General features: G+C 63.9%; 54 protein-coding genes (2 of these 54 only partly in view). 21 read left to right on the plus strand and 33 right to left on the minus strand.

Going from position 1 to position 56,110, the window contains the following annotated elements:
• The 16 genes from HFRIS_RS03545 to HFRIS_RS03620 all read right to left on the minus strand — a co-directional run.
• Window positions 1-20: the 5' portion of an ABC transporter ATP-binding protein gene (locus HFRIS_RS03545; RefSeq protein ID WP_006461859.1), read on the minus strand. 700 nt of this gene lie to the left of the window's left edge; the window shows 20 of its 720 coding nt (coding positions 1-20); it begins with the start codon at window positions 18-20; its stop codon lies beyond the left edge, outside the window.
• Window positions 13-780 (minus strand): ABC transporter ATP-binding protein, encoded by a 768-nt coding sequence (locus tag HFRIS_RS03550; protein ID WP_006461860.1) that lies wholly within the window; start codon window positions 778-780, stop codon window positions 13-15. The genes HFRIS_RS03545 and HFRIS_RS03550 overlap by 8 nt, the downstream gene beginning before the upstream one ends.
• Window positions 777-1,799, minus strand: coding sequence for a branched-chain amino acid ABC transporter permease (locus HFRIS_RS03555; protein WP_006461861.1), 1,023 nt, complete (start codon window positions 1,797-1,799; stop codon window positions 777-779). The genes HFRIS_RS03550 and HFRIS_RS03555 overlap by 4 nt, the downstream gene beginning before the upstream one ends.
• Window positions 1,796-2,704 (minus strand): branched-chain amino acid ABC transporter permease, encoded by a 909-nt coding sequence (locus HFRIS_RS03560; protein ID WP_006461862.1) that lies wholly within the window; start codon window positions 2,702-2,704, stop codon window positions 1,796-1,798. Before HFRIS_RS03560 ends, HFRIS_RS03555 begins: the two co-directional genes overlap by 4 nt.
• A gap of 11 nt (window positions 2,705-2,715) precedes the next feature.
• Window positions 2,716-3,909, minus strand: coding sequence for an ABC transporter substrate-binding protein (locus HFRIS_RS03565; RefSeq protein ID WP_039874205.1), 1,194 nt, complete (start codon window positions 3,907-3,909; stop codon window positions 2,716-2,718).
• A gap of 88 nt (window positions 3,910-3,997) precedes the next feature.
• Complete coding sequence (locus HFRIS_RS03570) at window positions 3,998-4,546, minus strand: SRPBCC family protein (RefSeq protein WP_006461864.1); 549 nt, start codon at window positions 4,544-4,546, stop codon at window positions 3,998-4,000.
• Between the two features lie 98 nt (window positions 4,547-4,644).
• Window positions 4,645-5,679 carry an asparaginase domain-containing protein gene (locus HFRIS_RS03575; protein WP_006461865.1) on the minus strand — a complete coding sequence of 345 codons (1,035 nt, stop codon included), beginning with the start codon at window positions 5,677-5,679 and terminating at the stop codon, window positions 4,645-4,647.
• A complete protein-coding gene (locus tag HFRIS_RS03580) occupies window positions 5,676-6,056 on the minus strand; it encodes a non-heme iron oxygenase ferredoxin subunit (protein WP_006461866.1) in 381 nt (126 codons plus the stop codon). Before HFRIS_RS03580 ends, HFRIS_RS03575 begins: the two co-directional genes overlap by 4 nt.
• A complete protein-coding gene (locus tag HFRIS_RS03585; protein ID WP_006461867.1) occupies window positions 6,053-6,991 on the minus strand; it encodes a dihydroorotate dehydrogenase in 939 nt (312 codons plus the stop codon). The genes HFRIS_RS03580 and HFRIS_RS03585 overlap by 4 nt, the downstream gene beginning before the upstream one ends.
• Window positions 6,985-7,869: a dihydroorotate dehydrogenase electron transfer subunit gene (locus tag HFRIS_RS03590; RefSeq protein WP_006461868.1), complete on the minus strand. Its 885-nt coding sequence runs from the start codon at window positions 7,867-7,869 to the stop codon at window positions 6,985-6,987. The genes HFRIS_RS03585 and HFRIS_RS03590 overlap by 7 nt, the downstream gene beginning before the upstream one ends.
• Window positions 7,870-7,874: 5 nt before the next feature.
• Window positions 7,875-8,429 carry a nuclear transport factor 2 family protein gene (locus HFRIS_RS03595; protein ID WP_006461869.1) on the minus strand — a complete coding sequence of 185 codons (555 nt, stop codon included), beginning with the start codon at window positions 8,427-8,429 and terminating at the stop codon, window positions 7,875-7,877.
• On the minus strand, window positions 8,426-9,691 hold the full coding sequence (locus tag HFRIS_RS03600; RefSeq protein ID WP_006461870.1) for an NAD(P)/FAD-dependent oxidoreductase: 1,266 nt from the start codon (window positions 9,689-9,691) through the stop codon (window positions 8,426-8,428). The genes HFRIS_RS03595 and HFRIS_RS03600 overlap by 4 nt, the downstream gene beginning before the upstream one ends.
• A complete protein-coding gene (locus HFRIS_RS24705) occupies window positions 9,688-10,056 on the minus strand; it encodes a cupin domain-containing protein (protein ID WP_006461871.1) in 369 nt (122 codons plus the stop codon). The genes HFRIS_RS03600 and HFRIS_RS24705 overlap by 4 nt, the downstream gene beginning before the upstream one ends.
• A gap of 1 nt (window position 10,057) precedes the next feature.
• Window positions 10,058-10,471, minus strand: a complete 414-nt coding sequence (locus HFRIS_RS03610; RefSeq protein ID WP_039874209.1) for a cupin domain-containing protein — start codon at window positions 10,469-10,471, stop codon at window positions 10,058-10,060.
• Window positions 10,472-10,501: 30 nt separating this feature from the next.
• On the minus strand, window positions 10,502-10,876 hold the full coding sequence (locus HFRIS_RS03615) for a hypothetical protein (protein ID WP_006461873.1): 375 nt from the start codon (window positions 10,874-10,876) through the stop codon (window positions 10,502-10,504).
• Window positions 10,877-10,889: 13 nt separating this feature from the next.
• Window positions 10,890-12,167: an aromatic ring-hydroxylating oxygenase subunit alpha gene (locus HFRIS_RS03620; RefSeq protein WP_006461874.1), complete on the minus strand. Its 1,278-nt coding sequence runs from the start codon at window positions 12,165-12,167 to the stop codon at window positions 10,890-10,892.
• 382 nt (window positions 12,168-12,549) lie between these two features.
• On the opposite strand from HFRIS_RS03620, the gene HFRIS_RS03625 reads away from it, so the two are divergent.
• Complete coding sequence (locus HFRIS_RS03625; protein ID WP_039874213.1) at window positions 12,550-13,194, plus strand: TetR/AcrR family transcriptional regulator; 645 nt, start codon at window positions 12,550-12,552, stop codon at window positions 13,192-13,194.
• Between the two features lie 46 nt (window positions 13,195-13,240).
• Here the strand turns inward: HFRIS_RS03625 and HFRIS_RS03630 are convergent, their stop codons facing one another.
• Together HFRIS_RS03630 and HFRIS_RS03635 are read right to left on the minus strand one after the other, a co-directional pair.
• Window positions 13,241-14,401 (minus strand): zinc-dependent alcohol dehydrogenase, encoded by a 1,161-nt coding sequence (locus HFRIS_RS03630; RefSeq protein WP_006461876.1) that lies wholly within the window; start codon window positions 14,399-14,401, stop codon window positions 13,241-13,243.
• Window positions 14,402-14,439: 38 nt separating this feature from the next.
• Entirely contained in the window at window positions 14,440-14,628 is a 189-nt protein-coding gene (locus HFRIS_RS03635) for a hypothetical protein (protein WP_006461877.1), read from the minus strand.
• Window positions 14,629-14,977: 349 nt separating this feature from the next.
• Between HFRIS_RS03635 and HFRIS_RS03640 the strand changes: the two genes are divergently transcribed.
• A complete protein-coding gene (locus tag HFRIS_RS03640; RefSeq protein ID WP_006461878.1) occupies window positions 14,978-15,199 on the plus strand; it encodes a hypothetical protein in 222 nt (73 codons plus the stop codon).
• A gap of 106 nt (window positions 15,200-15,305) precedes the next feature.
• On the opposite strand, the gene HFRIS_RS03645 is transcribed toward HFRIS_RS03640, so the two are convergent.
• Window positions 15,306-15,536, minus strand: coding sequence for a hypothetical protein (locus tag HFRIS_RS03645; RefSeq protein ID WP_006461879.1), 231 nt, complete (start codon window positions 15,534-15,536; stop codon window positions 15,306-15,308).
• A 354-nt stretch (window positions 15,537-15,890) separates the two neighbouring features.
• On the opposite strand from HFRIS_RS03645, the gene HFRIS_RS03650 reads away from it, so the two are divergent.
• Window positions 15,891-16,097, plus strand: coding sequence for a KGG domain-containing protein (locus tag HFRIS_RS03650; protein ID WP_006461880.1), 207 nt, complete (start codon window positions 15,891-15,893; stop codon window positions 16,095-16,097).
• 196 nt (window positions 16,098-16,293) lie between these two features.
• The gene (locus HFRIS_RS03655; protein ID WP_006461881.1) at window positions 16,294-16,785 is read left to right on the plus strand and encodes a YciE/YciF ferroxidase family protein; all 492 of its coding nucleotides are present in this window, start codon (window positions 16,294-16,296) and stop codon (window positions 16,783-16,785) included.
• A gap of 116 nt (window positions 16,786-16,901) precedes the next feature.
• Here the strand turns inward: HFRIS_RS03655 and HFRIS_RS03660 are convergent, their stop codons facing one another.
• The 3 genes from HFRIS_RS03660 to HFRIS_RS03670 form a co-directional block, all read right to left on the minus strand.
• Window positions 16,902-17,255 (minus strand): DUF4399 domain-containing protein, encoded by a 354-nt coding sequence (locus HFRIS_RS03660; RefSeq protein ID WP_006461882.1) that lies wholly within the window; start codon window positions 17,253-17,255, stop codon window positions 16,902-16,904.
• Between the two features lie 166 nt (window positions 17,256-17,421).
• Window positions 17,422-17,985, minus strand: coding sequence for a hypothetical protein (locus HFRIS_RS03665; RefSeq protein ID WP_006461883.1), 564 nt, complete (start codon window positions 17,983-17,985; stop codon window positions 17,422-17,424).
• 11 nt (window positions 17,986-17,996) lie between these two features.
• Window positions 17,997-18,806 (minus strand): ZIP family metal transporter, encoded by an 810-nt coding sequence (locus HFRIS_RS03670; RefSeq protein WP_006461884.1) that lies wholly within the window; start codon window positions 18,804-18,806, stop codon window positions 17,997-17,999.
• Window positions 18,807-19,375: 569 nt separating this feature from the next.
• On the opposite strand from HFRIS_RS03670, the gene HFRIS_RS03675 reads away from it, so the two are divergent.
• Window positions 19,376-20,272, plus strand: coding sequence for a manganese catalase family protein (locus tag HFRIS_RS03675; RefSeq protein ID WP_006461885.1), 897 nt, complete (start codon window positions 19,376-19,378; stop codon window positions 20,270-20,272).
• Between the two features lie 86 nt (window positions 20,273-20,358).
• Complete coding sequence (locus tag HFRIS_RS03680) at window positions 20,359-20,727, plus strand: hypothetical protein (RefSeq protein ID WP_006461886.1); 369 nt, start codon at window positions 20,359-20,361, stop codon at window positions 20,725-20,727.
• A 27-nt stretch (window positions 20,728-20,754) separates the two neighbouring features.
• On the opposite strand, the gene HFRIS_RS03685 is transcribed toward HFRIS_RS03680, so the two are convergent.
• Window positions 20,755-22,692: a putative bifunctional diguanylate cyclase/phosphodiesterase gene (locus HFRIS_RS03685; RefSeq protein ID WP_039874218.1), complete on the minus strand. Its 1,938-nt coding sequence runs from the start codon at window positions 22,690-22,692 to the stop codon at window positions 20,755-20,757.
• A gap of 330 nt (window positions 22,693-23,022) precedes the next feature.
• Between HFRIS_RS03685 and HFRIS_RS03690 the strand changes: the two genes are divergently transcribed.
• Entirely contained in the window at window positions 23,023-25,950 is a 2,928-nt protein-coding gene (locus HFRIS_RS03690) for a PAS domain-containing hybrid sensor histidine kinase/response regulator (RefSeq protein ID WP_006461888.1), read from the plus strand.
• 12 nt (window positions 25,951-25,962) lie between these two features.
• On the opposite strand, the gene HFRIS_RS03695 is transcribed toward HFRIS_RS03690, so the two are convergent.
• Window positions 25,963-26,832: an IclR family transcriptional regulator gene (locus HFRIS_RS03695; protein WP_006461889.1), complete on the minus strand. Its 870-nt coding sequence runs from the start codon at window positions 26,830-26,832 to the stop codon at window positions 25,963-25,965.
• A complete protein-coding gene (locus tag HFRIS_RS03700; protein ID WP_006461890.1) occupies window positions 26,829-27,614 on the minus strand; it encodes an IclR family transcriptional regulator in 786 nt (261 codons plus the stop codon). Before HFRIS_RS03700 ends, HFRIS_RS03695 begins: the two co-directional genes overlap by 4 nt.
• Before the next feature lie 366 nt (window positions 27,615-27,980).
• Here HFRIS_RS03700 and HFRIS_RS03705 point away from each other — a divergent pair, with 366 nt between their 5' ends.
• The 6 genes from HFRIS_RS03705 (at window position 27,981) to HFRIS_RS03730 (ending at window position 35,846) form a co-directional block, all read left to right on the plus strand.
• Window positions 27,981-28,940, plus strand: a complete 960-nt coding sequence (locus tag HFRIS_RS03705) for an MBL fold metallo-hydrolase (protein WP_006461891.1) — start codon at window positions 27,981-27,983, stop codon at window positions 28,938-28,940.
• Between the two features lie 23 nt (window positions 28,941-28,963).
• Complete coding sequence (locus HFRIS_RS03710) at window positions 28,964-30,772, plus strand: FAD-dependent oxidoreductase (protein ID WP_006461892.1); 1,809 nt, start codon at window positions 28,964-28,966, stop codon at window positions 30,770-30,772.
• 73 nt (window positions 30,773-30,845) lie between these two features.
• Complete coding sequence (locus HFRIS_RS03715) at window positions 30,846-31,061, plus strand: DUF2783 domain-containing protein (protein ID WP_006461893.1); 216 nt, start codon at window positions 30,846-30,848, stop codon at window positions 31,059-31,061.
• Between the two features lie 61 nt (window positions 31,062-31,122).
• Window positions 31,123-32,481, plus strand: a complete 1,359-nt coding sequence (locus HFRIS_RS03720; RefSeq protein ID WP_006461894.1) for an MFS transporter — start codon at window positions 31,123-31,125, stop codon at window positions 32,479-32,481.
• Between the two features lie 261 nt (window positions 32,482-32,742).
• On the plus strand, window positions 32,743-34,488 hold the full coding sequence (locus HFRIS_RS03725; RefSeq protein WP_006461895.1) for an ABC transporter permease: 1,746 nt from the start codon (window positions 32,743-32,745) through the stop codon (window positions 34,486-34,488).
• A 14-nt stretch (window positions 34,489-34,502) separates the two neighbouring features.
• Window positions 34,503-35,846 carry an ABC transporter ATP-binding protein gene (locus HFRIS_RS03730; RefSeq protein ID WP_006461896.1) on the plus strand — a complete coding sequence of 448 codons (1,344 nt, stop codon included), beginning with the start codon at window positions 34,503-34,505 and terminating at the stop codon, window positions 35,844-35,846.
• A gap of 116 nt (window positions 35,847-35,962) precedes the next feature.
• Here the strand turns inward: HFRIS_RS03730 and HFRIS_RS03735 are convergent, their stop codons facing one another.
• Together HFRIS_RS03735 and HFRIS_RS03740 are read right to left on the minus strand one after the other, a co-directional pair.
• Window positions 35,963-37,597: a methyl-accepting chemotaxis protein gene (locus HFRIS_RS03735; RefSeq protein ID WP_006461897.1), complete on the minus strand. Its 1,635-nt coding sequence runs from the start codon at window positions 37,595-37,597 to the stop codon at window positions 35,963-35,965.
• Between the two features lie 324 nt (window positions 37,598-37,921).
• Entirely contained in the window at window positions 37,922-39,382 is a 1,461-nt protein-coding gene (locus HFRIS_RS03740) for an MFS transporter (protein ID WP_006461898.1), read from the minus strand.
• A 130-nt stretch (window positions 39,383-39,512) separates the two neighbouring features.
• On the opposite strand from HFRIS_RS03740, the gene HFRIS_RS03745 reads away from it, so the two are divergent.
• The 3 genes from HFRIS_RS03745 to HFRIS_RS03755 are packed head-to-tail and all read left to right on the plus strand — an operon-like array spanning window position 39,513 to window position 42,838.
• Window positions 39,513-40,454 (plus strand): LysR family transcriptional regulator, encoded by a 942-nt coding sequence (locus tag HFRIS_RS03745; RefSeq protein ID WP_006461899.1) that lies wholly within the window; start codon window positions 39,513-39,515, stop codon window positions 40,452-40,454.
• Window positions 40,455-40,489: 35 nt separating this feature from the next.
• On the plus strand, window positions 40,490-40,894 hold the full coding sequence (gene gloA2 / locus HFRIS_RS03750) for an SMU1112c/YaeR family gloxylase I-like metalloprotein (protein ID WP_006461900.1): 405 nt from the start codon (window positions 40,490-40,492) through the stop codon (window positions 40,892-40,894).
• 54 nt (window positions 40,895-40,948) lie between these two features.
• On the plus strand, window positions 40,949-42,838 hold the full coding sequence (locus HFRIS_RS03755) for an AI-2E family transporter (protein ID WP_006461901.1): 1,890 nt from the start codon (window positions 40,949-40,951) through the stop codon (window positions 42,836-42,838).
• Window positions 42,839-42,968: 130 nt separating this feature from the next.
• Here the strand turns inward: HFRIS_RS03755 and ilvD are convergent, their stop codons facing one another.
• From ilvD to HFRIS_RS03780, 5 genes are all read right to left on the minus strand, one after another.
• Complete coding sequence (ilvD, locus tag HFRIS_RS03760; RefSeq protein WP_006461902.1) at window positions 42,969-44,831, minus strand: dihydroxy-acid dehydratase; 1,863 nt, start codon at window positions 44,829-44,831, stop codon at window positions 42,969-42,971.
• A 276-nt stretch (window positions 44,832-45,107) separates the two neighbouring features.
• Complete coding sequence (locus HFRIS_RS03765) at window positions 45,108-46,580, minus strand: KAP family P-loop NTPase fold protein (RefSeq protein ID WP_006461903.1); 1,473 nt, start codon at window positions 46,578-46,580, stop codon at window positions 45,108-45,110.
• A 258-nt stretch (window positions 46,581-46,838) separates the two neighbouring features.
• Window positions 46,839-47,420 carry a manganese efflux pump MntP gene (gene mntP, locus HFRIS_RS03770; protein WP_006461904.1) on the minus strand — a complete coding sequence of 194 codons (582 nt, stop codon included), beginning with the start codon at window positions 47,418-47,420 and terminating at the stop codon, window positions 46,839-46,841.
• Between the two features lie 287 nt (window positions 47,421-47,707).
• Window positions 47,708-49,102: a hypothetical protein gene (locus HFRIS_RS03775; protein WP_006461905.1), complete on the minus strand. Its 1,395-nt coding sequence runs from the start codon at window positions 49,100-49,102 to the stop codon at window positions 47,708-47,710.
• Between the two features lie 320 nt (window positions 49,103-49,422).
• Complete coding sequence (locus HFRIS_RS03780) at window positions 49,423-50,385, minus strand: cation diffusion facilitator family transporter (RefSeq protein ID WP_006461906.1); 963 nt, start codon at window positions 50,383-50,385, stop codon at window positions 49,423-49,425.
• Window positions 50,386-50,704: 319 nt separating this feature from the next.
• On the opposite strand from HFRIS_RS03780, the gene HFRIS_RS03785 reads away from it, so the two are divergent.
• Entirely contained in the window at window positions 50,705-52,342 is a 1,638-nt protein-coding gene (locus HFRIS_RS03785; RefSeq protein ID WP_006461907.1) for a DUF342 domain-containing protein, read from the plus strand.
• A 77-nt stretch (window positions 52,343-52,419) separates the two neighbouring features.
• Window positions 52,420-52,818, plus strand: a complete 399-nt coding sequence (locus HFRIS_RS03790; protein ID WP_051110868.1) for a hypothetical protein — start codon at window positions 52,420-52,422, stop codon at window positions 52,816-52,818.
• Between the two features lie 12 nt (window positions 52,819-52,830).
• On the opposite strand, the gene HFRIS_RS03795 is transcribed toward HFRIS_RS03790, so the two are convergent.
• Window positions 52,831-53,679, minus strand: coding sequence for a LysR family transcriptional regulator (locus HFRIS_RS03795; RefSeq protein ID WP_006461909.1), 849 nt, complete (start codon window positions 53,677-53,679; stop codon window positions 52,831-52,833).
• 111 nt (window positions 53,680-53,790) lie between these two features.
• Here HFRIS_RS03795 and HFRIS_RS03800 point away from each other — a divergent pair, with 111 nt between their 5' ends.
• From HFRIS_RS03800 to HFRIS_RS03810, 3 genes are all read left to right on the plus strand, one after another.
• Entirely contained in the window at window positions 53,791-54,819 is a 1,029-nt protein-coding gene (locus tag HFRIS_RS03800) for a bile acid:sodium symporter family protein (protein WP_006461910.1), read from the plus strand.
• Between the two features lie 136 nt (window positions 54,820-54,955).
• A complete protein-coding gene (locus HFRIS_RS03805) occupies window positions 54,956-55,327 on the plus strand; it encodes a VOC family protein (RefSeq protein ID WP_006461911.1) in 372 nt (123 codons plus the stop codon).
• A gap of 118 nt (window positions 55,328-55,445) precedes the next feature.
• Window positions 55,446-56,110: the 5' portion of a helix-turn-helix transcriptional regulator gene (locus HFRIS_RS03810; protein ID WP_006461912.1), read on the plus strand. 34 nt of this gene lie beyond the right edge of the window; only the first 665 of its 699 coding nucleotides appear in the window; its start codon is at window positions 55,446-55,448; the stop codon falls past the right edge of the window.

The following is a 56,110-nucleotide window of genomic DNA, read 5'->3' on the forward strand; positions in this document are numbered from 1 at the left end:
ATGGATAACTGTTCAGCCATGAGCGGCTCCAGAAAAAGTCCCTGCCTCATCACCCAGGTAGATGGCGCGGACCTCGGGGTGATTGCGAATTTCATCGGGCGTGCCACAGAAGGCGGCACGACCCGATACCAGCACCGTGATGCGATCGGCCAGGGCGAAGACCGCATCCATGTCGTGTTCGATGAGCAGCATCGAGTAACGGCCCTTGAGGGATTGCAAGAGTTGTACCACCGATGCCGATTCTTCGATGCTCATGCCGGCCATGGGCTCGTCGAGCAACAGCAGGCGCGGCTGCGCGGCCAATGCCATGGCCAGCTCAAGCTGGCGTCGCTCGCCGTAGCCCAGTTCTCCTGCCAGCGTATCGCGGCGGGCTTCCAGGCGGGTGGCAAGCAGTGCCTGCTGCGCGTCCTGGCAGGCCTGCTCACGGGCCATCATCGGACGCCAGAAACCGTAGCCGCCAGTCGCGCCGACCGCCGCCAGCACGGCGTTTTCCATCACGGTGAACTCTTCGAAGATGGAGGTGATCTGGTAGGAGCGCAGCAAGCCCCGGCAGGCGCGCTGATGCAGCGGCAGCGTGGTCACCTCCTCATCGCCGAACCAGACCTGGCCGCTGTCGGGCCGCAGCTCTCCGGAGAGCTGGTTGATCAGGGTGGTCTTGCCGGCCCCATTGGGGCCGATGATGGCGTGCAGTTCGCCGGGACGGATGTCCAGGCTGACGTCGTCGGTCACCAACAGGCCGCCGAAGCGCTTGGTCAATCCCTGGGTACGCAGGCCGTTCATTGCTTGGCTCCATTGGCGACGATGGCAGTCGCATCGATACGGCCGGATGCGCCGCGTTGGCAGCACCGCACATCCAGCCAGTGCAAGGCACCCATGAGTCCGTCACGACCGGTGAGCGCGATGAGGATGATCATCGGCCCGAAGATGAGCATCCAGTGCTCGGTATACGACTTCATCACCTCCTCCAGGCAGATAAACGCCAGTGCACCCAGCAACGGACCGAATACGCTGCCCATGCCGCCCAGCACGACCATGACGATCAGCTCGCCGGACACCTGCCAGCTCATCAGCCCCGGCGAGGCATAGGCATTCAGATTGGCCAGCAGGAAACCAGCCAGGCCGCACAGGATGGCGGAGAGCACATAGGCGATCAGTTGCAGACGGCGGGCCGGGAAGCCCAGTGCGCTGATGCGCGCGAGGTTCTGGCGCGAGCCGCGCAGGGCCATGCCGAAGGGCGCGTGCCGCAACCGGTGCATCCACAGCAGGGTCACCGCCAGCACGCCCCAGGCGGCATAGAACAAGGGCAGCACCGAGCCGAGGTCGATCCCCGCGCCCAGCCGGCTGGTGGCGATGATGGACATGCCATCGTCACCCCCATACTGCTTGAGGCTGACGAAGACGAAATAGCCCATCTGGGAAAACGCCAGGGTGATCATGATGAAGCCGATGCCACGGGTGCGCAGGCTGATGGCACCGGTGAGCGCCCCGATACAGCCGCACGAAACCAGCACCAGCAGCAGCTGCGGCCACGCCGATTCCAGCCCGGCCAGCGAGGACAGGGAGACGCAATACGCCCCCAGGCCAATGAAGAGTGCGTGTCCGAAGCCGATCAGGCCGGCATAGCCCAGCACCAGGTTGAGCGCACTGGCGGCCAGCGCATAGATCAGCACACGCGCCAGAAAGCCCACGTAGAACTGTGCACCCAGTGCAGCGGCCACCGGTGGCACGGCCAGTAGCGCCAGCAACAGCAGCAGGGGAATGCCCAGGCTGGGACGGAACAGGGAGGAAGTCGTCTTCATCGTCTTGCCACGAAAAGGCCTTGCGGACGCAGCGCCAGGACGGCCGCCATCAGCAGGTAGATCAATAGGGAAGCCAGTGCCGGACCAGCCGCATCGGCCAGCTGGCGGCTGACCATCTCACGCAACAGCATGGGCAGGAAGGCCCGTCCCATGGTATCGACGACACCGACGATCAGGGCCGAATAGAACGCGCCCTTGACCGAACCGATGCCGCCGATGACGATCACCACGAAGGTGGCGATCAGGACCGGCTCACCCATGCCGGCCTGGACCGACAGGATGGGGCCGGCCACGGCACCCGCCAGTCCGGCCAGGGCGGCACCGACGGCAAACAGCAGGGCATTGAGGAAGCGGATGTTGATCCCCAGCGCGCCCACCATGGCCGCATTGTTGGCGCCGGCACGGATGAGCATGCCCAGGCGGGTGCGGTGGATCATCCAGTAGCACCCGACGGCCACGGCCAGACCGACCACGATGACCGCAAAGCGGTACAGCGGATAGGGCAGGCCGAACAGGTTGATGACACCGTCCAGCATCGGTGGCACCGAGACGAACAGGGGCTGCTTGCCCCACAACATCGAGGCCAGTTCATTGAAGAACATGATCATGCCGAACGTGGCCAGGACATGGTTCAGGTGGTTCTTGTCGTACAGCCGCACCACCGCCACCCGCTCCAGCAGCACACCGATGGCCAGGCAGCCCAGCAGCGCGGCCAGCAGCCCCAGCAGGAAGCTGCCGGTGGCATTGGCGACCGAGGCCGCAATGTAGGCCCCCATCATGTACAGCGAACCGTGCGCCAGGTTGACGAAGCTCATGATGCCGAACACCAGGGTCAGGCCGGCCGCCAGCAGGAACAGCAAGACCCCGTACTGGAGACCGTTGAGCAGTTGCGCAAACAGTAGCATGATGGCCTCTCTCACTTCAGGGGACAGGCCGCCACGTAGGCATCCTTGTGGTCCACCAGCGGGGTGGCGACCAGCTTGCCCTTGATCTGATCGCCTTCCTTGACGATCTCGAAGGCATAGTAGTTCTGGATCGGCATGTTATTGGTGTTGAAGCGGAAGGGACCGCGTACCGATTTGAACTCCGCACCGGCCGCCTTGACGGCAGCGGCGAAGGCCACCTTGTTGGAGGTGTCGCCCTTGAGCTTGCGCACTGCCGTATCAAGCAGGAAGGCCGCGTCATAGGCATTGGCGGCATAGGTACTCGGAACACGCTTGTAGCGGGATTCGAAGGCTTTGACGAACTTCTGGTTTTCCGGATTCTCCAGCGCCGGATTCCAGGTATTGCCGCTGATCACGCCCACGGCGGCCTCGCGCAGGGCCGGCAGATTGGTACCATCGACGGTGAAGGTGGAATACACCGGTACCTTGCCGATCACCCCGGCCTGCTTGAGCTGCTTGGTAAAGTTCACGCCCATGCTGCCGGGGTAGAACATGAAGACCGCATCCATCTTGCTCAGCTGCAGCTGGGTGATCTCGGCCGAATAGTCGGTCTGGTTAATCTGCGTATAGACCTCGGCGGCCACGCCTCCCTTGTACCAGCGCTTGAAGCCGGCCAGCATGTCCTTGCCGGCCTGGTAGTTGGGAGCCATCAGATAGACATTCTTGTAGCCCTTGTCCTGCACCAGCTTGCCGATGGCTTCGCCCGAACCGTCATTGGGGTAGGCGATGGAAAACACATTGGCGCCGCACTCCGCACCGGCCATCGGCGAGGGGCCGCCGGCCACGGCGATGGAAACCACACCGGATTCCTTGAGTCGTCGCAGATTGGCCATGATGATGTTGGAGTAGCCCAGGCCGACGATGGCATCGACCTTGTCCAGTTCGATGAACTTGCGCATGACCTGCGAGCCCACATCCGGCTTCATCTGGTCGTCCCCCTGCAGCACCTGCACCTTCTGTCCGCCAAGCTGGTTGCCAAGCTGCTCCAGGGCCAGGCCGAAGCCGTCGATATATTCCTGGCCGTCGGCAGCCATCGGCCCGGAGAAGGGGCCGGACAGGCCAATCTTGATATCGGCCATGGCCTGCTGCGGAAACGCCAGCACTGCCAGCCCCGCCAACGCCCCCAGGGCACTCACCATCGACTTCACTACCGCAGATCTTTTCATTTTCATTCCTGTTCGTGGCTAAGGTTGAACTACGAATGCTGCTTGCTGCGTGCGGGAAAACTTGAACGTGGGCGACCGTGCTGCCCCACTAGCGTGCTACGCGTGACCACATGCTGCGCAGGGCGCCCTGACGCGGCTGCTCCTGCGCCGGCTGATCGCCCGGGCCATCGGCCGCGGGTGCGGCGGCGGCCTCCGGTTCGAACAGCTTGACGAAGCGAGCAAAGAAATCATCGGCCATCTTGCGGGCCGAACTGTCGATCAGGCGTGCACCGAGCTGCGCCAGCTTGCCGCCGACCTGGGCCTGTACCTCGTATTGCAACAGCGTGCCCTCGCCTTCTTCCGGTGCCACCAGCCGCACTGCGGCGCTGCCCTTGGCAAAGCCGGCCATGCCGCCCTGGCCTTCGAAGGTAATCGCATAGGACTGCGGCGCCACGATGTCGGTCAGGCTCATGCGTCCCTTGAACTTGGCCGAGACCGGACCGATCCTGATCGACATGCCCACTTCGTACTCATGCTCGCCGACCTGCTCCAGCCGGTCGCAGCCGGCGATGCAATCGCGCAGGCTGGCCGGATCGTTGAGGGCTTCCCATACCGCCTGCCGGGAGGCGGGTACCAGACGTTCGCTGATCATTTCCATGCTTGATTCGCTCCTCTTTCAATTGCCTGTCATTCGTATAGTCCGCCCGCTCCGTGGGCGCTGCGCTGCGTGCGGCGTGCTCCTGGCTGCCGGCGCCCTCAATGCGCCAGCAGCAGCGCCTGTATCGCGGCCGCATCCGGCAATGGCGACTGCGCCAGAATCAGCATGAGCAGGATGCGCAGTTTGGGGGCGGCCAGATCGCCTCCCGCCAACACCCCGTCACGTTGCAGGAAGGCCTGCGGCGGTACCACGCCACGCGCAGCGCGTGCGGCCTGCACCACCACCACACCCTGCGCCACTGCACGCTGCAGGGCGGCGCGTTCACCATTGGCCGGGCGGCCGGGTGCCAGTCCGATGCTGATGATTCCCCGGGCGCCTGCCGCCAGCACGCCATCGATGGCCGCACCGTCGGCACCGGCATAGGACACCACCATATCCACGCGTGGCAAGGTCCGGCTCGACGACATGTCGAGCGCCGGCAGCATGCTGTGCGATATCGATGAAGTCACGCGGCGGCGCAGCACCACGCTGCCATCAGCGTCCACCCGACCGAGCGGGCCATAGGGCGTGGCCTCGAATGCGTGCAGCTCGAAACTGGCGGCCTTGCTGACATCGCGTGCCGCAAAAACCATGCCATCCATCACCACCAGAACGCCCTGCCCCTGGGCCTGTGGGGCAGCCGCCACCGCCAGTGCTGCGCGCAGATTGGCCATGGCATCGCTGCCCGACGTGTTCAGCGGACGCTGTGCTCCGGTGAGCACGATCGGTTGGCGGATATCGGTGGCCAGCTGCAGAAACCATGCGGTCTCTTCCATCGTCGCCGTGCCATGGGTAACGACGATGCCGGTCAGGCCGGGGTCGTCCTGCACCGTGCGCCTGATCAGCTGCGCCAGCTCCATCCAGTCCTGCGGCAGGATGCCGGTGCTGCCGATCATGCGGAAGGACTGCGGCAGGATCTCGATATCCAGGTCGACCTGGTCCAGTTGTTCCACCAGATCGTCGATGGGATGCACCACGCCGCTCTCGCTGTACTCGACCCAGTCGAAGGCATGCCGCGCATGCATGGCGAAGGTGCCACCGGTGCCGATGACAGCAACCCGTGGCTTACCCGATGCGCGGGACAGGCCGCTCATGCAGCCACCAGACGCAGGTACAGCACACCCTCTTCGAGACGGATCTCGTGGCTGCGTACATCACGTGTCAAGGGCGCCGACAAGGCCTTGCCGGAACGGATGTCGAACAGTCCGGCATGCAGGGGGCATTCGACCTCGAAGCCGTCGATCTCGCCTTCCGACAAGCGCGCATTGCCATGGCTGCAGATGTCGTCGATGGCATATACCTCGCCATCCACCAGGAACAGGCCGACCTGCGCACCGCCCAGCTTCAGCGAGCGACAGGCGCGATCACCAAACACCTCGGCCAGCGGCCCCAGCGTCAACCAGCCCTGGGCATCGGGCGACGGCGGGGACGCCTGGGCGTCTGCCGCCACGATAGGCAGGATGCCATTCACAGGCCGGCCCTCGCTTCCAGCAATTTGGCCTCATGCACCTTCATGGCACCGACCAGGTCGCGGATGCGGGTGATGCCACGACGTACACAATAGGCCTGGAGGTCGTCGATGACGCGCGGCATGGCGCTGGTGCTGATGAAATTGGCCGTGCCCACCTGTACTGCCGTGCAACCGGCCAGCAGGTATTCAATGGCGTCCTCGGCGGTGGCGATGCCACCGCAACCGATGACCGGAATGCTGACCGCCTGCGCCGCCTGGTAAGCCATGCGCAACAGGATGGGCTTGGTGGCACTGCCGGTGATCCCGCCCATCAGGTTGGCGACCTTGGGTTGATGACTTTCGATATCGATGGCCATGGCCAGGATGGCGTTGGAACTGACCAGGGCGTCTGCGCCCCCCTGCTCGGCGGCACGGGCGATCACGGCGATGCTGCCGACATTGGGCGAGAGCTTGGCCCAGACCTGCAGGTCGGTGTTGCGCTTCATCGCCTTGATCACCGCTTCGGTGGCCTGTGGGTCCATGCCGAAGGCCTGGCCATCCTTCTTCAGGTTGGGGCAGGAGATATTGGCCTCGATGGCGGCCACGCCCGGCACGCTCAGGCGTGCGGCCAGCTCGCCGAACTCTTCCACGGTATTGGCTGAAATGCTGGCCACCAGAGGGGGCGTGTAATTCCGGTAGAACGGCACCAGCTCTTCCAGATAGTGCTCCGGCCCCTTGCTGGGGATACCGATGGAGAACAAGGTCGAATTGCGCAGCTCGGCCACGCGTGGCGGGGTGTTGCCCTCGCGCAGGTCGCTGGTGATGGTCTTGGTGACGATGGCACCCAGACGATTGAGATCGATCACCTTGGCCATGCCCTCGGCAAAGGTCCCGGAGCCGGGCATGACCGGATTCTGCAAGGTCAGCTTACCGATGGATACGCTCATGTCTACCATGTCACTGTCTCCTGCGCGTCGAACACCGGGCCATCCCAGCACACGCGTCTGTAACTCATCGTTTCCGAACCAGGGCTCTTGCGGAATGGCCGCACGCAGGCAAAGCACATGCCCAGCGCACATCCCATCAATTGCTCCAGCGCCACCTGGGCCGGCACGTCCAGCTCCTGGCCCAGTCGCTGCAACGCCAGCAGGAAGCGGTTGGAGCCGCAGGTGGTCAGCAGGTCGAAGGGCAGCTGCGCATGCCGTTCACGTACCAATTTTTCGATGTGGGCGATGTCACTGCTGCCATCCTGGTCATGCACCACGATGACATCTGCCCCCACCGAGCGCAGGTATTGCTGCGACATCACCAAGGCCGGCGAACGCGCCGAGAGGATGGCCGTCACCCTTGCTCCGCGCTGCACCGCGTGCTGGGCCAGCGGGGCCATGGTGGCCAGGCCCACGCCGCGCGCCAGCACCAGCACATGGCGGGCCTGCGGCGGCAGAGTGAAGCCCTGGCCGACCGGCCCGAAGGCGTCCAGCGTGGCGCCCGGCTCCAGGGTGGCCAGGCCACGGGTACCGGCGCCCTGCACCTTGTAGAGAAATTCGATGGTGCAGTCCTGCGGCGAAACGCGGTACAGGCTCATCGGTCGGCGCAGGTAAGGCACGTCGTTGCCGGAGGGCGGGCAGTTGAGGTGGAAGAACTGACCCGGCAGCACCGCCAGCGCAATTGGCGGCGCCTTCAGGACCAGGTGCTTGTACTCGGCGTTGACCCACGCATTGCTCAGTACCTGGCACAGGTTCTCGGCGATGGTGAAATCTGCGCAGTGGCCGCCGCAGGACGAGGCCGCTGTACTCGGCGCTGGCTGCAGCGGGATAGGGACGCTATTGGTCATGATCTCTAGAGGTGGGTGGAAGAGGATGCACGCACGGCGGCATCGGTAATCTGCTCGAAGGACGTCACCAGCGGGAAGGCTCCTGCATCGATGGGCAGCATCTGGGTCTGCTCGAAGCGCATGCGTGAACAGAGCCACTGTCCCTGCTGGTCGCGGGCATATTCTTCGTAGGTCAGCGCGCCCAGCAGCACCGCCTTCTTGGTCTGCTCACGCAGCGCGATCTGCCACAGTCGCCAGCGTGCCGAGGCGACGTCGCCTTCCACGCTGATCTCCGGGCTGCCGTAGTAATGCAGCGCATAGCACCAGGGCGAGCGCATGAACCATTGCGCCAGCGCATCGCGCCCGACCAGGCTGGCACCGAACTCCGCGCCGCCTTCCCAGATGGCGTCCTCGGTAAAACAGGCGGCCTGGGCAAGCGCGATCTTCTCCATGCGCAGCGGCGGCTGCCGCTGGTAGTTGGTCGTATATTTCTGATCGGCCAGGCTGGCATAGCGTGCCTTGAGCTGGCGGATCGCTTCGGCTGCTTCCAGTGCGGCCACACGTTGTTCCAGGTTGCTCATGAGCGCACCAGTTCCTTGAGCGAAATGGCAGGATCGCGCAGCACCGCTGCATCGATGGTGGAGCCGCGGCGTACCAGTTCTTCAAGCTGGCGGCGCTCCCGGCCACTGTCGACCAGCATGCCGCCGGCCACCCTGCCCTCATGCAGCCAGAGCAGCACGCCGGCCCGCTCCCCTGGCGGAATGCGCGATATCACCAGGTCGCCCGGCGTATAGATGCCGACCACCTGGATATTGCGATCGAGCTGGTCGGTCCACATCCACGGCACTTCGATATACGGCTCCGGCCGGCCGACGATAGCGGCCGATACCGCACGCGCCTGATTCTCGGCATTGCGCCAGGTCTCCTGGCGCAATGCCCGCCCATACAAGGGGCTGAAGCTGTTGGCCACGTCGCCCACGGCATAGCACCATGGCGCATCCGGATTGCGGCACCAGGCATCGGTCAGCACGCCGTTATCCAGGCGTACCGGGCTGCCTTCCAGGAAGTCCGTGTTGAGCGAAATGCCCACCGCCACCAGCACCAGGTCGGCCTCCAGCGCCATTTCCTGTCCGGCGCACTGGGCGTCGATGCGCAATCCTTCGGCCGTCTTCGCGATGCCCGATACGCTCACCCCGGTCAGCACCTTGATGCCGCGCTGTTCGTGCAGCGCCTGCAGCCACTGCGACCCTTCCGGCGGCAGGCAACGCGCCATCACCCGGGCGCCGCCTTCGACCACGGTCACTTCCATGCCCAGGGCAGCCGCCGAGGACGCCGCCTCCATGCCGATCACGCCACCACCGATCACCAGCAGACGACGCTGCTGGGCCATGGCCGGGCGCAACGCGAGGCAGTCTTCGATGGTGCGCAGGACCCTGACTTCGGGCAGATCCGCACCGGGGATCGTCAGGCCACGAGCCTGACCACCGGATGCCACGACCAGAATGTCGAAGGGGATGACCTCGCCGCTCTCCAGATGGGCCTGACGCAAGTCGTCGATACGGGCGACCACACCCTGGCGATGCTCGACCATGGCGGGGTCCTCCCAGAAACTGCGTGGCCCCAGCATCAGTTCGTCCACGGTCTTGCTGCCCAGCAGCAGTTCCTTGGACAGGGCCGGCCGTTCATAGGGGGTGTGCGGCTCCGCACCCAGCAGCAGGATGCGGCCACCGAACCCATCCGAGCGCAGGGCTTGCGCCACGCGCCCACCGGCATGCCCGGCACCGACGATCAACACACGCTGATCCTGCGGCGCACCCTGCGCTTGCGGCTGATGGTGGTTCATGACACCGACTCCTCGACCGGCGGCAGCTGGTCCAGGCGGGTGATGACGCGATAGAGCGCGCCTCGCTCACTCTGACAGGTCCAGCGCCGCGGCTCATTGGGTGGAATGATGATGCCCTCGCCCGGGGACAGTTCGTAGCGCTCGCCAGCGGCTTCGACCAGGAACATGCCCTCCAGTACGGTTGCCACTTCCTCCCCTTGCGGTTGCGGCGGCACCTCGCTGTGCTGGCCACGACGGAAGACGCCGATGCCGATATTCAGGTGCTGGCCCTCGACGGTGTGCATGCCGGGCGCTGCCTGCGGATTCTGCCAGTCGGTTTGCAGCGGCTGGCAATGCGGATCGGTCGGGTTCGACAGGCTGGACATCTCAGCGGCTCCTGTTCTTGAGGGGGTAATACGGCGTCGAATCCTCCGGGCCGTACTCCTTGCGCGCCGGGGTCACCACGTTCAGGCGCAGCGACACGCCCTCGGCACCGAAGCGGTTGCTGCCGTAATGCAAAACCCCGGCGGGAATGATGAGCGCATCACCGCTCTCCATCACCGATTCGAGGTCGGTCTCTTCGCTGTCACTGCTTTCGAAAACGGAGCAGCCACCCAGCAGCTGCAAGGACGCTTCCTCGCCGTGGCTATGCGACTTGGCAGGCAGGTCATGCCCCTGCGCGGCGACGAACTTGACCACCGCCACGCTGACGGACGCGCCGAACATGTGCTTGCCATACAAGCCATCGGCCACGATCTCCTTGAGGTTATCGTCGATGGCGAACACTCTGCATTTGGGCATGAAAGCTCCTTGGTTGATGACAGCGTCGGCTCAGATCGGCGGACGCATGACGAACTTCTCATCGGCCACGAAGCGCGAGAACTCGTAGCCATCGATCACGCCCGGCTGCTGGTAGGCTTCCACCGCCGGCGCGACCTCGGCCAGGGACAGCAGCATGTACATCAGCGCTGCTTCCGGCGGCGGCATGGCATCCAGTTCGAAGCCGTTGAGGTAGGCGACGATGGCATCGACATCGGCCAGCATGGCGTCCTTGAAGGCCACGATGTCGGCGAACGCGCTGGTATTGCGCATACGGGTGCGCTCGGTCTCGGTGGCCAGGCTCCAATGGCTGAACGGCATCAGATGGGCAAAACCGGCCGGAAGCGTGATGGCACTTTGCGGGCTTGCTGGTTGCGGCGAATTCATGGCGGGCGACTCCTCAGGCCTTGGTTTCTTCATTGACGATGCGATCGACTACGTGGGCGCCGTGGCGCACCAGCAGCTCATAGTCCTGCAGGATCATTTCCTTCTTCACGCCGGTCTGCACCGCGCTCTGGGTGCGTTCCAAGGTGCTCAGGTCTTCCAGCAGGACATCGCGCAGGGCGACCTTCATGTATTCGAGATAGAAGCGACCGCCGGCAGTCTTCATTTCCGGGTAGTACACGCGCGCCTCCAGCAGGGTCTTGCCCTGGGAGATCGGCCGGAAGTTGTAGGCCTGGAAGTAGTTCGGACGCAGCGACAGGTAGAAGTCCGGAAACACGACATTGATGTCGAAGAGCCAGTTCTCGTGGCCGGTCCAGTTCATGCCCTTGGGCAGGTCTTCCTTGCGGAAGTGGTAGCTGGCCGCCCCCATGCCGGCACGCAGTGCAGCGGCAGCAATGGGCTTCTTCACGGCCGAGTCGGCGATGGCCTTGCTGGCCTCCGCGCCACCTGCGGTCACCGCATTGGGATTGCCGTAGACCGACTTGGGATTGCCGGCGATGGACAGGCGTCGATGGAATTGTCCGCACAGTGCATCCAGGGGCGGCATGGCGCCGTCTTCGGCGGTATCGATGGCATCGGCGATCGAATGGCCGTGCACATAGGCCACGTGGTAGGCCTCCTGGAATGCGTCCAGCGCCAGCTTCCAGTTGCAATTGACCACCGTGGTCCACTGGAAGCCGGTGGTGATCTTGTCGAAGGGATAGCCTTCGATATCACCGAACATGGGTTGCAGGAACTGCGCCAGCGACAGTTCCGGGGAGGGATCGAGGTTGATGAAGATGAAGCCTTGCCAGACTTCGCAGGCCACGCGCGACAGACCGTGGTCGCACTTGTCCAGATCGAAGAAGGAGCCCTCTTCCGGCACGCCGGTCAGGTTGCCCTGCAGATCATAGGCCCAGCCGTGGAACTTGCAGAAGAACTTGCGCGCCTGGCCGCGCTTCTCGTAGACGATCTGGTTCATGCGGTGCGAGCAGACGTTATGCATGGCATTGATTGCGCCCTGCTTGTCGCGTACCACGATGATGGAAGCTTCGCAGGCTTCCAGGTCCTTGACGAAGTAGTCGCCGGCGGCGGGAATCTCTTCCACGCGCCCCACGTGCAGCCAGGTCTTCTTGAAGATCCTGGCCTGCTCCTTGTCGTAGTAGGCGGTGGAGATGTACGGCTCGACAGGAACAGGCCCCTTGCCCAGTTCCGGATAGCGATCGTGCAGATGCAGCTTGATGACCTTGTTCATGAGCTCCCTCACTCGTGGATGGCAGGCCCGATCAGAGAGGGGCCTGAGAACCGATGCGTCCTAATAACGAATGTCATTCTGTATTCCGCAAAAATGAATGTCAAGCGTTTTTGATCGATTTCAAGGACAGGTGAAAAAGGGCCTGGCGACACGTCTTCAGCATGCTGCACCACAACACGACAGCGGCCTGCAGCGACGCACGCCGGGGTAGCGGATTCGCCCTCTTAGCGCACCGGCATCGCACCAATATCGCGCTCAAAAGCGAATATTGTTTAAAGGATTCACCGTTGTGGGGAAGAGAGAAGATCCGGGGACAGGGACAGCAGGAAAGGGCTTGCGTGCTAGAATCCACGCCATTCATTACCAGCACGCAAGAGGAATCGTGGCGCAAATCAAGAAGAGCGGCATGCGCGAGGCCATCCTGGAATCGGCCTTCGATCTGTTTTCCCGCAAGGGCTATACGCCGACCACCATGGCCGAGATCGCACGGGCGTCGAACATGACCGTGGCCAATCTCTATGTGTACTTCGATTCCAAGCTGGCCATCCTCTATGAGATCTACCAGCCCTGGCTGGAACAGCAGCTGCAGGCGCTGGCCGAGTCGGTCCGCAAGTTCCGCACGCCGCGCTCACGCCTGCGCCGGGTCTTCACGGGGATCTGGGGCGACATACCAGCCAGCGATCATTCCTTCGCCAACGCGCTGATCGAAGCCCTGGCCGTGTCGCCCCAGGGCATGACCAAGCCCAATACGTTGCTGATGGATGTGGAAACCTTCCTGACGGCCCTCATCAGCGAGTCGCTCCCCCCGGAGCGTGCTCACCTGGTGCGCAACGACCTGCTGGCCCATGTCATCTGGATGGCGTTCGACGGCTTCACCATCAACCAGCATCTCGGCGACGTGCGCGATGTCAGTGCCATCGCCGACATCATGACCAATCTGCTGCTGGGCGAGACAGAGGCGCCGGCAGCGGCCCCGGAAACTCCGGCCGCTCCCAAGCGAACCGCCCGCAAGGCGCGGGCGGAATAACAAGACAAAAAGGAATGCGCGCCCCATGCGCGCGTCCACCCGGCGTTCAGGCCACCAGCACCACCTTGCGGCATTCCTCGCGCTTTTCATTGAAGATACGGTAGCCCTCGGCCGCCTGTTCCAGCGGGAGACGATGGGTGATCAGCGCTTCCGGGCGCAGCCAGCCATCCTCGATGCTGTTGAGCAATTCCGGCATGTAATGTTGTACGTGGGTCTGGCCGGTCTTGACGGTGACGCCTTTCTCGAAGATGTCGCCGAACAGGAAGCCATGGATGAACCCGGCGTAGACGCCAGGCACGCTCAGCGTCCCGCCCCGTCGTACCGAAGCGATGCAGTGGCGCAGGGCCTGACCGCTGCTGCCTTCCAGCTTGAGGGTGGTCAACGCCGTCTCCAGTACACTGCCCTTGGCCTCGAAACCGACCGCGTCGATCACCCCGTCGACGCCGCGCCCGGCGGTATTGGCGATGATGTATTCGCCTGGATCGACATGATCGAAATTCACCGGAATGACGTCGTACTGCTCCACCGCGAAGCGCAGACGATAGTCATGATGGTCCACCATGAAAATCTTTTCCGCCCCCAGCATGCGCGCACACGCGGCAGCCATCTGGCCGACCGGGCCGGCGCCGTAGATGGCCACGCTGCTGCCCTCGCGCACGCCGGCATTCTTCACCGCCTGATAACCGGTGGGCAGGATATCGCTCAGGAATAGCACCTGCTCATCGGCCAGGGCGGAGTCGATGCGGATCGGGCCGACATCGGCCTTCGGTACCCGCACGTATTCCGCCTGTCCGCCCGGCATGCCGCCATACAGATGGCTGTAGCCGAACAGGGCAGCTCCCGGGCGTATGCCCTTGGCATTCATGATGGCGCCACGGTCGGGGTTGGTGGTCTCGCACGCGGCGTAGAGATGCTGGTCGCAGAAAAAACATTGTCCGCAGGCGATCACGAAGGGCACCACCACGCGGTCGCCCTTCTTGAGTCGCTGTACGGCCGGCCCCGCTTCCACCACCACGCCCATGAATTCATGGCCGAGGATGTCGCCGGACTTCATGGCCGGTATCTTGCCGCGATAGAGGTGCAGGTCGGAGCCGCAGATGGCGGTGGCAGTGACCTTGAGGATGATGTCATCAGCTTCCTGGATGATGGGGTCGGCGACCGTCTCCACTCGTACGTCGTGGGCCGCGTGATAAAGCAATGCGCGCATGGAATCTCCTTGTTCTGGTGGGCTGGTCTGGAACGGGCTCAGCGCGGAGCGCGGGCGTCGTCCTGCACGATGTCGAACTCGGGCTTGGCGATTTCCTTGTTGGCGTTGTCGGTGCTGGTCTCGCGATTCTCGATGTGATCGCCACGCGCCGGCTGCGCAGTGGCCTGGTCACTGGATTGGGCGGGGCTGGGGTTGGCGCGGGTGGGCAATTTCGATTCGATGGCCATGGCGTTCTCCTCAAGAGTGATGGGGGGATGGTCCCTGCTATCTCGACTAATGGTCTGCCGGACTGGAAACCAGACTAGGCCATGCCACTCGGACCGGACCATCAGCGAGTCCCGCCAAGGCATGTGGGTGGCTGCCGTCGGACATGTCAGCCGGGCTTGATGAGTCGGCTGCGGGAGCAGCACCTTCGATGATTCCGTCGCGCCTGTCGGCGTGAAGATGCACGTAATCGCGGCGTGCGCCGACATACGCCGCGGCGTGGCTCGGCTAGGATCAATATTCCTCAAAGCAGCTAAAGCAGGCAGCGCAGCCGGCCTGCACCGACATCCGCAAAGGAAAAGGAGACGCATCATGACCGACGCCCTGAACAAGCACCACCATCCGGCCGACACCTCTGGCCCCAAGGATCTGGAACAGAAAGGCAATCCCCCCACCGGGACCAACGAGCGCGACATGCTCGACGGTGGCGAGCGCCACGTGCCGGGGGACAGCGACAAATACGGCTCCAAAAACAAACCGGAGGGCGGCAACTATTCCGACCAGGACATGCGGGAAAACAGCCCGCAACTGTAATCTGGCAAGTCAGCCGATGAGTCCAGGCCACCGTGGCGTCGCGCTGCGAGCGGCGGAGCCCGCATTACAGGCATTACAGCGCTGACAGGGCGGGCCGGGATGGTGCTCAGTCGTCCCGATCAAATTCCGCCAGCACCATTTCCACCTGCAGGCACTGCAGCTTGAGGTCCTTGATCGCCCGCCGGTAACGGCGAAAATCCTTCCGGTCGGGGAGCTCATCCCCGCCTTTGCTCATCCTTACCGCATCATGCACGATGCACTGGAGGATGCCCGCCGCCTGCTCGTGCGAGGCCTTGAGCCGATTCACGCTTTCGATCAGTGCCTGTCTTTTCTTCATTTCGTGTTCCTGTTACTTGCTTGTACTTGCTTGCGCTTGCTTGTCGTCCGTGCAGGTTTCCCCTGACTGGACAGGCAATGGAGTTTGCCGTCCGGCAGTTTGTTCCACGAAGGTCCAAGCCAATGCTCATCCATAGTGGATCGCGCCGCCTTGGCGGCTTCCTACTGCGGCCCATTGGCGCTACGGCCGGGCATCTGCTCTTCTTCAATCCCGCTGGCATTACTGACAGTCCATACCGACCTCTCGTCGTCCGGTACGCCGATATCACCGATCAAGCCCTCGGCCTAAGATGAGGACTCGTAGGGAAACAAAGCCCTGCGATTCATCCCCCTCATCATCACAAGGAGATACATCATGGCAAATCAGAACCAAGGATCGACCAGCAACCGTGGCTTCGCTTCGATGGATGAAAGCAAGCAGCGCGAGATCGCCAGCCAGGGCGGCAAGGCTGCCCATGAAAAGGGAACCGCGCACGAATTCAGTTCCGATGAAGCACGCGAAGCGGGCCGCAAGGGTGGTCAGAACAGCCACAGCGGCGGCAACCAGAGCAACAACCGTTAGTGTTAGTCGTAGCGACTCCCGGGAGTCATACGACTGCGGCTGTGCTCGCCAGTACCGCCAGGGCAGTACCAGCAGCATAGGCAGCGGGCCTTCCTCGGGCCCGCTCTCCTGCCTTGCTGCCTTGCTGTCTTGCCTTGCCTTCCCGCCGGGGTCACACAATGCTCGCTTTCCCCCTACCTTCAACCAGGAGACCAGCATGACCGTCAAGACCTTGAAAGACCTCTTCATCCACAGCCTCTCCGACGTCTATAGCGCGGAAAAGCAATTGACCCGCGCGCTCCCCCGGCTGGCCCGGGCAGCTACTACGCCCGAGCTGCGCCAGGCCTTCGAACAACATCTGGAAGAGACTCAGGGACAGATCGAACGTATCGACAGGCTAATGGAAAACAGCGAATTGCGGCTCAAGCGCGTGAAGTGCGTGGCCATGGAAGGGCTGGTGGAAGAAGGTCGCGAGCAGATCGATGAAATCGAAAAAGGAGCAGTGCTCGACGCCGCTCTGATCGGCGCTGCGCAAAAAGTGGAGCATTACGAGATTGCCACCTATGGGACCTTGTGCGCCCTGGCCAAGCAACTCGGGCTGGACGAGGCCGCCAAGTTGCTCGACGAAACCCTGCAGGAAGAAAAGGCGACCGACCAGAAGCTCAGCAAGCTCGCGCTGCAGCAGGTCAACGAGAAGCTGGCCGCGTGATCACCCCATAAGGCGTCCGCCGGGGTCACCGCCGGCCCGGAGCGCGGACCGCCTTCCGAGCCGATTCAACAGGTCGCTTCCGAAAGGGAGCGACCTGTTTTTTCTGTGCGCCCAGATCAGGGTGCCTTGACGGTGATGTTGATTCCATGGGCCATCATGTGACCGTAGGAATGGTCTTCTCCATCGGCGAACTGAGCGGTGAGCTTGTATTTGCCGGGCGGGAGGGTGAGCATGGTTTCGCTCTGCCCCTGGTCCAGATGCAGATGGGTGTCGTCATGCGGGATGGTCTCGCCCTTGCCGATGGGCGAATGGTTGATCAGGATGTGGTGATGACCGGTACCCTCGACCAGCTTGCCGGCCGGACGGGTGGTCATCGAGTGGGCTGCCAGGCGGACGCGGAAAGGACTGGTCACCGTCTGACCGCTCTTGGGTTCGAGAATGCTGAGGGTAGGTTCATCGGCGTGGGCCATCTCGCCCCCGAGCGAAAACAGGAGAAGGGCCAGGCAGGGAGCAGTGAAGAACCGGCCTTTGTGGTGCGGAGATTTACGTACAGATAGGAACATAGCGGACTCCTTGATGAGTTGAAATTGTCGAGTTCGGGACGAGCCGTTGCTCACCGTAGCCGTACTGCACAGCTCACAGCGAGAGCGGCCCGCGCTCGGCCGCCGGCAAACCGGCGTGCAGCTTTCCGAGCAGGATGCGCAGTTGCGCACGATAGTCGAGCACCACATTGCGACGGCAATACGGCGCCCATGCCGGGTCGGGCGGCGCCTCCCTTCTGGCCGGCTGCGATTGCGGCAGGCGCATCTGGGTGGCCTGTGTAAGGCTGGCGCGCAGTTCCAGCAAGGTCATCGCCACCGTGCGATAGGTATGGCGGGCTTCTAGCTGAACGCCACAGGCCGCGCAGACCAATGCCAACCTGCGCTTGACGTCCTGCCCTGCATGCGGCGCGTCCCCCTCGCGCCAGGCCGCCCCGAAGAGCAGCGAACCGGCGTAGTCGAGATAGGCCTCCAGGCAGAAGGACAACATCACCAGCGCCGAGAGGAACACCCAGCGCGAGCCGGCGACCTCTTCACCGGCTTTCCTGATCAGGAGGTCGGCGCCGTTCCAGAGTTCGACGTAGGTCAAGGTCTGCGCATCCTGCGGCAGCGGGAGCAGCGGGGGCAGTCTGGCATCGGCAGGATTCCGGGAAGCGTTCATGGCTGGCCTGTTCACGAAAGCGCTGTGTCCATCACCATCATCAGCACGAAACCGACGAGCAGGCAGCAGGTCGCCGGCAAGGCATCATGACGTCGATGCGGATCGGGAATCACCTCGTGCGCCAGTACGAACAGCATGGCCCCTGCCGCGCCGCCCAACGCCCAGGGCAGCATTACCGAAGACCAGGCCACCACCGCCGCGCCGGCGACCGCCGCGAGCGGTTCCACCAGCCCCGAGAGGATCCCGCAACCGATGGCGTCGGCGCGGGAATAACCAATGCCGCGCAGGGCGGTCGCGACGATCATGCCCTCCGGAATATCCTGTAGTGCAATGCCGAAGGTCAGCACTGACGCCTGCTCCGGCGCGACACCACCGTAGGCCACGCCAACCGCCAGACCTTCCGGCAGGTTGTGCAGCCCGACGGTGAGCACGAACAGCCACACCCGGCGCAGCGCCGCCTGCCGCGCCAACTCGTCATGTCCCTGCCCGGCTCGTTGCAGTGCCAGCACCAGCACGGCGCCGGCCAACACGCTGGCACCGATCACCAGGCTGCCGGTGGACTTGCCCACCCCACCCTGCTCCAGCGCTTGCATGGCGGGCAGGATCAGCGAAAACACCGACGCTGCCAGCATGACACCGGCACCGAATCCGGTGCAGCAGTCCGCCACACGGGCAGAAAAGCGGCGCGAGAAAAGCAGCGGCAAGGTGCCGGCAGCGGTTGCAGCGGCGGCAGCCATGCCACCGCAATACGCAAGCCAGACGCGCTCATCCCGTGCGCTCCACCAGCCCAGGGCACCGGCCACCACGATGACGCCCACCATAACCAACGGCCAGCTCAGGCGCATGGGTTGTGGCTGCGCGGGCAGGTCGCATGACGCAGGCGACTCTGACTGCAGCGCTGCCTGAGGATCAGGCGCGGGGGTCAGGGAATACTCCACTTTCTTGAGCATGCATGTCCTTCTGTTTCCATAATGCGGGGATGCCGGTCCTGCGGCGGGATGAGCTGACCGCCTGAGGTCATGGTGATCAGCGTGATTACGGTGATCAGGAGGTGACGCGACATCGGCAGTGCGTCACGATCAGGCAAGTCTATCGGTTGCGCGCGATCCTCCCCATCGGACGAACACTGAATCGGGGCGCTGTGCTCGTCCGACGTCAGCCTGAAAATTCTGGCTGATCAGCCTGGGGTCTGCTGTTGCGCTAAGGATGTCCGACACCGGTCGGCGTGACCGATCACCGCATGTTTTCCGCTATCGCCGATGGTATGGCTGAGCACCCGCGACTTAGGATCAAGGCTCTGTCTATCGCTAAATGCGATTGACCGATCAAGTCTGTGTGCTTTGTTTTCAACCCTCGCTTCGACCCTGAAACCGCCAAGGAGACCCTCACCATGTTTGCCCACAACAAACGACTGCAATACACCGTACGCGTTGCCGGCCCCAATCCCGGGCTGGCCAACCTGATGCTGGAACAGTTCGGCGGCCCGCAAGGCGAACTCGCCGCTGCCTGCCGCTACTTCACCCAGGCCATCGCCGAGGATGATCCCGGCCGCAAAGACATGCTCTTCGACATCGCCACCGAAGAACTGAGCCACCTCGAAGTGATCGGCAACATCGTGGTGATGCTCAACAAGGGTGCCAAGGGCAAGCTGGCCGAAGGCGTGGAAGAAGAAGGGACGCTCTACAAGGAGATCACCGGGGCTGGCAATGACAGCCACATCACCCAGGTGTTGTATGGCGCGGGCGCGCCGCTGGTCAATTCGGCCGGGGTACCGTGGACTTCGGCTTACGTGGATACCATCGGCGAACCTACGGCCGACCTGCGTTCCAACATCGCGGCCGAAGCACGCGCCAAGATCGTCTATGAACGGCTCATCAATCTGACCGACGATCCGGGCGTGAAGGAAGCGCTGGGTTTCCTGATGACGCGTGAAATCGCGCACCAGAAATCCTTTGAAAAGGCGCTCTATTCCATCCGCCCAAACTTCCCGCCCGGAAAGCTGCCTGGCGATCCGCGTTTCTCCAAGGTCTACGTCAATCTTTCGCAGGGCTTGGGTGAACAGACCGGACCGTGGAACGATGGCGAGCAGTGGGAGCGACTCGATGGCGCCGACGCTCTCACGCCGGTCGACGGTGGCGACGGTCAGGCGAGCGTGGAACTGAGCGCCGACGATCAGGCCGTGCTGGATCAACTGGCGGCGCGTACCGCGTCCGCGCAGGATGGCGAGCCGCTGACCGGCGCTGAAATCGGTTCTGCCGATGCTGACCTGAAGGCCAAGCGTCCCTGAGGACTGACTTTCTACTTCATGATGATCTGCCTCGCACCGGCCCGCTGCCGGCTGCGAGGCAGTTTCGTCTGCAAAGAGGATATTCGATGACCAGTGAACAGCCGACCGTGGCAGTCTTTCCCTTCCCCAGCCTGACGATGGCGCAGCGCGCCTACGATGCCCTGCGTGATCGGGGCGTGACGCCGCAACAGATGGAGCTGCGGGTGATGGATGATGAGGCGGGGCCCTCCAGCGGCAACTTCATCCTTGAGTACAAGGAGACTGATGTCCACTTCGATAGCAGCTGGATGGACATGCTCAGCAACCGGGATGATCCCAATGTGGGTGCCGGCCGGCAGGAAGTGTTCTGGTCCTGCGAAGCGCTGCTGCTGGTGACCACCGAGGACCCGCATCTGCTCAATGCCTTGCGTGAAGTCTATCGCGCCAGCGGCATGGACTTCGATGCCCTGCACTGATTGCAGTGAGGTTGCCCTGGCAGGCGACTAGGTCGCCTGCGTCTGCAGCCAGGCCTGGACCTGATCGCTGGCCAGCGGCATGGCGAACAGGTAGCCCTGGCCGTGCGTGGCACCCAGTTCGCGCAGGCGTTGCAGATGCTGCGGGGTTTCCACCCCCTCCACCACGCAGGCCAGCTCCATGTCGTGGGTCAGCGCCAGCAAGGACTTGACGATCTTGTAGCTGACTTCGTTGTGTTCGATATCGGCCACGAAGCTCTTGTCGATCTTGATGCGGGTCAGCGGCAGGGCATGCAGGTGACTGAGGCTGGCATAGCCGGTACCGAAATCATCCAGGGTGATGCCACAGCCGAGCTCGCGCAGGGCTGAGACCAGCTGGCGCGATTTCTCCAGGTCCTGCAGCACGGCGGTCTCGGTGATTTCCAGGTCCAGGCGCGAGGGGCTGAAGCCTGAACTGGTGATGACCTTGACGACCTCGGCCATCCCCTCGCTGGTGTTGATGTCGTTGGCCGAGAGGTTGAACGACAGGCGCAGCGACGGCGGCCACGATGCAGCCGCCTGCAATGCCTTCTTCAGCAGAATCACGCTCAGCTGGTTGATGATGCCCATGCGCTCGGCAGCGGGAATGAATTCGATCGGCGCAACGGCACCCTTGGTGGCGCTGTGCCAGCGTGCAAGGGCTTCGAAGCCGATGGGCTGGCAATCATCCAGGCGTACGATGGGTTGGAAGAACACCGACAGCTCGCGCTCGAAATCAGCCAGCCGCAAGGCCTGTTCGATATTGGCGTTGCGCTGGATCTGTGCCTTGTCGCGCTCGGAGAACAGCGTGATGGTGCCGCGTCGCTCGCGCTTGCCCTGGTAGAGCGCGTAGTCCGCATGCTCGTAGAGGGAGGTGGCATCGACCGCCATGTCCGGAAAGGTGGCCACGCCTACCGAGGCTGCAATCTGCACGGTGGCCTTGTAGAGCATGAAAGGCCGGCGCAAGGCGGCGCAGATGCGCGTGCCGAAGGCCTGCAGGGCGGCGTCGCCGAGGTCGTCATCGATGATGACGGCGAATTCGTCGCCGCCCAGGCGCGCCAGGTGGAAACGCTCGTCCTGGCACAGCGCCCAGAGGCGTTGCCCCACCTCCCTCAACAACTGGTCACCATGGGTATGGCCGTACAGATCGTTGACCGCCTTGAAGCCGTCGAGGTCCAGGATGACCACCGCGAAACGCTGGCCGGAGGCGGTGGCGCGGCTACAGATGTGGTCCAGCTGGGAGAAGAACTTGCGGCGGTTGGGGATGTCGGTGAGTGAATCCAGATTGGCCAGGCGCAGGTTTTCGTCGCTCAGCAATGCGGTCTTGACCTGGGCATCGATGAGGCGGGTGAAGTCGCTGTGGTGGCTGTTGACGATGGCCAGCATGCCTATGGTCACCAGCACCACGTTGAGGGCCGCCGCCACGAACACGGGCACATGGGTGGAGATGAAAAAGACGGTGAAGATGCCGTTGACGATCAGGGCCACCGACAGCGCCGCCGAACGCAGATACATCAGACAGAAGATGCAGCAGATGACAGTGATGCCCATGTAGAACGCCACATGTGCCTGGGCATAGCTGTCGCCGTAGGGGAACAGCATCACCGACCACAAGGAAAAGCCCAGGGCGATGGGAGCCGCCAGGAAATTGGTACGTTTGAGCGCCCGGGCGGCCATGCCCGGTGTCGGGTCGACGTGGCGGCCACGCCACCAGAAGCTCAGCCGGGTGGCGCACAGCACCGTCAGCAGGGCCGGGAAATAAAGCCCCAGCCAGTGCGGTGCCAGATCCAGATAGGTATAGGCCAGCGCCCAGCTGTTGATCAGCAGGATCAGGTACATCATGGGCATCTTCCCGGAGAAGGCCCGGTACTGCGCGATCAGCAGTTCCGGCTGATCGTAGTTCACGCGCCAATAGCGGCGCACCATGCTCATCAATGCGGAGGGAGCCATCCTGTACCCCGTGCCGTGTCACCGTGCGCTGCAGCCCGCGCATCGGGCGGGGTGGGTAGCGGGATGGCGGCCATCGTTATGTTGTCATTCGGTCAGCTATTATAGCCGCGACCGGCCACCGCCAAGATCAGGAAATGCCTGATACCGTGCGGCTTTCCGGCTTACAACAATACCCGCAGGAAAGCCTGTTGCCGCGTCCTGGTGCCGTCATCCATGCAGCAGCGCAAGTTATCCCGGCACCAGCGTCGAGCTGCAAGTTGCGGGGTTGTCCTACATCGTCCGGCCAAAGGCTCATCTACAATCTGGCGTAACCAGAAATCAAGGTGTGCCATGTCCATGCTCCCCTCCCATGCCGCTCCACAGACGCCCATTGCCCGATCGCCGGTACCGTCGGCCGCCGTGCCGGCGGCGTTTCTGGCGGTCGACGCGCAGTGGCGGGTGGTCTTCATCGACGAAGCCGCCATGACATTGCTGGGGCTGCCGGCAGGGACGGTGACGGGGCAGTTGATCTGGCAGGTCTGCCCGGCGCTGGTGGGCAGCGCACTGGAAGCACCATTGCGCGCTAGCCTGGCCGATGGCCAGAGTCGGCAATTCCTGTTCACCCCACCGGGCCAGGCGCAATCCTACGAAGTGATCTGCAGTGCCGACACGCAGGGCCTGTCAGTGAGCCTGCGTGCCGGTGCCCGCCAGCAACAGCAGCAACAGCAGCAACAATCCGAGCGCCGCCTGCATGAGAGCGAGACCCGCTTCCAGCTGATGACCAGCGCCATCCCGCAGATCGTATGGATCACCAATGCCCTGGGCGATCTGGAATTCGTCAATGACCAGTGGCACGCCCATGTCGGCGACACGGCGGCCGAGGACAGCCTGGGCAGCTTCGATGCGCTGGTGGCACGCCACGTCCATCCCGATGATCGCGTACTGACCGCGCAGGCCTGGCAGCACGCCCGTCATACCTGCTGCGAACTGTCGGTGGAACACCGCATCGGCAATGCGCAGGGCCAGTATCGCTGGTTCCTCACACGCGGCAAGCCGCAGCTGGCCGCTGATGGCACGACCATCCTGCACTGGTATGGCACCTCCACCGATATCCACGCGCAGAAGGAAGCGGTGGCCGAACTGGCGCGTCTGACCGATGATTCCGAACGACGTCGGCGCTTCTACGAAAGCTTCCTGTCCACCACGCCCGACCTGGCCTATGCCTGGGACCTGAATCACCGCTTCACCTACGCCAACCGGGTGCTGTTGCAGATGTGGGGCAAGAGCTGGGACGAGGCCATCGGCAAGACCTGCCTGGAGCTGGGCTACGAGCCCTGGCATGCCGAGATGCACAGCCGCGAGATCGAGCAGGTGCGCGCCACCAAGCGCCCGGTGCGCGGGGATGTGCCCTTCAACGGCACCTTCGGACGCCGCATCTACGACTACATCATCTTCCCCGTACTGGGTCCGGATGGCGAAGTCGAGGCCGTGGCCGGCACCACCCGCGACGTCACCGACCGCAAGAACAGCGAAGCCCGCCAGCATGCGCTGTTCCGTCTGGCCGAAGCGATCCGCGCTGCCGAATCACCGTCGGCCATCGCTACGGCTGCCGCCCACATCATCGGCGAGACGCTCAGCGCCCGCTGGGTCAGCTACCGATCGCTGGGGCCGCAACAGCAAGCCCAGGTCGAAGGCGACTGGTGCTTCCAGGGAAGTGCCGACAATTGCGAGGCACTGGCCCTGCATGACCAGCAGCGCATCAGCCGCGCCCTGCGCAGCGGCAGCGTGGTGCTGGTGGGTGACGTCGCCCGCGACGCGCGCACCGCCGCCATCGCGCAGCAGCACCTGGCGCTGGGGGTGGCGGCCTTCATGGATGTTCCCATCATCGAACAGGGCGAGCTGGTGGGCATCGTCTACGTCAGCAGTCATGCGCCGCGCACCTGGACCGACAACGAACTGGCCATCGTGCGCGAAGTCAGCCAGCAGACCCGCGCCGCCTTCGAACGCATCCACAACCAGCAAGCCCTGGCGGCCAGCGAGGCACGCCTGCGCGAAATCAATGAATCGCTGGAAGCCCAGGTCAGCGCCCGCACCCAGGAACTGATGGCGACCGAAGAGGCGCTGCGCCACTCGCAGAAGATCGAGGCCATCGGGCAGCTCACCGGCGGCCTGGCCCACGATTTCAACAACCTGCTAGGTGGCATCACCGGCAGCCTGGACCTGATGCGCGTGCGCCTGGTGCAGGGGCGCGGTGATGAATTGTTCCGCTACATCGACCTGGCGGCGCGCAGCGCACAACGCGCCGCTTCGCTGACGCAACGCTTGCTGGCGTTCGCGCGCCGGCAGACGCTGGCGCCACGGCCCACCAACGTCAATACCCTGGTGGCGGGGATGGAAGACCTGATCCGCCGCACCATCGGCCCGGCCATCACGCTGGAAGTGGTCGGCGCAGTCGGCCTGTGGCCGACCTTCGTCGATGGTCCTCAACTGGAAAGCGCGCTGCTGAACCTGTGCATCAACGCACGCGACGCCATGCCCGCCGGTGGGCGCCTGACCATCGAGACTGCCAACAAGTGGCTGGAGGACAAATGGGCGCAGGAACGTGACCTGCCGCCGGGCCAGTATGTCTGCATCGCCGTGACCGACACCGGAACCGGCATGCCGCCGGATGTGCTGGCGCGGGCTTTCGATCCCTTCTTCACCACCAAACCCATCGGCGAGGGTACCGGCCTGGGACTGTCGATGGTGTATGGCTTTGCGCGCCAGTCGGGCGGGCAGGTACGTCTGTACTCGGAAGTGGGCCAGGGCAGCACGGTCTCGCTCTACCTGCCGCGCCATGATCTGGAAGCCGAGGGCGAAGAGCCTGAGACCAGCGAGGCGCCCCAGGCCGCAGGCAGTGGCGAGGTGGTGCTGGTGGTGGATGACGAGGCCTCGATCCGCATGCTCACGGCCGAAGTCCTCAATGACGCCGGCTATGCCACGCTGCAGGCCGAGGATGGTCCGGCGGCACTGCGTATCCTGCAGTCATCGGCCCGCATTGACCTGCTGATCACCGACGTCGGCTTGCCGGGCGGTCTCAACGGTCGCCAGGTGGCCGATGCGGCGCGGGCGGCACGCCCTGGCCTGCAGGTGCTGTTCATCACCGGTTATGCGGAAAATGCGGCCTTCGGCAACGGCCATCTGCAGCCGGGCATGCAGTTGCTGACCAAGCCGTTCAAGCTGGAAACGCTGGCACGACGGGTCGAGGCCATCCTGGAAAACCGCAGCACCAGCTCCTGAAAGCTGCCGGCTTCAACGGCCGGCCACCGCCCCTGCTCCGGTGTCGATCGCACCCAGGCGCCACGACACCCGGCGCGCCGAGGCCGCCAGCAGTTGTCCCACCTCGCCTGCAAAGTCCGTATCGTAGCTGCCGCTGCTGCCCATCACCGCCATCACCAGCGCCAGTTGGCCGGCATGGTTGAAGACCGGTGCGGCCAGTGTATTGATGCCCGGCACCGGGCGCCCCAGTGCCTGGTCCATGCCATCCGCCCGGATCTGGCGCAGGCGCCCCGCGTAGTCATGACGCAGTGCGCCGTCGCCATGGAGGACGGTGTCGGCCTGCGCGCCTTCCATGCGGATCGCATCCATCGCCAGCGCGCCGGCCAGCGTGTCGGCCGGCTGATGGGCTGCGCAGACGCGGCCGATGGCGGTATGCACCATCGACAGCACGGTACCGATACGCAGGCTGACGTGCTGCGGGCGCGAGGATTCTTCCAGCCGCACCACGGTCGGCCCCAGCGGGCCGAATACCGCCAGCGCCACCGACAGGCCGGTCGCCTCGACCAGCGGCGCCACTTCGGCCTCGGCCTCGCGCAACGGTGAGAGTCGCTGCAGGGCCGCCAGTCCCAGTTCCAGACTCAATGGCCCGGGGAAGAAATTGCCCTGGGCATCACGCGCCAGCAGGCCGATCTTCTGCAGGCTCACCAGATGCGGGAAGGCCTTGGCCGCCGGCATGCCGGCCAGTCGCGCCAGGTCGCCCAGTGGCAGCGGACGGGCCGCTTCCAGCAGGGCTTCCAGCAGGGCGCCGGTGCTGTCCAGCGACTGGATGCCGCGCTGCGCCTGCGCTTTGGCGCCGTCATCGGCTTCATCGGCTTCATCGGGCATGTCGTGCAGGCGCGTCATGCGGTGCACTCCCCGCCGGCACCGGCCAGCGTGTGACCGATGGCCTCGATGCAGATGCGCAACTGACGCGCCACGGCACCGCGCCAGCCGGCATCGATGACGCCGCTTGTGCCGATCACGGTCACCAGCAGCTGCAATTGGCCGGCCGCATCCAGCAAGGGCATGCACAGGCTGGTCACGCCCGGACTGGGGACATCGACGGCGCGTTCCATGCCGCGCTTGCGGATGGCATCCAGCGTTTCAAGGAATTGCTTCAATTGCGACCTGGGCGCGCCGGGATGCTGGGCCTCCCATTGCGCCTGCCATGCGGTCACCGGCCGGAAGGCGCAGCAGGTGCGGCCGGTGGCGGTATCGGCCAGCGCCATCACGGTCCCCACATGCAGGTTCACGTGCAGCGGCTTGCCGGCATGGGCGTAATGGACGATGGTCGGGCCTTCCGGCGTAGGCAGGGTGAGCGCCACGCTCAGGCCGGTGTCTTCGCTCAGTTGCTGCACCTGCGGCAAGGCCAGCTGGTAGGCCGGCTCCTGGGCCAGGCGCGCCATGCCCAGACGCAGCGCCAGCGGGCCAGCCTCGTAACGACCATCTGCCGGGGTGCGCTTGATCAAGCCGAGCCGCAACAGGCTGACCAGGTAGGTGTGGGCTTGTGCCGAGGACAGCGCAGCCGCGCTCGCCAGTTCGACCAGCGGCATGGGCTGGCGGGTCTGCGCCAGGGCCTGCAACAGCCGACCGGCCACTTCCACGCTCTGGATGCCGCGCTGGGGCTTGACGGAGGTTGCACTCATCGGGGATTCCGTTGGGTCATGGAGAAAATCGAACACTGAAAATGCACAAGGGCACAGCGGCAGGCAAGCCCAGTTCGGACCGGACATCAGCGCCCACGCCACACTGCGCCAGGTCGGGATTCTAATCCATGTCGCCATGGCAAGAACGCGGGATGTCGGCGAGCAAACAAAACTGGCATTAGTGCATAACAAGTAGCTTTGACATTGACTAATCATATTCTGCTGACTAAGATGCCATCAACCTGCTAACTCCAGGCAACAACAAGAACGTTTGACCCCCATTGACCCATGACGGCGTGGACGGAGACATCCCCTGATGGCGCAAGCCATGTCCATGTACGTCCCACCTATTTGAACGAGGCAGACATGGCCAAGGCATTTGCATCCCAGGCGGATCTTGACGCCAAGAAAATCACCTTTGAACGCATCTCGGAAAACGCCTACGCGTACACCGCCGAGGGCGATCCCAACTCCGGCGTCATCATCGGCGACGACAGCGTCATGGTCATCGACACCACCGCCACGCCGGCCATGGCGCAGGACCTGATCGCGCGCATCCGCAGCATCACCGACCTGCCCATCAAGTACGTGGTGCTGTCGCACTACCACGCGGTGCGGGTGCTGGGCGCGTCGGCCTATCTGAAGGAAGGTTGCGAGCAGGTCATCGCCAGCCGCGGCACCTTCGAAATGATCTCCGAACGCGGCGAGGCCGACATGAAGTCCGAGATCGAACGCTTCCCGCGCCTGTTCGCCGGGGTGGAGACGGTACCCGGCCTGACCTGGCCGACCATGGTGTTCGAACGCGAGATGACCCTCTTCATGGGCAAGCTGGAAGTGAAGATCGCCCACCTGGGCGCGGGCCATACCAAGGGCGATACGGTGGTCTGGATTCCCGGGCAGAAGGTGTTGTTCTCGGGCGACCTGGTGGAATACGACGCCGCCTGCTATTGCGGCGACGCCCAGCTGGAACAATGGCCGGCCACCCTCGATGCCCTCTCGGCGCTGCAGGTCGAGGCACTGGTGCCGGGACGCGGCCCCGCACTGCGCGGGCGTGAACAGGTCGAGCAGGGCATCGCCTATACCCGCGACTTCGTCTCCACCCTGCTGCGCGCCGGGCGCGAGGCAGTGGCCGCGAAGATGGGCCTGAAGGAAGCCATGGCCCATGCCCGCACGCTGATGGACCCCAAGTTCGCCCAGGTCTTCATCTACGAACACTGCCTGCCCTTCGATGTCACGCGGGCCTATGACGAAGCCTCCGGCATCCATCACCCGCGCATCTGGACCGCTGCGCGCGACAAGGAGATGTGGACGGCGCTGCAGGCCTGAGCAAAGGGAGAGAGGAGACCGACATGAACAATACCCCTAGCCTCGACACTGCGGCCATCGACTACCAGCAACAACGCTTCCCCTATCAACCCTGCGCCGAACAGACCCGGCCCGGCCCTGCGACTATCCATCCGGTGGTGGTCGTGGGAGCCGGCCCGGTCGGCCTGGTCACCGCAATCGATCTGGCTCGCCAGGGCATCAAGGTGGTGCTGGTGGACGACGACAATACGCTCTCCACCGGTTCAAGGGCGATCTGCTTCGCCCAGCGCACGCTGGATATCTTCGACCGCCTGGGCTGCGGCCAGCGCATGGTGGACAAGGGCGTAGGCTGGAATCGCGGCAAGGTCTTCCTGCGCGACCAGCCGGTCTATGAGTTCGACCTGCTGCCCGAACGCGGCCACGCCCGCCCGGCCTTCATCAACCTGCAGCAGTATTACGTCGAGGGCTATCTGCTGGAACAGGCACAAGCCCTGCCCGACATCGACATCCGCTGGAGCAGCAAGGTCAGCGCCATCGAACACCATGCCGACCACGAAACGCTGACCGTGGACAGCCCCGAGGGCAGCTACCGCCTCAAGGCGCGCTACGTGGTGGCCGCCGATGGCGCACGCAGCCCATTGCGCAGGATGATGGGCCTGGAGAGCGTAGGCCACACCTTCCGCGACCGCTTCCTGATCGCCGACGTCCGGATGGACGCGCCCTTCCCGGCCGAACGCTGGTTCTGGTTCGATCCCCCTTTCCATCCCAACCAGTCGGTATTGCTGCACCGCCAGCCGGATGAGGTCTGGCGTATCGACTTCCAGCTCGGCTGGGATGCCGATCCGGTGCTGGAGAAGACGCCGGAAAAGGTGATTCCCCGGGTGCGTGCCCTGCTGGGGCCGGAGGTGCAGTTCTCGCTGGAATGGGTGAGCGTCTATACCTTTGCCTGCGTGCGCATGGCGCGCTTTCGCCATGGCCGCGTGCTGTTCGTCGGAGACGCCGCGCATTGCGTCTCGCCCTTCGGTGCGCGTGGTGCCAACAGCGGCATCCAGGATGCCGAGAACCTGGCCTGGAAGCTGGCCTGCGTGCTGCAGGGCCAGGCGCCGGAAAGCCTGCTGGACAGCTATGCCGACGAACGCGAATTCGCGGCCGATGAAAACCTGCTCAACTCCACCCGCTCCACCGATTTCATCACACCCAAGAGCGGTGTGAGCCGGTGCTTCCGAGACGCCGTGCTGGACCTGGCGCGGGAACACGGCTTTGCGCGCAGGCTGGTCAACAGCGGCCGGCTGTCGCTGCCGGCCACGCTGCACGCCTCGCCGCTCAACACCGGTGACCACGCATCCTTCAGCGCCGGCATGCAGCCCGGGGCAGCCTGCTGTGATGCGCCGCTGGGTGGCACCAATGGAACCAATGGAACCAGTGGCACCGACAACACCGACGGCCGCGACTGGCTGTTGCGGCATCTGGGCGACAGCTTCGTGTTGATGATCTTCGCCCCTGCTGCCAGCCTGGCGCCTTCACAGTTGCAGGAACTGGCCGGCATGACGCAGGCCCGACTGCCGCTGCGCTTGTTGTTCGTCAGCGCAACACCGGCCACGCTATCGGATTGCCAGATCCTTGAAGGCATGGGCGCGGCGGCCACCCAGGTCCACGACATCGAAGGTCTGGCCGCCCGGCGCTACGACATGCCCGCGCATGCCGACGCACCCGGCTGCTACCTGATCCGCCCCGACCAGCATGTCTGCGCGCGCTGGCGTGACATCGATGTGCTCGCCATCCTGCAGGCCCTGTGGCGGGCGACCGGCCATGCCGGCAGCGGCGATGCCATCGCCGTCAAGGATGCCGCCTGAGAGTCCACAACCCCCGATCCCCCCGAGACCTTTGATCCCAAACCCCGAGCCTACATCGACCAAGGAGAACACCATGATCCTGAATACCTCACCCAACCTGGCGCGACCGGACGATTTCTATGAAGCCCTGATCGCCATGCACCGCGACCTGGATGACGACGCCAGCCAGGCCGTCAATGCCCGCCTGATCCTGCTGTTGTGCAATCACATCGGCGGCCACGACGTCCTGCTGGAAGCCATGCAGCGCGCCCGCGCCAGCGTGACCCCGGCCACCGTCGCGGCAGCCTGAGCACTCACCCCTTCCACATCCCCAAGAGCGCCGGCACAGGCGCCTGACAACGGAGACAACCATGATCCACCCATCCCAGGGCGCCGGCACGCTGGCCGCCCAGCCCGCTGACGACCTCGGCGGCAGCACCGAAGACGCCGTCTACCGCAAGGTCTGGCTACGCATCATTCCCTTCCTGTTCATCTGCTATGTCGTTTCCTTCCTGGACCGCATCAACATCGGCTTCGCGCAATTGCAGATGAAGCAGGACCTGGGCTTCAGCGACGCCATGTATGGCCTGGGCGCGGCCGTGTTCTACGTCGGCTATGTGCTGTGCGAAGTCCCCAGCAACATGGCGCTGGCGCGCTTCGGCGCACGGCGCACCTTCAGCCGCATCATGATCCTGTGGGGGCTGGCCTCGGTGGGCATGATGGCGGTCACCGATGCCAGCCACTTCTATGCGCTGCGCTTCCTGCTGGGGGTGTTCGAGGCTGGCTTCTTCCCGGGCATCGTGCTGTACCTGAGCTACTGGTTCCCGGCGCGGCGACGCGCGGCAGTGATGGCGATCTTCTTTGCCGGGGTGGCGGTGGCCGGGGTCCTGGGCGGGCTGGTCTCGGGCTGGATCATGCGCGACATGGCCGGCGTCATGGGCCTGTATGGCTGGCAGTGGATGTTTGCAATCGAGGGCGCCCCGGCGGTGGTACTAGGCCTGCTGGCCATCTTCTGGCTGGCCGACGGCCCGGCGCAGGCGGCCTGGCTCAGTGTGGAAGAACGCCGCTTCCTGCTGGCCCGGCACAGCCAGGAAGTGCATCGCAGCCAGCACGTCAGCGCCCATTCGCTGCTGGCATTGCGGCAGGCGCTGGCGCACCCGCCGACCTACCTGTTCGCCTTCATCTACTTCGCCCTGACCTGCGGCTCGCTGACGCTGAACTTCTGGATGCCGCTGATGATCCGCGACTTCGGCATCAAGGATGTGGTGCAGGTCTCGCTCTACAGCGTGATCCCCAATGCCATCGGCGCGGTCGGCCTGCTGTTGATCGCGCGCCACTCGGACCGGCGCAACGAGCGGCACGGCCACTTCCTGGTCTGCACCACTGGTGGCGCGCTGGCACTGGTGGCGCTGACACTGCATCCGTCCAGCCTGGCGGTCTCGCTGGCGCTGCTGTCGCTGGCGGCGGTCCTGATCTTCGCGGCCCTGCCGATCTTCTGGTCGCTGCCACCGGGCCTGTTGCCGGCGCAAGCCATCGCCCCGGGCATTGCCTTCATCTCCAGCGTGGGCATCACCAGCGGCATCGTCAGCCCCTGGCTGATCGGCCTGGTCAAGACCCGCACCGGCAACATGGATATCGCCCTCTATATCCTGGCGGGCTTGCTGTTGCTCAGCGGATTGACGATGTGGAGCCTGATTCCGAGAAAGCCGGCAGCCGCAGAGCCTGCTTGAGGTGCAGGCCGATATCGCCTGACGGAAGTCATCGGAAGATATGGCAGGAACCGGCGCCGGGGCTGATCTCCGGCGCCGGTTGTCGTTTGTGCATGTGAGCATTTGCACAATCGCGGGCAAGCTGGTCAAGAAACTGTCAGACTCCTTTGCTAAAGTGGCGCCGCCCGTCCTGGGGGCGTTTGATCGAATCTGATCGCGCACGACTGGCATCCGCGAACCCGACCACTCCTTGCAGCGCTATTGCACCTCATCGCCATGAAAATGAAGACCACCTCGCCGCAATTGACGGCCTATGAAGAAGTCAAGCCTGGCTTCGGCTGGATCGATGCGCTGGTGCTGGCGGTGCTGTTCGGGCTGTTGTGGAGCGCCTTGCACTTTGGCAAGGGGATGCTGGTGCATTTCGACCCGTCCGACCAGCTGGAAGTCGACAGCTCGCCGGCCATGATCCCCTATTACGCCGGCCGCACCCTGTTGCGCATGTGGATCGCCTTCGCCTTTTCCCTGTTCTTCGCCATCGGCACCGGTTACCTGGCCGCCAAGAGCCGCCGGGCGCGGGCGTTGATCCTGCCGGCGCTGGACATCCTGCAGTCGGTGCCGGTGCTGGGCTTCCTCTCGGCGACAGTGGCCGGGTTCATGGCGCTGTTCCCGGGCAGCCTGATGGGGGTAGAGTGCGCTGCCATCTTCGCCATCTTCACCGGCCAGGTATGGAACATGGCCTTCGGCTTCTACCATTCCATGGTCACCATCCCCACCGACATGCAGGAAGCCGCCACCACCTACCGCCTCACCGCCTGGCAGCGCTTTCGCACCGTGGAGTTGCCGGCCTCGGCCCACAGCCTGATCTGGAACTCGATGATGTCCTTCGGCGGCGGCTGGTTCTTCGTGGCGCAGAGCGAGGCCATCAGCGTCATGAACAAGGACCTGAAGCTGCCCGGCCTGGGTTCCTACATGGCCCAGGCCATCGACCAGGGCGACCACACGGCGGCGCTATGGGCGGTGATCGCCATGCTGGCACTGATCCTCATCAGCGACCAGCTGGTATGGCGGCCGCTGCTGGCCTGGGCCGACAAGTTCAAGATCGAACTGACCGAATCGGGATCGGCGCCGACGTCCTGGGTCTTCGACCTGCTGCGCGGCTCCTATGTCTTTACCTGGCTCGACGAAAAACTGTGGCAGCCGCTGGGCGACTGGCTGGCACGCCATCGGACGGCGCCATCGGGCGCCCCCACCCCGGCCCGCATTGCCCGCCGGCGCTGGACCCATCGCATCCTGAGCGGCCTGATCTGCGCGCTGCTGATCTTCGAGGCCCTGCGCGGGCTGGTGGCCGCCATCGACGCCTTGCACGGGGCGATGAGCTGGAGCCTGTTCGGGCATATCGTGTGGCTGGGTTTCCTGACCATGCTGCGGGTGCTGGCCATGACCGTGATCGCCACCCTGATCTGGACCCCGGTGGGGGTCTGGATCGGCTCCAAGCCGCACATCGCCCGCTTCGCCCAGCCGCTGGCGCAGATCGGTGCGTCCTTCCCGGTCAACATGACCTTCCCGCTGGTGGTGGGCTGGTTCGTGGCGGGCAACGTCAGCATGAACTGGGGCAGCATCCTCCTGATCGCCATGGGCACGCAGTGGTACATCCTCTTCAACGTCATCGCCGGCGCCATGGCCATCCCCAACGACCTGAAGGAGGCCGCCCGCATGTACGGCCTGTCGCGCTGGAACCTGTGGAAGACCCTGATCCTGCCCGCCATCTTCCCGTTCTGGGTGACCGGGGCCTGCACCGCCGCCGGGGGCGCCTGGAACGCCTCCATCGTGGCCGAACTGGCCAGCTGGGGCGATGTCTCGCTCAAGGCCGACGGCCTGGGCGCCTATATCTCGGCGGTCACCAAGTCCGGTGATACGCCGCTCATCATCGCCAGCATCGGTGTGATGTCGATGTTCGTGGTACTGATGAACAAGTTTGTCTGGCGTCGCCTGTATGCCTTCGCCGAACGCCGTTTCCGCCTCGATTGATCCTGAGCCCAGCCATGACCATGACTTCTCCGCAACAACGTCCCGCCGTCGCCGAACTGTGCGCGGTCAGCAAATCCTATAACACCGCCGGCGGCCACGAACTGAAGGTGCTGGACAACATCGACCTGGCCGTGCACGAGGGGGAACTGCTGGCCCTGCTGGGCCAGTCCGGCTCGGGCAAGTCGACCATCCTGCGCTGCCTGACCGGGCTGGTGGAACCCAGCTCGGGCCACACCATGGCGGCCGGCAAGCAGCTCTATGGCGTCAATCGCGATGCCTCGGTGGTGTTCCAGACCTTTGCGCTCTATCCCTGGCTGACGGTGGAACAGAACGTGGCGGTAGGCCTGATGTCGCACAACCCGACCCGCGAGGAGCGCGACGCGGCGGTGGACCGCGCCATCGAACTGATCGGCCTGGGCAATTACCACAGCGCCTATCCCCGCGAACTTTCCGGCGGCATGCGCCAGCGTGTGGGCATCGCCCGCGCCCTGGTGTCCAAGCCCAAGCTGCTGTGCCTGGATGAAGCCTTCAGCGCCCTGGACGTGCTGACCGCGGAAAACCTGCGGCAGGAACTGATCAGCCTGTGGCGCGCACCGGACAGCGGCCTGACCTCGATCTTCATGGTCACCCACAACATCGAGGAAGCGGTGGAGATGGCCACCCGCATCGTGGTGGTGTTCCCGCGCCCGGGCCGCCTGGGCCTGGTGCTGGAAAACCCGCTGCCCTACCCGCGCGACAGCAAGAGCCCGGAATTCCAGCGCCTGGTCAACATCATCCACGAAGCGATCACCACGCTGACCCTGCCCGACCTGCCGCCGGAAGTGCACATGCCGGGCGAGCCGATCTCGCGTGGCCGCAAGCGCATGGAGTCGATCCCGCTGATCCCGGTGGGCCAGATCCTGGGTCTGATGAGCCTGCTGCACGACGAGCCGGAGCTGAACAACATCTACGACATCTCCGACGAGATCGGCAAGGAATTCGGCGAGACCATCGCCACCGTCAAGGCCGCCGAAATCCTGGAACTGGTCGATACCCCCAAGCAGGAAGTCTTCCTCACTGACCTCGGGCGCCGCTTCGTGGCGGCCGACCGGCTGGGGCAGCGCGCCATCTTCGCCGAACAGGTCTACAAGCTGCGCATCTTCCACATCATCCTGGCGGTGCTGGGCGAGGCCGAGGAAATCGAGGCCGAGCGCGTGTTGAAGGACATCGGCAGCGCCCTGCCCTACGACAATCCGGAAAAGACCTTCGAGACCATGATCGCCTGGGGCCGCTATGCCGGTCTGATGGATTACAACGCCAAGACCGGCATGGTGTTCGTGCCCAAGGACGAGGACGATGAAGGCGGCCCTTCGGCCTGAGTGTAAAACTAAAACCGGGCCCGACGCTGACATCGGGCTCATGAAAAACGGCTGATCCCCGATCAGCCGTCAAATCACTACCAGATCGGCATTCCTGCCTGCACCGCCTTCTGCGCTCAGCGCAATGCCGGCATCGGCGCGGACCTGCCCATGGCGGCCTGGTCCTGCATCGTCGTCAGCGATTTGTCCTGGCGGATCTTGAAGATCGAGACCACCTTCAGCAAGCCGCTGGCCTGCTGCGCCAGCGACTGCGCGGCCGCGCTGGCCTCCTCCACCAGCGCCGCATTCTGCTGCGTGACCTGATCCATCTGCACCACGGCGGTATTGATCTGCTCGATACCGCTGCCCTGCTCCTGGGTGGCGGTGGCGATGCTGTTCATGATTTCACCGAAGCGCTGTACCGAATCCACGATCGCGCCCATCTGCTGTCCGGCGCTGGCCACCAGCTGTGAACCGGCGCCCACGTGGGCCATCGATTCGCCGATCAGGTCCTTGATCTCCTTGGCCGCGACCGCGCTGCGCTGGGCCAGCGAACGCACTTCCGAGGCCACTACCGCAAAGCCACGCCCCTGCTCGCCGGCACGGGCCGCTTCCACGGCCGCGTTCAGGGCCAGGATGTTGGTCTGGAAGGCGATCCCTTCGATGACGCTGATGATGTCGGCCATCTTGCCCGAGCTGGCCGATATCCGGTCCATGGTCTTTACCACGCGATCGAAAGCCTCGCTACCGGCGCTGGCGGTCTTCGATGCACCGCTGGCCAGGCGCAGCGCCTCACCCGCGTGCTCGGTATTCTGGCGCACGGTGGTGGTCAGCTCTTCCATGCTGGCGGCGGTCTCTTCCAGCGAGGCGGCCTGTTCTTCGGTGCGTTGAGACAGATCGAAGTTGCCCTGCGCGATCTGTCCGCTGGCCACCGAGATGGTTTCGGCGGCCGACTTGATGCCGTGGGCGATCACGTTCAACTGGTGACGCATCTGTTCGATGGAGGCCATCAGGCTGGAACCGTCGCCTTCGCGCAGTCGCACCGTGGCGGTCAGGTCGCCACTGGCGATGTCGCGCGCGATGGCCTGGGCTTCGGAAGGTTCGGCGCCCAGCTGGCGCAGGATGCTGCGGGCGATCATGGTCGACGCCACCACACCTACCAGCAGGGCCAGCGCCACGGCGGTGAGCATGATGCCGCGCAGCCATTCATAGGTGGCACGTGCGCTGGTGGCAGCCTCGTCATTGAGCTGTTCCTCTAACTCGGACAGATCGGTGAGCGACTTGATCCAGGCCTGCTGCCTGGGTCGCACTTCGCCGATAAGCACCTTGATGGCTTCGGCCGGCTTGTTATCCAGGCCCAGCTGCAAGGCCTTGGCCATGAGCGGCACGGCTGCGGCTTCATCGGCCTTGATCTGCGCCAGCAAATTGCGCTCCCGATCGGTGGTGGCGGCTTCGGTGGCAAACATCTTTTCCAGCGTCGTACGTGCATCGCCATAGAGTTTTTCCTGGCGTGCCAGCGTCTGCGCTTCGACCCGCATGCCTTCCTGGTCGTCCAGCAAGGCGATGTTGCGGATGGCGAGGGCACGCTGGCTCAGCGCATTGCGCATGGCACTGACCAGCCGGGTTTCGGCGTTGTTGACGGCAGTGATGTCGGTGAGGGCATCGTTCATGCGCGACATGCCCATCATGCCCAGCAAGGAAATGCCCAGAAGAAACACGAGAATCAGGCCGAAGCCCAATGCCAGCCTGGTCACGACTTTGAATTTGCCCATGGTATTGCCCCTTTTTGCAGTATCCCCCGGCCGGTCTCGGATGGGCCGGAGAGAGTTTGACGGAGCTTGTCGCAGGGAGGCTGCGACGCCAGGTCGCATGAACCTGGCGGCAAAGGATGAGCTGTTGTAATTGTGATGGACATCCGCAGGCAACCGGCACAGCGGCAAGCAGGAGCAGTCTAAGCCCCCATCCTGCGAGACAAAGCGAGAATCAGCGAGGATTTATCCAGTCACTAAAAAGTTAGGTTTTTACGTACCTTTCAGTTTTGTCCCTATGACCACCCTAGTGCTGAGCTTTTCTGCGCCATGGCTTGCACTGGCGCATCATGCGGGCGATTGCGCCTTGCGGCGCAGGCGGCTGGCACTGACTGCAGTGGCCAACGCAGTGGCCAGCGCGGCCACCCACAGGGCGACACGGATCGCCTCGCCATCCTGCACCGGGCTCATCTGTAGTTCACCATGGGCCACGGCACCGGCGGTATGGACTGCCAGGATCACGCCCAGCAGCGCGGCGCCCAGGCACTGGCCGAAGGTGCGCATGATGGCCAGCACGCCGGAGGCATTGCCACTGCGTTCGCGCGAGACATTGCCGAGCATCTCGCGGTTGTTGGGGCTCTGGAAAAAGCCGAAGCCCATACCGCACACCAAAGCGCGCCAGCCGATGTCCCAGGCCTGCGCGTGATCGGGCAGCAGGGCCAGCAACACCAGGCCGAGGGTGAACACGGCCAGTCCCAGGCTGGACAGCAGGGCCGGTGAATGACGGTCGGCCAGGCGTCCGGCATGCGGCGCCACCAGCACGATGCCCAGCGGCCAGGGCGTGAACAGGGCCGCCGATTCGAAGGCGCTGTAGGCGTAGGCATTCTGGAACAGGAACGGCAGGGCCACGAAGGCGATCCCCTGGCCCACGAAGGACGCCAGCGAGGTCAGCGCAGCCAGGGAAAAGCGCGCATTGGAAAAGATGTCCAGCGGCAACAGCGGTTCGCGCACCCGACGCTGGCCGCGCACGAAGGCCAGTGCAGAGATCAGCGCCACCAGCGCGTAGGCCGCGGCGGTGAGCGCCGCGTGGGCGCCCTGGCCGGGGTCGGCGAAGTGTGCGCAGGTGTCGGCGGCCATGATGACCGCGCCCATGGCCAGCGCCGACCACAGTGCGCCGGCCATGTCGAAGGGCGGGCGCAGGCGGCCACGCTGGCGGGTGTCCGGGATGGCGCTCCACGACAGCAGCACCGCTGCCACGCCCAGCGGCAGGTTGATCAGGAAGATCCACTCCCAGCTCAGCGCGGCCAGCAAGGTGCCGCCCAGTACCGGGCCGATGGCGGTGCCGGCCGCCACCAGCACTGCGTTGAGCCCGAGGATGCGGCCCAGCAGGCGATTCGGAAAGACCGTGCGATGGATCGCCGGCGCAATACTGAGCATGGCCGCGCCCCCCAGCCCTTGCAGCACGCGCATGGCAATGAGCCATTCCACCGTGGGCGACAGGGCACAGCCCAGCGAGGCCAGCGTGAACACCGCCAGCCCGGCCGTGAACTGGTTGCGAAATCCCAGTCGCGACGACATGGCGGCAAAGGCCGCCAGCGTCATGGCGGTGGCCAGCAGGTAGGCATTGGCCACCCAGACGGACGCGGCGGCCGAGGTCTGCAGCGCCAGACCGATCTGGGGCAGGGCGACATTGATGATGGTGCCGTCGAATACTGCCATGGTGGTGGCGGTCATCACCGCCAGCATGGCGCGACGGCGGCGCACGCCCGGCAGGCCTTCGTCGCCGGGCAGGTCGGAAAACAGTTCCATGGGAAGATTTCCTGGAAGATAGGATCAGGTCTTCACTATAGCCACCCGCGAGACAAGGCGGAAGACGCACGGCTTGCATTGGATCATTGCATGCGACGCCATGTCACTGCGGCCATGCTAGGATGCCGGCATGACCGAAACCGACCTCAACCTGCTCATCGCGCTCGATGCCCTCATCGCCGAGGCCAGCGTGGCAGGGGCCGCGCGCCGCCTGGGCCTGAGCGCCTCGGCCATGAGCCGCACGCTGACCCGGCTGCGCCAGGCCACGGGCGACCATCTGCTGGTGCGTGCGGGCCGCCAGATGGTGCTGACGCCCTGCGCCGAGGCGCTGCGCGAGCGGGTACGCAACGTGGTGCATGAAGCCCGCTCGGTGTTGCGCCCCTCCGTCCCCGAGCTGGACCTGGCGCGGCTGGAGCGGGATTTCACCGTGCGCGCCAACGAGGGCTTCATCGAAGCCTGCGGTGCCGCCCTGATCGGCGCCGTGGCCGCCGAAGCGCCGCTGGTGCGCCTGCGCTTCGCCCCCAAGGTGGAGCGCAGCCCGCTGCCGCTGCGCGAAGGCAGTGCCGATCTGGAGATCGGCGTGGCCAGCGAGATGGGGCCGGAAGTGCGTCTGCAGACCCTGTTCCGCGACCGTTTCGTGGGTGCAGTGCGCATCGGTCATCCGCTGGCGGCATTGCGCCGCGTGAGCGCGGAGCGCTATTGCAGCTTCGAACACGTGAGCGCATCGCCACGGGGCGACCGCAGCAGCCCGCTGGATGCGGCGCTGGCCGAACGTGGACTGACGCGCAAGGTGGTGGCCATCGTCCCCAGTTTTCCCGCTGCGCTGGCGGTGGTGCGCTCGTCGGATCTGGTCTCCATGGTGCCGTACTCCTTCCTGACCACGGCCGGTGCGCCGCGCAAGGATGGCAGCGCCTCCGGCATCCATCTGTTCGAGCTGCCGGTGGCGACCGATCCCATCGTGGTATCGCTGATGTGGCATCCGCGCGTGGAACTGGACCCGGCCCATCGCTGGCTGCGCGAGAAGGTACGCGGCGTCTGCGCCGAGCTGGCGCGCACCGGGCCGCGACGTTGATGTCCACGCTTACCTCTTCCCTCTGAAAGACCGCCATGCAACTACAAGGCACTCATCACGTCGCCATCATCTGTTCCGACTACGCGCGCTCGAAGGCCTTCTACGTCGGGCTGCTGGGCCTGCGCGTCATCGCCGAGCATTATCGCGAGGCACGGGACTCCTGGAAGCTGGACCTGGGCCTGCCCGATGGCACGCAGATCGAACTGTTTTCCTTTCCCGTGCCGCCGGCCCGGCCGTCGCGTCCGGAGGCCTGTGGTCTGCGCCACCTGTCCTTCGCGGTGGCCGATGTACAGCACTGCAAGCAGCAACTGGAGCAACAGGGGGTGGCGGTGGAGGACATCCGCGTGGATGAATACACCGGCCGGCGCTTTACCTTCTTCGCCGACCCCGACGGCCTGCCGCTGGAGCTCTACGAAGTGATCGACCCGGCGCGATCCTGACAACCATCCCAACAACGCCGCCGGCCCCGCCAAAGACATTGCTCCCGCCCTCCCATGCCAAACCTCAAGACTTCCGCCTTCTCGCGCCTGAGTTCCACCACCCTGCTCGGCGCGGCCGTGATACTGGGCATGCTCTACTTCGGTCGCGACATCCTGGCACCGCTGGCAGTGGCCGGCATTGCCAGCCTGATCATCCTGCCGCTGGTGCGCCAGCTGGACGCCCTGGGCATCAACCGCGCCGCCGCCGCCATCATCTCGGTGCTGCTGGTGGGTGCCTGCCTGGTGGCCCTGGCAGTGGTGCTGGCATTCCAGCTGGTCAGTGTCACCAGTGACCTGCCGCAATACCGCGAAGCCATCCAGGAAAAGGTGGAGAGCGTGCGCGCCATCACCGAGCGCCCCTTCGCCCGGCTGGAGGCCGAGTTGAGCGCAGTCATTCCGCAGCCGGTGCCGGAGCTCAGTCGCAGCGGCAAGAAGAACAGCCATGCAGCAGCAGCAGCGGCCGCAGCCAATGCCACGCCCACGCCGGAGGCCGATACCCGCATGTCGGTCAGAGGTGCCCTGCGACGGCTATTCGCGCTGGCCTGGGGGCCGATCGGCCAGGCCGGCATCGTGCTGGTGCTGCTGGTCTTCATCCTGCTGGAACAGGAATCGCTGCGCGAACGCCTGATCCGCCTGGCCGGCCTGACGGAAATGAGCCGGACCATGCAGGCCCTGGGCGACGCGGCCGAGGGGGTGTCACGCTTCTTCTTTTCGCAGTTCCTGGTCAATCTGGCGTTCGGCCTGATCATGGGCGCGGTGCTGGCCGCCGGTGGCGTGCCGCACGCGGTGCTGTGGGGTACGCTGGCTGGCGTATTGCGCTTTGTGCCCTATCTGGGTGCTCTGGCGTCGGGCCTGATGATCTCCATCTTCATCGCCGCCATCGATCCCGGCTGGTGGCTGGCATTGTCCTTCCTGGCCTTCTATGTCTGCCTGGAAGTGATCGTGGCCAACTTCGTCGAGCCGCGCATCTATGGTCATAGCTCCGGCCTGTCGCCGCTGGCAGTGATTGTCTCGGCACTGTTCTGGGGTTCGCTGTGGGGACCGATCGGCCTGTTGCTGTCGACTCCGCTGACGCTCTGCCTGGTGGTGGCCGGCCGTCACGTGGCGGCGCTGGAGCCGATCACCATCCTGCTGGGCGAGGCCCCCGACATGAGCCACGCCGAACGCTTCTACCAACGCGCGCTGGCCGGCGAATCCGACGCCATCATCCGCGACGCCCGCAGCCATCTGCAGAAGCAGAGCTTTGCCAAGTACTGCGACCAGATCCTGCTGCCTGGGCTGGCGCTGGCGGCGCTGGACCTGCGCCACGGGCGCATCGAGACGGCCCAGCAGGAGCGGCTGCGCGGCTCCGTTTCGCAATTGACCGAGGTGCTTACGCAAACCCCCGGCGCGCCGCGCAGCTTGCGGCGCCGGCGCGAAGTCCCCTTGCTCAACAGCGGCGTGGGAGCGCATCTGCGCGAACTGCGCCTGGCGCGACTGGGGCGCTGGCAGGGCTCGCTGGACGTGCCACTGGGATCGGTGGTGTTGTGCGGCGGTCTGCAGGGCGAACGCGACGACCTGCTCTCCGAACTGCTGGTGCATGCCCTGCGCGTGTCCGGCATCGATGCCCGCAGCATCACGCTGGATCAGCCGGAAGACGAACGCCCGGACAGCAGCAAGGCCGAACTGGTATCCATCGTCTTCCTGGTCTATCCGACCCGCGAACGGCTGGACGCCTGGATGGCGGTGGTGGGGACGCTGCGCAGCAACCTGCCGCAAGCCTTGCTGGTGACGATCCGCCCGTCCTTCTTCAATGAGGAAGTGGACGCGGCAACCGTGAAGGAACAGGTGGACATGGTGCTGTCTTCCTTCGAGGAAGGGCTGGCGCTGGCGTCCACCCATATGCGCCCGGCCATCAAGGTCTGAGCGGCGCGAAAGATCTCCGGGGCCGGAGCAGAAAATCCTGGCGTAAAAAAATGCCGCCCGCTTGAAAGCGGGCGGCATTGTCATCTAGTGTTGCCGCCAATCAGCGGCATCAGCAGGACGTGGACACTTCTCAGCGCTTCAGTTGCGACAGGTCGCGCACCGCACCGCGATCGGCCGAGGTGGTCAGCGCGGCATAGGCCTGCAGCGCCTGCGACACCACGCGGGTGCGCTCGGCCGGCTTCCAGGCTGCATCGCCACGGGCCTCCATGGCGGCGCGGCGCTTGGCCAGGTCCTCTGCCGTCACACGCAGGTTGATGCTGCGGTTGGGGATGTCGATATCGATCAGGTCACCCTCTTCCACCAGGCCGATGGCGCCACCTTCGGCCGCTTCCGGCGAGGCGTGGCCGATCACCAGGCCCGAGGAGCCGCCGGAGAAGCGGCCATCGGTGAACAGGGCGCAAGCCTTGCCCAGGCCCTTGGACTTGATGTACGAGGTCGGGTACAGCATTTCCTGCATGCCGGGGCCGCCCTTGGGACCTTCGTAGCGCACGATGACCACGTCGCCGGCCTTGACCTTGTCACCCAGGATGCCTTCGACGGCGGCGTCCTGGCTTTCGAACACGCGGGCCGTGCCGGAGAACTTGAGGATGCTTTCATCCACGCCGGCGGTCTTGACGATGCAACCCTTCTCGGCGATGTTGCCGTACAGGACGGCCAGGCCGCCGTCCTGCGAATAGGCGTGCTCGCGGTCACGGATGCAGCCGTTGGCGCGGTCCAGGTCGTTGTCCTCGAAACGCTCTGCCTGCGAGAACGCCACCTGGGTGGGAACGCCACCGGGTGCAGCGCGGAACAGCTTGTGCACGGCCGGATCGCTGGAGACGCGAATGTCGTATTTCTCGATGGCTTCGCCCAGGGTCTTGCTGTGCACGGTGGGGCGCGAGGTATCCAGCAGGCCGGCGCGGGCCAGTTCGCCCAGGATGGAGATGATGCCGCCGGCGCGGTGCACGTCTTCGATGTGGTACTTGTTGGTCATCGGCGCGACCTTGCACAGGCAAGGGACCTTGCGCGAGATGCGGTCGATGTCGGCCATGGTGAATTCGACCTTGGCTTCATGCGCGGCCGCCAGCAGGTGCAACACGGTATTGGTGGAGCCGCCCATGGAAACGTCCAGGGTCATGGCGTTTTCCCAGGTTTCCTTGGTGGCGATGTTGCGCGGCAGGATGGAATAGTCGTCCTGCTCGTAGTGACGCTTGGCCAGTTCGACGATCAGGCGGCCGGCGCGCAGGAACAGTTCCTTGCGGTCGGCGTGAGTGGCGACGATGGTGCCATTGCCCGGCAGTGACAGGCCCAGCACTTCGGTCAGGCAGTTCATCGAGTTGGCGGTGAACATGCCCGAGCAGGAACCGCAGGTCGGACAGGCCGAGCGTTCCACTTCGGCCACGTCGGCATCCGAGATGTTCTGGTCGCCGGCCTGGATCATGGCGTCCACCAGGTCCAGCTTGATGACCTTCTTGTCGGTGTTGACGGTCTTGATGACCTTGCCTGCTTCCATCGGGCCGCCGGAGACGAAGACCACGGGGATGTTCAGGCGCATGGCGGCCATCAGCATGCCCGGGGTGATCTTGTCGCAGTTGGAGATGCACACCATGGCGTCAGCGCAGTGGGCATTGACCATGTATTCGACCGAGTCGGCGATCAGGTCGCGCGAGGGCAGCGAGTACAGCATGCCGTCGTGGCCCATGGCGATACCATCATCGACGGCGATGGTGTTGAATTCCTTGGCGACACCACCGGCCGCCTCGATCTCGCGGGCCACCAACTGGCCCAGGTCCTTCAGGTGCACGTGACCGGGCACAAACTGGGTGAAGGAGTTGACCACGGCGATGATGGGCTTGGTGAAGTCGCCATCCTTCATGCCGGTGGCGCGCCACAGCGCGCGCGCGCCGGCCATGTTGCGGCCCTGGGTGGTGGTATAGGAACGATAGGTCGGCATGATGGGTGTCTCCTCAGGGCTGCTTAGGGAAAATGGGAGGCCAAGAGTGCCTCGGGCGCTACCATTTGTCCAATATATAATTTCGGCATTATTAATATGCACGGGATATCAATTCACAAAACGAGGCATTTTTGAATTGATGTCCCGCGAAGCGCTTGCCGCAGAACAACTGATGTCTCAATTTGAGACAGCTGAAGGCAATACTCGAACTCTTTGTCGAAGTCTTGCGTTCACGCCGGGGTATGCGAAGCCCGAGGAAAACGCTCTTATAACGGTTTATTGAGTGCGGATAAAACCACCAGCGTGCCGGATCAAATCAGGATAGTGGCCGATAGAGTAAAGACTCTGGGCATCCTCATTCGAGGTAATCATCTCGTTGCTTCGAAGTTCATTCAACAGCGATGACGGAAACTCGAAGCCTATCTCACCCTGACCACCGAGTTGACCTTTGGTCTTGCGATAATTTGCAAGGTAGAGACTTAGAACTTGAATGAAATCTACGGTACGCGACTTTCCCGTATTGAAATCCGGGTCGATGATCGAAAACACGCGTGGCTCAATTAATCGCACCAAAACTTGCACTGCCCCTTCATGCTTGGACACTAATCTCTCGAACATCTGGGAATTTTTTTCATATATAAACGCCAATGCAAAGAGAAACCAGCAATGAATTTCATTTACCACGATCCCGGCAATCGCGGCCTCAATCAATTGCATTGTGCGAATTTGGTCTCTCAGACCTGCGTCGAAAGCCTTCGCAAACATGATAAATATGGCTTCCACGTCGATACCTGGATATACGTTCCGGTGAAGACCGTGGACATAGCTTTTTTCAGAAATCGCAGCGTTTTGGAATAACGCTCGAACGTATTCTCTTGGGTCGGGTTCGGGAAGCAAATATTCTTGATCAAAAAACCTCTTTAGATAGCGGCTTCCGTCAAACTGCGGTCCGTAGATAGCTTGGGTCGAATAGGCCAGTTGATTACTATTAAGGCCAACTACAAAGTAAATCCCAGGTACTCCGAAGAGGTGCTTGATTCCTTCCAAAAGCTCAATCGCATAATTCGGCCTGCATCGATCAAGCTCGTCGACAAAGAAGAAAACAGGAAGCTGAAATTTCCTGCTTTTATCAAGTTCTTCGATAAGCTTAGTAAGCTTTTTGCGAAAAGCAGAAATCGAATGTTCCTTCTCCTTATGCGCTTTTAGCGCCTCGGCAAACGAATCTGGTAGGCCATTAACAAACGCATCTCTATCATCCTGAAGAGCCTCATCTGAGAGAATCTCTTTAGGCTCGCGACCTTTAGCGATAGACTCTAGCTCTTCTAGACTGATATTTAACAATCGCTTCATCGCGATAGCTCCTGCCAACCTCAAGGCAGGGGTCGTAAACCTAGAGAGAGCACCAATCGCCTCAGAGAGCTTCTTCTTTATCGCTCTCTCATTTTTAAATAACGCTTCCAGCTCTTCATCAATCTTAGAAATAAACGCCACCAATGGCTCTGGAGTGAAATCGTTTTTCCACGCGTCGAAATATACGGCTGGATGTCCTTGATACTTCAGATCTTCGTGCCAAGCGTTTAATAAAAATGTCTTTCCGTATCCCCACTCAGCGTTGATAGCCAACACAAAGCCATTCTCTGAAGGTTTGTTGGCATACCTCTTTCTCAGATGATTTGAGAGATAGTCAGCGACAGACTTACGATTAAGTAGATCGTTTTTCCACGAGTCAACAGGGTCTGCATCAGACATTGATTTCGCCTTTCATTTTCGGGTGAGCCTGTGACGTCAAGCAATTCGAATTGGCGTCATATCGGCTAATGAGAAATCCTCTGCGAATTTTTCCACCGTGGCAGCAATAACTGCTGCACATTCATCGCATCACTTACGTTGATTAGGCCAACAGAGAAGTAGCTTTTCTGGTTTCACCGACAAAAACTTAGCAATCCGATTCATATTCATCAGCAATTTCTTAATTACGAAGGTTATCCAATACACCTGCTGCAGTGTTCAACCGCCTGCGCGGCTCAGGTGTTCATACAGAATGGCCGCGCCGACACCGATCAGCACCACGCCCCCGATGATCTCGGCACGCTTGCCGATGAGGTGACCGAGCACGCGACCGACCATCACGCCGATGGTGACCATGGTGGTGGTGGCCAGGCCGATCAGCAAGGCCGCTTCCAGGATGTTGACGTCGATGAAGGCCAGGCCCACGCCGACGGCCATGGCATCGATGCTGGTGGCGACCGCGGTGAGGGCCAGCATCACCACCGATTGCTTTTGCGGGGCGGCGTCGGCTTCTTCGTCTTCATCGTCCTCGCTCATGCCTTCGCGGATCATGCGCGCGCCCAGCACCAGCAGCAGCGTGAAGGCGATCCAGTGATCCCATTCCGACACCCATTTGGTGGCGACCGAGCCGGCGAACCAGCCGATCAGGGGGGTGATGGCCTCGATCACACCAAACAGCAGACCGATGCGCAGGGCTTGCAGGAAGCGCGGCTTCTGCATGGCGGCGCCCTTGCCGATGGCTGCCGCAAAGGCGTCAGTGGACATCGCAAGCGCGAGGAGAAGGAGTGCGGGGAAATTCATGAAGGGGATTCCTTGGCCGGGCGAAGTCCATGGACGTGCCTGCGCGCCCAGCCTGGCCGCAGGATACGTCTATGGTCTCGCCTACCTGATTGGCTACCCGCGCCACGGCAAGATGTTGCCGAGAATGTTGACACGGGCTCTTCCGGATGACCCGGAAGCTGGCTACTCCCCAAAGAGAAGCCCGGATTTTAAACGAAGACGGTTGGGGTAGACAAGTTGTTGTGGCGGTCGCCGCAACAGGGTGGATGGCGACACGTATCGTCTCACTCTGCGCCCCTGCGCCCCATTCAATCGTTGAGCAACTGCGTACCGTTTCGACGGACCTGGTCCGGATCGGCCTGCAGCAGACCCAGCGCACTGATGCCGTCGAGCAGCTGGCTGCGCCGGTAGGCCCCATCTGCGACACGGGCCTCCTTGCCGTCCTGCAACTGGACGGCAAAGTCGCGCACGATCTGGGCCTGCAAGGGGGTGTGGCTCTGGCTCACCAGCTGACCGAGCACGTACTTGCTGACGCGACTGTCCTGGCTGGCCGATTGCTGCAGGCGGGCCTGCGTCATGTAACCGAGGCGGTAGCCGATCTCCAGCCGGCTGTCGGCCTGGTCGTCGATCTGGTGGTAGGTGTAGTTCTGCGATTGACGATCGGTCCCCAGCCGCAACGGCAGGTCGGCTTGCAGGGATTGGTGGTAGGACGCCTTGAGCCGGGCCTGCGCCTGCTGCACGATGGATCGGTCAGCCTGGCGCGCACCGGACAGGCTGGTGTGCTGCGAGACCTGGTAGTCGAAACCATCCACCTCGTCGCGCCGCAGGGGATTGGGCGCCACGCTGGCACCGGTGATGGAGGCCGTGAAATCGGCCAGCCCCGACAACATGCGGCGATCGTTGAGGTCGGCGACCAGCGCCGGCGCCAATTGATCGCCGGGACGCGTCGGCGTCGTGCTGCCGCCATGCAACTGGGCGAAGGCATCCTTGAACAAGTCGGAAAGGGCGGCATCGCCATGGCCGCGACGGGTGGCGGCATCGAACTGCTGCAGGTAACTGGCGATGGCACGCTGGCGTTGCTGCGCGCTGCCAGCGAGGGTCTCGCTGGTGGCATCGACGGCGACCTTCATGGTGCCGGCGGCACTGGTGGCAGTGACACTGCGCTGGCTGGCATCGGCATGCAGTTGCACCTGCAGAGCGTCCCCCAGCGTGGCGTTGAGGTCGATGGCGGCCAGATGCTGCTGGTCCAGGTGCATCAGGCCATCCAGGGCCAGCGTGGGCGGCTGGGCAGCCAGCCCCTTGAGCGCCTGCTCGAAGGCATCGCCCAGCGCGCTCATGGCAGCGCGATCGTCATCGTCCAGCGTACCCTGGGCCAGCTTGAAATCGACGGCGATGCCGTCGGCATTGGCAGCGAGATGGAGCTCGATGCGCGCCCCCGATTGGGTGGTCAACGAAAGATCGACGCGCTGGCTGGCGAATCGATGCAGTTGATCACGCAGGACCGCCTGCACATCGCTGTTGCCCTGAGTCGCCGTGGTCGACAGCAACACCGACTGCGAGTAGCTGCCGCCCCCCAGGCTGGCCTGGTCCAGCAGGGCCTTGCCCAGACCGGTCCAGCGCTCGCTCATCTGGCCGGCGCCGATGTTGCGCGCCATCAGGGTCGAGAGCGTGTCGCCCTGACGGCTCTCCCATATCGGCGGCATGGATGCAGGCGCCTCACTCAACCGTCCGGACGCCGAATAGAGGGGGAGCACGGGCGCCGGGGGACGGGCGCTGGCGCCGGAAGTGGCAGTAGCGGTCGGGGCCGAGGTCGACGACGCCGTGCCGACGGTGGGCGAGTTGCTACTGGTGAATGCGGCGACCGCTGCAGGAGTGGTGGATGTGTAGACCGGCGACGGCGACACGGAGGTCAGTGGGCTCATGAGCGCAGAGGGGCTGGCGACGATACGCTAGCTAACGGCCCCCTGCTGCGATTCTTTAGATGAGCGTACGCGGCGTATCGGCACGCCACGTCTAGCGTGGTCTAGCGGAGTCCGGCCTGGCCTGGCGCATCAAGGCTGCTAAGCGGTGAGGCCGCCTCTCCCGGGGTTTCTATCGGGTCCACATGCGTCATCACATCCAGCACATGATGCGCATCCAGCACCCGGCGCCGGGCATCGGTGGCGATCGCATGGCCTTGCGTGACGCTCAGCGCCCCGTCGATTTCCAGGTGCACGTCCACCTGCGTCAGGTCGCCCATGCGTCGGGTACGCAAGTCATGCAGGCCTTGCACGCCCGGGGTGGCGAGGATGGTGGCGCGGATTGCCTCTGCCTCTTCGGCCGAGACGGCGCGGTCCATCAGGTCGTGCAGGGCGCTCCAGAAGAAACCCCAGCCGGTGCGCACTACCATCAGGCCGACCACTGCTGCGGCCACCGGATCGAGCAGGGTGAAACCGGCCAGGCTGCCGACGATGCCCAGTGCCACCACCAGCGACGAGGCGGCGTCCGATCGCGCGTGCCAGGCATTGGCCACCAGCATGCTGGAACGCACGCGCTCGGCGATGCGCAACATGTAGCGGAACAGCAGTTCCTTGGCCAGCAAGGCCACCAGTGCCACCCACAGGGCGGTGATGTGTACCGGCGGAGTATGTCCGTAATGCTGGATCTTTTGCGCAGCGGAGATCAGCATGCCGAGGCCGACGGCCAGCAACAGGGCGCCCAGCGCCAGGGAGGCGGCATTTTCGTAACGCTGGTGACCATACTGGTGATCGTCGTCGGCCTGCTTGCGGCTGTGATGCCCGGCCAGCAGCACCACGAAATCCGAGACCAGGTCCGAGAGCGAATGGATGCCATCGGCAATCAGGGCCTGCGAACCGGTGAACACGCCGGCCGTAACCTGCAGCATCACCAATACGATATTGACCACGATGCTGACCAGCGTACTGATACGTCCGGCGCGGTGGCGGGCGGGATCGCCCTTGAAGTCTTCTATTTGGGTACTTAACATAAAACCAACGATAAGAGCCTAATCTAGAGTCAAAGTCGGCAAAACTTGTGCTATCCATCAAATTACTGGATCATCTTGCCACATTACAATGTCAGCTGTATTGCGCCAGGGGGTGGCGTCGCCGCTTTTTTACGGTCCGGCGTACGCAGGACCGCGCAGACGAGGTGACCAACGAGCGACAACAGCATGCGCCCCCTTCGCATGAAATAACAGCACGGCGCCCCTGGCGAACCGTGTACATCCGCGGCAGCGGCGGTGGCAACAACGTCGCGCAAGCAATCCGCGGCAGACCCGGTGCAGCCATTCATCGAGGAACAGCATGAACCAAGCAACTCCGCAACCGCTGTCGTTTGCGTTCGACAGGGCCAGCGGCGAACTGAGCGCAACGTTTACTCCGACGGCGGGCTTCCCGCCGCTGACCCTGGCCTTCCTGAAGCAAGCCATGACCGACCATGGCCTGACCAAGCTGTTCTTCCAGGACTCGGTCCTCAACGCCTTCGTACGCAAGGCCGAGGATGCCAAGGAAGCCGTCACCCAGGTCATCGCCGAGCGCCGTGATGGCGAGTTCTCGCTGGACGTGGCCGACGACCTGATGACGGCATCGCTGACCCTGGTGCCGCCCTACGGCGGTCGCGCCAAGAGCGTGGAAGTGGTCAATGCGATCCGCGCCGCCGGCATCACCTACGGCATCCTGCATGAACAATTGCGCGGTGCGCTGTCCGCCGGCTTCTGCAACAAGCTGGTGGTGGCCCAGGGCTTGATGCCCACGCCTGCCGAGCCGGCCCGTTTCGAGAGTCTGCTGGAAGAGAAGGAAGAAGAGCTGGCGGACATCGAGGAAGATGCGGTGGTTTCCTACGCCGACATGGGCCATATCCTGCTGGTGAAGGTGGGCGACCCGCTGATGCGCCGCATTCCGCCCGTGCCGGGCAAGGATGGTATCGACATCCGTGGCGGCAAGGTGCCGGCGCGGCCGATTGCCGATGTGGGCTTCGCCAAGGAAAGCATCGGCGCCGAACCCAGCGAGGACGATCCCGATCTGCTGGTGGCGATCGTGCCGGGCCAGCCGACGGTGATCAAGAACGGCGTGAAGGTCAACCCGGTGCTGGATGTGGAGAACGTCGACCTGTCCACCGGCAACCTGAGCTTCGAAGGCACGGTGCGCGTCTCCGGGGATGTGCTGACCGGCATGAAGCTGCACGTGGGCGGCGACGTGGTCGTCAACGGTACGGTGGAAGCGGCCGAGATCGTGGCCGGGGGCAGCGTCACCGTCAAGGGTGGCGTGATCGGCCACAGTGAAGGCGTGACCGCACAGGCGGGTACCACCGCCATCGCCTCGCGCATCAGTTCACAGAAATCGGTACAGGTGATGTTCGCCGAAAGCGCCCACATCGAAGCCGCCGACGACATCCTGGTGCTGGGCAATGCGCGTCACTGCGAACTGCTGGCCGGTAACGAGATCACGGTCGGCAAGGGCAATCCGCGCACCGGCCACATCATCGGCGGCCGGGTGGAGGCCACCAACATCATCCGTGCCAACGTGATCGGCGCCTCCACCAGCACCCATACCCGCATACAGGTCGGCCTGGATCCCTACCTCGAAGAAAAGATCGCCATCAAGGAACAGGAATACACCCGCAAGGTGTCCGAACTGGACCGCACCATCAAGCAGCAGAGCTACTACAAGCTCAATCCCGAAAAGGCCACGCCGGAACTGGTGCACGAAACCAGCGACAAGCGCAAGGCGCTGGCCTACGAGGTCAAGGTGCTGCTGGAAGAAGTGGGGCAGATGAAGGAAAACATGGTCGCCGCGGAAGATGCGCGCATCATCGTGGCCAAGGCGGTCTACGAAGGTACGGAGCTGCGTATCGGGCACGAGGTCTGGCCGGTGCAATCGGACCTCAGTGGCGGTACCGCGCAGTTGTTCGAAGGTGATATCCGCTACAACCCGAAAAAGTGATGCAACGCCAGTGCGCCTGTGGATAAATCGTTTATACGGTTACACTTGCACTTATCCACAGGCCCGACCACTCTCCCATGCAAGATCAGCTTCCCCACGCCACGCCACCATTGCTGCGCGAACTGGCGACCCGTTCCGCCGACATTTCCCAGGACTGCAACTGCCGTGCGGTCGACACCAGCGGCTGGATCAGCCTGCCGCTCTCGCTGCCGGAGACGCAGCTGGCCGACGTCGCCACCCTGATCACCGATCCCTACGCGGAACCGACCTTCACCGAATATCACCCGGAAGGTACCCGTTACGATTCACCGACGGCGCCCATCGCCCCCGCCTGGTATCCCTACAACCGCTGCAATGTCGCCCGCTGCACGCAGTGCGGTCGACATTACCTGCGCTACATGGAGGCCGGCGGCTACTTCGTCGACCGCCGCATCCGTGCCCTGGAAAATCCGGCACTGGTGGTCGACCCGGCATGAGCGCCCGGCCCTTCAGCCGCGACTGAGGCGGCTCGACATCAGGATCTGATACAGCGTATCGGCCGGTTGCGACAGGCGGCGCGCCGTCAGGGCCACATATTCCACATCCGGCAGGCGCGGCAGGGCCGCGTGATTGAGCGGCGGCACCAGGTCACGTGAGGACAGGTGCTGCGGCAGGGCCGCCAGTCCCAGGCCACCCCGCGCAGCCGCCATGCAGCCGGCGTGGCTGCCGCTGGTGCAGACGATGCGCCAGTGATGCCCGGACTTGCCCAACGCCTGCAAGGTCGCGGCCCGGGTGATGCTGGGTTCGGGCAGCAGGATCAGGGGCAGCGGCTCGGTCAGGTCCACCAGCGTGTCCGGCCGGGTCAGCCACTGCATCGGCGTGGAAAACATGCTGTGACCGCGCGATTCGCCGGCACGGCGCTTGCCCACCAGCAAATCCAGCTTGCCCTGGTCCAGCGAGGCATAGAGGTCGCTGGTCAGGCCGATGGTGATCTCCAGTTCCACTTCAGGATGCTGGCTGCGGAAAGCGGCCAGCATGTCCGGCAGCGGCCCCATGGCGAGATCGTCGGAAGTGCCGAAGCGCACCCGGCCGCGCAGGCGGGGGGCGCTGAACTGGGCCTCGGCGCGGGCATGTGCCTGCAGGATCAGGCGCGCATGCACCAGCAGGCTCTCGCCGTCGGCGGTCAGCGCCAGCGAGTGGGTATCGCGCACGAAGAGGCGCCGCCCGAGGCTTTCTTCCAGCCGGCGGATGTGATCGCTCACGGTCGACTGGGTCAGCCCGAGCTGGCGCCCGGCCTCGGTAAAGCTGGAAGAGGCGGCGGCGGTGGTAAAGGTCTGGAGCCAGAGCGGATTGAGCATGGGGCATTATCATCGGACTTTCCGATGACAGTCAACGTGCTCAGAGGGGTTCCCGATGGCAGGCGAATTTCCTATCATGACGACAAACCCCTTTTCCATTGCGAGTACGTCATGAACCGCTTCCTCCCAGACCGCTTCACCCAGTTGCTGATCGGCACCGTGCTGCTGGCTACGCTGTTCCCGGCCACCGGGAGCTTCGAGCATTTCATGCACCTGGCCAGCAATGCTGCCATCTCGCTGCTGTTCTTCCTGCATGGCGCCAAGCTCTCGCGCGAGGCGGCGCTTTCGGGCCTGAAGCAACCGCGTCTGCACCTGCTGACGCTGGGCTCGACCTTCATCCTGTTCCCGCTGCTGGGTCTGGCGCTCAAGAGCGTGGTGCCGGACCTGTTGACGCCGCAACTGTGGATGGGCGTGCTGTTCGTCTGTACGCTGTCGTCGACGGTGCAGTCCTCGATCGGCTTCACCTCGATCGCCCGTGGCAACGTGCCGGCAGCGATCTGCGGCGCCACGGCGTCCAACCTGCTGGGCATCGTGATCACGCCGCTGCTGGTGACGCTGCTGCTGCACCGGCACCACGAGGCCAATGGCCTGTCGCAGGTACTCAGCATCCTGCTGCAACTGTTGCTGCCCTTCGTGCTGGGCAACCTGATGCGTCGCTGGATCGGCGAGTGGATCAACCGCCACAAGGTGATCGTCAACGTGGTCGATCGCGGCGGCATCCTGCTGTCGGTCTATGCCGCCTTCAGCGTGGCGGTGGCACAGGGCGTGTGGCACCTGTTCCCGCCGGGCCAGCTGGCCTTGCTGGTGCTGGTCAATGCGGTGCTGCTGGGCGCGGTACTGCTGATCACCACCTTCGGCGCACGCGCCCTGAAGATGCCGCGCGGCGATGAAATCGTGCTGGTGTTCTGTGGTTCCAAGAAGTCGCTGGCCTCCGGCATCCCCATCGCCTCGGTGCTGTTTGCCGGCAGCGGTGCAGCGGTGGTGCTGTTGCCCATCATGCTGTTCCACCAGATGCAGCTGATGCTGTGTGCCGTGCTGGCGCGGCGTTACGCGGCGCAGCTGGAAGGCGTGGAGGCTGCCGAGGCTGCTGAGGCTGCGACAGCTGGCAAGCCCGGCGCACCGCTGGCGACCTCCCGCTGAAGCGACTCGATTCTTCCCATTTCTTCTTCCCAGGCGAGGGCTACTGACAGAACGTTGTCAGTAGCCCTCGCGCATGATGCGTCGCATGCCACACGGCATGACAAATCCCTCATCAACGACGCAAAGGAAGAAGAACATGCAAACCCAAGTCAACTGGTTCGAGATCGCCACCAAGGATCTGCAGCGCGCCACCCGTTTCTACGAAGCCGTGTTCGCCACGCAGTTGCGCCAGGAGCAGATCAGCGATAGCGGTCCGATGGCCATCTTCGTGCGTGACGACGGCCGCTCGGTCGGCTGCCTGACCGGCCCCGGCTGGCTGGAGCCGACCCGCCAGGGCACACTGATCTATCTTGATGCCGGACCGTCGATCCAGGCGGTGCTCGACCGCGTGGTCGCCGCCGGTGGCGAGCTCACCATGGAACGCACGCAGCTGCCCAACGATATCGGCTATATCGCGCAATTCATCGACAGTGAAGGCAACCGCATGGCGCTGCACGCCATGCACTGAGCGACTGGCCCGGCCAGGTGACGAGCATGCCGGCATCTTGCACAGCAGCATCGAAGTCTGTGGCGAGCCTGCAGCGTGCATGCCAGAATGGCGCGCATCAATTTTCCGCCTGCCTTCCATGCGCCGAGCCGACCGCCTGTTCCAGATCACCCAGTACCTGCGTGGACGCCGTCTCACCACGGCGCGCCAGCTGGCGCAATGGCTCTCGGTCTCGGAACGCACGGTCTATCGCGATATCCGCGATCTGTCGCTGTCGGGCGTGCCGGTCGATGGCGAGGCCGGCGTCGGTTATCGCATCAAGCCGGGCTATGACCTGCCGCCGCTGATGTTCAATGCCGATGAAATCGATGCCCTGGTGATCGGCATGCGCATGGTGCAAGCCTGGGGTGGCCCGCAGCTGGGCGCCTCGGCCGCGTCCGCGCTGGCCAAGGTGGTGCTGGCACTGCCCAAGGAAAAACGCGACTTCGTCGAAGCCACACCGCTGTTTGCACCGACCGCACCAGATGCCGATGGCCAGGGCGAGCGGCTGGAGGCGATCCGCCAGGCCATCGGCAGCCGCCACAAGCTGCTGCTGCACTACACCGATGCCCAGCAGCGCCCCAGCCAGCGTGTGGTCTGGCCGCTGGCGCTGGCTTTCTTCGGCGGCACCTGGCTCCTGGCGGCATGGTGCGAACAGCGCGACGACTTTCGCTCCTTCCGCCTGGACCGTGTGCAACAGATGAGCGAGCAGGGCTATTACCCGGACCGCAATGGCCGGCGTCTGCCCGACTTCGTGCGGGCCAT

Origin of the sequence: Herbaspirillum frisingense GSF30 (assembly GCF_000300975.2) — a bacterium.
Lineage (GTDB): Bacteria > Pseudomonadota > Gammaproteobacteria > Burkholderiales > Burkholderiaceae_D > Herbaspirillum > Herbaspirillum frisingense.

What these genes read in the sequence shown, in the direction of transcription:
- HFRIS_RS03795 (WP_006461909.1), bottom strand. Translation starts at nt 53,679, where the DNA reads ATGCTCAATCCGCTCTGGCTCCAGACCTTTACCACCGCCGCCGCCTCT.
- HFRIS_RS03755 (WP_006461901.1), top strand. Translation starts at nt 40,949, where the DNA reads ATGCCAAACCTCAAGACTTCCGCCTTCTCGCGCCTGAGTTCCACCACC.
- HFRIS_RS03740 (WP_006461898.1), bottom strand. Translation starts at nt 39,382, where the DNA reads ATGGAACTGTTTTCCGACCTGCCCGGCGACGAAGGCCTGCCGGGCGTG.
- HFRIS_RS03675 (WP_006461885.1), top strand. Translation starts at nt 19,376, where the DNA reads ATGTTTGCCCACAACAAACGACTGCAATACACCGTACGCGTTGCCGGC.
- HFRIS_RS03635 (WP_006461877.1), bottom strand. Translation starts at nt 14,628, where the DNA reads ATGGCCATCGAATCGAAATTGCCCACCCGCGCCAACCCCAGCCCCGCC.
- HFRIS_RS03575 (WP_006461865.1), bottom strand. Translation starts at nt 5,679, where the DNA reads ATGAGCGGCCTGTCCCGCGCATCGGGTAAGCCACGGGTTGCTGTCATC.
- gloA2 (WP_006461900.1), top strand. Translation starts at nt 40,490, where the DNA reads ATGCAACTACAAGGCACTCATCACGTCGCCATCATCTGTTCCGACTAC.
- HFRIS_RS03585 (WP_006461867.1), bottom strand. Translation starts at nt 6,991, where the DNA reads ATGGTAGACATGAGCGTATCCATCGGTAAGCTGACCTTGCAGAATCCG.
- HFRIS_RS03650 (WP_006461880.1), top strand. Translation starts at nt 15,891, where the DNA reads ATGGCAAATCAGAACCAAGGATCGACCAGCAACCGTGGCTTCGCTTCG.
- HFRIS_RS03610 (WP_039874209.1), bottom strand. Translation starts at nt 10,471, where the DNA reads ATGCCCAAATGCAGAGTGTTCGCCATCGACGATAACCTCAAGGAGATC.
- HFRIS_RS03695 (WP_006461889.1), bottom strand. Translation starts at nt 26,832, where the DNA reads ATGACGCGCCTGCACGACATGCCCGATGAAGCCGATGAAGCCGATGAC.
- HFRIS_RS03735 (WP_006461897.1), bottom strand. Translation starts at nt 37,597, where the DNA reads ATGGGCAAATTCAAAGTCGTGACCAGGCTGGCATTGGGCTTCGGCCTG.
- HFRIS_RS03660 (WP_006461882.1), bottom strand. Translation starts at nt 17,255, where the DNA reads ATGGCCCACGCCGATGAACCTACCCTCAGCATTCTCGAACCCAAGAGC.
- HFRIS_RS03615 (WP_006461873.1), bottom strand. Translation starts at nt 10,876, where the DNA reads ATGAATTCGCCGCAACCAGCAAGCCCGCAAAGTGCCATCACGCTTCCG.
- HFRIS_RS03800 (WP_006461910.1), top strand. Translation starts at nt 53,791, where the DNA reads ATGAACCGCTTCCTCCCAGACCGCTTCACCCAGTTGCTGATCGGCACC.
- HFRIS_RS03665 (WP_006461883.1), bottom strand. Translation starts at nt 17,985, where the DNA reads ATGAACGCTTCCCGGAATCCTGCCGATGCCAGACTGCCCCCGCTGCTC.
- HFRIS_RS03670 (WP_006461884.1), bottom strand. Translation starts at nt 18,806, where the DNA reads ATGGTGGGCGTCATCGTGGTGGCCGGTGCCCTGGGCTGGTGGAGCGCA.
- HFRIS_RS03745 (WP_006461899.1), top strand. Translation starts at nt 39,513, where the DNA reads ATGACCGAAACCGACCTCAACCTGCTCATCGCGCTCGATGCCCTCATC.
- HFRIS_RS03630 (WP_006461876.1), bottom strand. Translation starts at nt 14,401, where the DNA reads ATGCGCGCATTGCTTTATCACGCGGCCCACGACGTACGAGTGGAGACG.
- HFRIS_RS03600 (WP_006461870.1), bottom strand. Translation starts at nt 9,691, where the DNA reads ATGAACCACCATCAGCCGCAAGCGCAGGGTGCGCCGCAGGATCAGCGT.
- HFRIS_RS03715 (WP_006461893.1), top strand. Translation starts at nt 30,846, where the DNA reads ATGATCCTGAATACCTCACCCAACCTGGCGCGACCGGACGATTTCTAT.
- ilvD (WP_006461902.1), bottom strand. Translation starts at nt 44,831, where the DNA reads ATGCCGACCTATCGTTCCTATACCACCACCCAGGGCCGCAACATGGCC.
- HFRIS_RS03705 (WP_006461891.1), top strand. Translation starts at nt 27,981, where the DNA reads ATGGCCAAGGCATTTGCATCCCAGGCGGATCTTGACGCCAAGAAAATC.
- HFRIS_RS03680 (WP_006461886.1), top strand. Translation starts at nt 20,359, where the DNA reads ATGACCAGTGAACAGCCGACCGTGGCAGTCTTTCCCTTCCCCAGCCTG.
- HFRIS_RS03655 (WP_006461881.1), top strand. Translation starts at nt 16,294, where the DNA reads ATGACCGTCAAGACCTTGAAAGACCTCTTCATCCACAGCCTCTCCGAC.
- HFRIS_RS03700 (WP_006461890.1), bottom strand. Translation starts at nt 27,614, where the DNA reads ATGAGTGCAACCTCCGTCAAGCCCCAGCGCGGCATCCAGAGCGTGGAA.
- HFRIS_RS03765 (WP_006461903.1), bottom strand. Translation starts at nt 46,580, where the DNA reads ATGTCTGATGCAGACCCTGTTGACTCGTGGAAAAACGATCTACTTAAT.
- HFRIS_RS03555 (WP_006461861.1), bottom strand. Translation starts at nt 1,799, where the DNA reads ATGAAGACGACTTCCTCCCTGTTCCGTCCCAGCCTGGGCATTCCCCTG.
- HFRIS_RS03775 (WP_006461905.1), bottom strand. Translation starts at nt 49,102, where the DNA reads ATGCCGCCGATATGGGAGAGCCGTCAGGGCGACACGCTCTCGACCCTG.
- HFRIS_RS03720 (WP_006461894.1), top strand. Translation starts at nt 31,123, where the DNA reads ATGATCCACCCATCCCAGGGCGCCGGCACGCTGGCCGCCCAGCCCGCT.
- HFRIS_RS03785 (WP_006461907.1), top strand. Translation starts at nt 50,705, where the DNA reads ATGAACCAAGCAACTCCGCAACCGCTGTCGTTTGCGTTCGACAGGGCC.
- HFRIS_RS03565 (WP_039874205.1), bottom strand. Translation starts at nt 3,909, where the DNA reads ATGAAAAGATCTGCGGTAGTGAAGTCGATGGTGAGTGCCCTGGGGGCG.
- HFRIS_RS03590 (WP_006461868.1), bottom strand. Translation starts at nt 7,869, where the DNA reads ATGACCAATAGCGTCCCTATCCCGCTGCAGCCAGCGCCGAGTACAGCG.
- HFRIS_RS03780 (WP_006461906.1), bottom strand. Translation starts at nt 50,385, where the DNA reads ATGTTAAGTACCCAAATAGAAGACTTCAAGGGCGATCCCGCCCGCCAC.
- HFRIS_RS03790 (WP_051110868.1), top strand. Translation starts at nt 52,420, where the DNA reads ATGCAAGATCAGCTTCCCCACGCCACGCCACCATTGCTGCGCGAACTG.
- HFRIS_RS03620 (WP_006461874.1), bottom strand. Translation starts at nt 12,167, where the DNA reads ATGAACAAGGTCATCAAGCTGCATCTGCACGATCGCTATCCGGAACTG.
- HFRIS_RS03730 (WP_006461896.1), top strand. Translation starts at nt 34,503, where the DNA reads ATGACCATGACTTCTCCGCAACAACGTCCCGCCGTCGCCGAACTGTGC.
- HFRIS_RS03685 (WP_039874218.1), bottom strand. Translation starts at nt 22,692, where the DNA reads ATGGCTCCCTCCGCATTGATGAGCATGGTGCGCCGCTATTGGCGCGTG.
- HFRIS_RS03690 (WP_006461888.1), top strand. Translation starts at nt 23,023, where the DNA reads ATGTCCATGCTCCCCTCCCATGCCGCTCCACAGACGCCCATTGCCCGA.
- HFRIS_RS24705 (WP_006461871.1), bottom strand. Translation starts at nt 10,056, where the DNA reads ATGTCCAGCCTGTCGAACCCGACCGATCCGCATTGCCAGCCGCTGCAA.
- HFRIS_RS03640 (WP_006461878.1), top strand. Translation starts at nt 14,978, where the DNA reads ATGACCGACGCCCTGAACAAGCACCACCATCCGGCCGACACCTCTGGC.
- HFRIS_RS03560 (WP_006461862.1), bottom strand. Translation starts at nt 2,704, where the DNA reads ATGCTACTGTTTGCGCAACTGCTCAACGGTCTCCAGTACGGGGTCTTG.
- HFRIS_RS03595 (WP_006461869.1), bottom strand. Translation starts at nt 8,429, where the DNA reads ATGAGCAACCTGGAACAACGTGTGGCCGCACTGGAAGCAGCCGAAGCG.
- HFRIS_RS03710 (WP_006461892.1), top strand. Translation starts at nt 28,964, where the DNA reads ATGAACAATACCCCTAGCCTCGACACTGCGGCCATCGACTACCAGCAA.
- HFRIS_RS03805 (WP_006461911.1), top strand. Translation starts at nt 54,956, where the DNA reads ATGCAAACCCAAGTCAACTGGTTCGAGATCGCCACCAAGGATCTGCAG.
- HFRIS_RS03550 (WP_006461860.1), bottom strand. Translation starts at nt 780, where the DNA reads ATGAACGGCCTGCGTACCCAGGGATTGACCAAGCGCTTCGGCGGCCTG.
- mntP (WP_006461904.1), bottom strand. Translation starts at nt 47,420, where the DNA reads ATGAATTTCCCCGCACTCCTTCTCCTCGCGCTTGCGATGTCCACTGAC.
- HFRIS_RS03570 (WP_006461864.1), bottom strand. Translation starts at nt 4,546, where the DNA reads ATGGAAATGATCAGCGAACGTCTGGTACCCGCCTCCCGGCAGGCGGTA.
- HFRIS_RS03645 (WP_006461879.1), bottom strand. Translation starts at nt 15,536, where the DNA reads ATGAAGAAAAGACAGGCACTGATCGAAAGCGTGAATCGGCTCAAGGCC.
- HFRIS_RS03725 (WP_006461895.1), top strand. Translation starts at nt 32,743, where the DNA reads ATGAAGACCACCTCGCCGCAATTGACGGCCTATGAAGAAGTCAAGCCT.